This is a genomic window from Vibrio sp. 10N.286.48.C11 (genome assembly GCF_041469805.1).
GTDB lineage: Bacteria > Pseudomonadota > Gammaproteobacteria > Enterobacterales > Vibrionaceae > Vibrio > Vibrio crassostreae_C.
The window spans coordinates 56,686-114,356 of the sequence record NZ_JBFRLK010000037.1 but is presented as its reverse complement, the minus strand read 5'-3'; the positions used below and the strand labels follow the sequence as shown (position 1 = coordinate 114,356).

General features: G+C 44.9%; 41 protein-coding genes (2 of these 41 only partly in view). 25 read left to right on the top strand and 16 right to left on the bottom strand.

Going from position 1 to position 57,671, the window contains the following annotated elements:
• A protein-coding gene (gene asnS / locus AB4209_RS10550) for an asparagine--tRNA ligase (protein WP_017060416.1) crosses the window boundary here: on the bottom strand, positions 1 to 1,377 show its 5' portion. Its footprint begins 24 nt before the window's first position; the window shows 1,377 of its 1,401 coding nt (coding positions 1-1,377); the start codon lies at positions 1,375 to 1,377; its stop codon lies off the left edge, out of view.
• A gap of 558 nt (positions 1,378 to 1,935) precedes the next feature.
• Here asnS and AB4209_RS10545 point away from each other — a divergent pair.
• Positions 1,936 to 3,426, top strand: a complete 1,491-nt coding sequence (locus AB4209_RS10545) for a SulP family inorganic anion transporter (RefSeq protein ID WP_372055811.1) — start codon at positions 1,936 to 1,938, stop codon at positions 3,424 to 3,426.
• 126 nt (positions 3,427 to 3,552) lie between these two features.
• On the opposite strand, the gene AB4209_RS10540 is transcribed toward AB4209_RS10545, so the two are convergent.
• The gene (locus tag AB4209_RS10540; protein ID WP_372055809.1) at positions 3,553 to 5,175 is read right to left on the bottom strand and encodes a methyl-accepting chemotaxis protein; all 1,623 of its coding nucleotides are present in this window, start codon (positions 5,173 to 5,175) and stop codon (positions 3,553 to 3,555) included.
• A gap of 780 nt (positions 5,176 to 5,955) precedes the next feature.
• Between AB4209_RS10540 and AB4209_RS10535 the strand changes: the two genes are divergently transcribed.
• Positions 5,956 to 7,098 carry an amino acid permease gene (locus tag AB4209_RS10535; RefSeq protein ID WP_372055831.1) on the top strand — a complete coding sequence of 381 codons (1,143 nt, stop codon included), beginning with the start codon at positions 5,956 to 5,958 and terminating at the stop codon, positions 7,096 to 7,098.
• A gap of 133 nt (positions 7,099 to 7,231) precedes the next feature.
• Here AB4209_RS10535 and AB4209_RS10530 read toward each other — a convergent pair whose 3' ends face one another.
• The 3 genes from AB4209_RS10530 to AB4209_RS10520 all read right to left on the bottom strand — a co-directional run bounded on the left by AB4209_RS10530 (position 7,232) and on the right by AB4209_RS10520 (position 10,876).
• The gene (locus AB4209_RS10530; RefSeq protein WP_017060420.1) at positions 7,232 to 8,593 is read right to left on the bottom strand and encodes an L-serine ammonia-lyase; all 1,362 of its coding nucleotides are present in this window, start codon (positions 8,591 to 8,593) and stop codon (positions 7,232 to 7,234) included.
• 120 nt (positions 8,594 to 8,713) lie between these two features.
• A complete protein-coding gene (locus tag AB4209_RS10525; protein ID WP_372055807.1) occupies positions 8,714 to 9,967 on the bottom strand; it encodes an aromatic amino acid transport family protein in 1,254 nt (417 codons plus the stop codon).
• Between the two features lie 309 nt (positions 9,968 to 10,276).
• The gene (locus tag AB4209_RS10520; protein ID WP_372055805.1) at positions 10,277 to 10,876 is read right to left on the bottom strand and encodes a CoA pyrophosphatase; all 600 of its coding nucleotides are present in this window, start codon (positions 10,874 to 10,876) and stop codon (positions 10,277 to 10,279) included.
• A gap of 303 nt (positions 10,877 to 11,179) precedes the next feature.
• On the opposite strand from AB4209_RS10520, the gene AB4209_RS10515 reads away from it, so the two are divergent.
• Both AB4209_RS10515 and AB4209_RS10510 read left to right on the top strand, forming a co-directional pair.
• Positions 11,180 to 11,722 (top strand): heme NO-binding domain-containing protein, encoded by a 543-nt coding sequence (locus AB4209_RS10515; protein WP_017060423.1) that lies wholly within the window; start codon positions 11,180 to 11,182, stop codon positions 11,720 to 11,722.
• A gap of 1 nt (position 11,723) precedes the next feature.
• Entirely contained in the window at positions 11,724 to 13,442 is a 1,719-nt protein-coding gene (locus AB4209_RS10510) for an ATP-binding protein (protein WP_017065652.1), read from the top strand.
• 142 nt (positions 13,443 to 13,584) lie between these two features.
• Here AB4209_RS10510 and pabB read toward each other — a convergent pair whose 3' ends face one another.
• A complete protein-coding gene (gene pabB / locus AB4209_RS10505; protein ID WP_017065426.1) occupies positions 13,585 to 14,964 on the bottom strand; it encodes an aminodeoxychorismate synthase component I in 1,380 nt (459 codons plus the stop codon).
• Positions 14,965 to 15,218: 254 nt separating this feature from the next.
• On the opposite strand from pabB, the gene AB4209_RS10500 reads away from it, so the two are divergent.
• The 4 genes from AB4209_RS10500 (at position 15,219) to AB4209_RS10485 (ending at position 19,726) form a co-directional block, all read left to right on the top strand.
• A complete protein-coding gene (locus tag AB4209_RS10500; protein WP_372055803.1) occupies positions 15,219 to 16,736 on the top strand; it encodes a fumarate hydratase in 1,518 nt (505 codons plus the stop codon).
• 164 nt (positions 16,737 to 16,900) lie between these two features.
• Positions 16,901 to 17,086, top strand: coding sequence for a hypothetical protein (locus AB4209_RS10495; protein WP_004734731.1), 186 nt, complete (start codon positions 16,901 to 16,903; stop codon positions 17,084 to 17,086).
• Positions 17,087 to 17,285: 199 nt separating this feature from the next.
• Positions 17,286 to 18,659, top strand: a complete 1,374-nt coding sequence (locus tag AB4209_RS10490; protein WP_017067718.1) for a YcjX family protein — start codon at positions 17,286 to 17,288, stop codon at positions 18,657 to 18,659.
• 14 nt (positions 18,660 to 18,673) lie between these two features.
• Positions 18,674 to 19,726, top strand: a complete 1,053-nt coding sequence (locus AB4209_RS10485) for a YcjF family protein (RefSeq protein WP_102333205.1) — start codon at positions 18,674 to 18,676, stop codon at positions 19,724 to 19,726.
• A gap of 56 nt (positions 19,727 to 19,782) precedes the next feature.
• On the opposite strand, the gene traF is transcribed toward AB4209_RS10485, so the two are convergent.
• On the bottom strand, positions 19,783 to 20,931 hold the full coding sequence (traF, locus tag AB4209_RS10480; RefSeq protein WP_029236450.1) for a conjugal transfer protein TraF: 1,149 nt from the start codon (positions 20,929 to 20,931) through the stop codon (positions 19,783 to 19,785).
• Between the two features lie 265 nt (positions 20,932 to 21,196).
• On the opposite strand from traF, the gene tyrR reads away from it, so the two are divergent.
• The 4 genes from tyrR (at position 21,197) to AB4209_RS10460 (ending at position 24,457) form a co-directional block, all read left to right on the top strand.
• Positions 21,197 to 22,741, top strand: a complete 1,545-nt coding sequence (gene tyrR / locus AB4209_RS10475; protein ID WP_017067720.1) for a transcriptional regulator TyrR — start codon at positions 21,197 to 21,199, stop codon at positions 22,739 to 22,741.
• Between the two features lie 18 nt (positions 22,742 to 22,759).
• Positions 22,760 to 23,347: a ribosomal protein S5-alanine N-acetyltransferase gene (gene rimJ / locus AB4209_RS10470; protein ID WP_065584184.1), complete on the top strand. Its 588-nt coding sequence runs from the start codon at positions 22,760 to 22,762 to the stop codon at positions 23,345 to 23,347.
• Between the two features lie 152 nt (positions 23,348 to 23,499).
• Positions 23,500 to 23,973, top strand: coding sequence for a DUF2947 domain-containing protein (locus tag AB4209_RS10465; RefSeq protein ID WP_017060433.1), 474 nt, complete (start codon positions 23,500 to 23,502; stop codon positions 23,971 to 23,973).
• A 268-nt stretch (positions 23,974 to 24,241) separates the two neighbouring features.
• Positions 24,242 to 24,457, top strand: a complete 216-nt coding sequence (locus AB4209_RS10460) for a hypothetical protein (RefSeq protein WP_017065431.1) — start codon at positions 24,242 to 24,244, stop codon at positions 24,455 to 24,457.
• 171 nt (positions 24,458 to 24,628) lie between these two features.
• Here AB4209_RS10460 and AB4209_RS10455 read toward each other — a convergent pair whose 3' ends face one another.
• From AB4209_RS10455 to AB4209_RS10445, 3 genes are all read right to left on the bottom strand, one after another.
• Positions 24,629 to 27,469: an Hsp70 family protein gene (locus tag AB4209_RS10455; RefSeq protein WP_372055801.1), complete on the bottom strand. Its 2,841-nt coding sequence runs from the start codon at positions 27,467 to 27,469 to the stop codon at positions 24,629 to 24,631.
• Positions 27,470 to 27,622: 153 nt separating this feature from the next.
• Positions 27,623 to 29,581 (bottom strand): Hsp70 family protein, encoded by a 1,959-nt coding sequence (locus tag AB4209_RS10450; RefSeq protein WP_372055799.1) that lies wholly within the window; start codon positions 29,579 to 29,581, stop codon positions 27,623 to 27,625.
• Positions 29,581 to 30,213: a DUF2760 domain-containing protein gene (locus AB4209_RS10445; RefSeq protein ID WP_017091262.1), complete on the bottom strand. Its 633-nt coding sequence runs from the start codon at positions 30,211 to 30,213 to the stop codon at positions 29,581 to 29,583. Before AB4209_RS10445 ends, AB4209_RS10450 begins: the two co-directional genes overlap by 1 nt.
• A 348-nt stretch (positions 30,214 to 30,561) precedes the next feature.
• Here AB4209_RS10445 and AB4209_RS10440 point away from each other — a divergent pair, with 348 nt between their 5' ends.
• Positions 30,562 to 32,100 carry a diguanylate cyclase domain-containing protein gene (locus tag AB4209_RS10440; protein ID WP_372055797.1) on the top strand — a complete coding sequence of 513 codons (1,539 nt, stop codon included), beginning with the start codon at positions 30,562 to 30,564 and terminating at the stop codon, positions 32,098 to 32,100.
• A gap of 87 nt (positions 32,101 to 32,187) precedes the next feature.
• Positions 32,188 to 32,718, top strand: coding sequence for a 3'-5' exonuclease (locus AB4209_RS10435; RefSeq protein ID WP_017068784.1), 531 nt, complete (start codon positions 32,188 to 32,190; stop codon positions 32,716 to 32,718).
• A 122-nt stretch (positions 32,719 to 32,840) separates the two neighbouring features.
• Here the strand turns inward: AB4209_RS10435 and AB4209_RS10430 are convergent, their stop codons facing one another.
• The 3 genes from AB4209_RS10430 to AB4209_RS10420 all read right to left on the bottom strand — a co-directional run bounded on the left by AB4209_RS10430 (position 32,841) and on the right by AB4209_RS10420 (position 36,026).
• Entirely contained in the window at positions 32,841 to 33,290 is a 450-nt protein-coding gene (locus AB4209_RS10430; RefSeq protein WP_372055795.1) for a TerB family tellurite resistance protein, read from the bottom strand.
• A gap of 153 nt (positions 33,291 to 33,443) precedes the next feature.
• Positions 33,444 to 35,471: an alkaline phosphatase family protein gene (locus AB4209_RS10425; RefSeq protein ID WP_372055793.1), complete on the bottom strand. Its 2,028-nt coding sequence runs from the start codon at positions 35,469 to 35,471 to the stop codon at positions 33,444 to 33,446.
• A gap of 24 nt (positions 35,472 to 35,495) precedes the next feature.
• On the bottom strand, positions 35,496 to 36,026 hold the full coding sequence (locus AB4209_RS10420; protein ID WP_372055791.1) for a hypothetical protein: 531 nt from the start codon (positions 36,024 to 36,026) through the stop codon (positions 35,496 to 35,498).
• 80 nt (positions 36,027 to 36,106) lie between these two features.
• Between AB4209_RS10420 and AB4209_RS10415 the strand changes: the two genes are divergently transcribed.
• The 3 genes from AB4209_RS10415 (at position 36,107) to AB4209_RS10405 (ending at position 42,315) form a co-directional block, all read left to right on the top strand.
• Positions 36,107 to 37,435, top strand: a complete 1,329-nt coding sequence (locus AB4209_RS10415) for a MipA/OmpV family protein (protein ID WP_372055789.1) — start codon at positions 36,107 to 36,109, stop codon at positions 37,433 to 37,435.
• A 198-nt stretch (positions 37,436 to 37,633) separates the two neighbouring features.
• Entirely contained in the window at positions 37,634 to 41,677 is a 4,044-nt protein-coding gene (hrpA, locus tag AB4209_RS10410; RefSeq protein ID WP_372055787.1) for an ATP-dependent RNA helicase HrpA, read from the top strand.
• Positions 41,678 to 41,820: 143 nt separating this feature from the next.
• The gene (locus AB4209_RS10405) at positions 41,821 to 42,315 is read left to right on the top strand and encodes an outer membrane beta-barrel protein (protein ID WP_017065440.1); all 495 of its coding nucleotides are present in this window, start codon (positions 41,821 to 41,823) and stop codon (positions 42,313 to 42,315) included.
• A 155-nt stretch (positions 42,316 to 42,470) separates the two neighbouring features.
• On the opposite strand, the gene AB4209_RS10400 is transcribed toward AB4209_RS10405, so the two are convergent.
• Together AB4209_RS10400 and AB4209_RS10395 are read right to left on the bottom strand one after the other, a co-directional pair.
• Positions 42,471 to 43,253: a hypothetical protein gene (locus AB4209_RS10400; RefSeq protein ID WP_102428592.1), complete on the bottom strand. Its 783-nt coding sequence runs from the start codon at positions 43,251 to 43,253 to the stop codon at positions 42,471 to 42,473.
• A complete protein-coding gene (locus tag AB4209_RS10395) occupies positions 43,174 to 43,935 on the bottom strand; it encodes a hypothetical protein (protein ID WP_372055785.1) in 762 nt (253 codons plus the stop codon). Before AB4209_RS10395 ends, AB4209_RS10400 begins: the two co-directional genes overlap by 80 nt.
• 545 nt (positions 43,936 to 44,480) lie before the next feature.
• On the opposite strand from AB4209_RS10395, the gene AB4209_RS10390 reads away from it, so the two are divergent.
• The 7 genes from AB4209_RS10390 to pheT all read left to right on the top strand — a co-directional run bounded on the left by AB4209_RS10390 (position 44,481) and on the right by pheT (position 54,889).
• Complete coding sequence (locus AB4209_RS10390; RefSeq protein WP_372055783.1) at positions 44,481 to 45,266, top strand: TetR/AcrR family transcriptional regulator; 786 nt, start codon at positions 44,481 to 44,483, stop codon at positions 45,264 to 45,266.
• A gap of 171 nt (positions 45,267 to 45,437) precedes the next feature.
• The gene (locus AB4209_RS10385; protein WP_372055781.1) at positions 45,438 to 47,900 is read left to right on the top strand and encodes an RND family transporter; all 2,463 of its coding nucleotides are present in this window, start codon (positions 45,438 to 45,440) and stop codon (positions 47,898 to 47,900) included.
• A 44-nt stretch (positions 47,901 to 47,944) separates the two neighbouring features.
• A complete protein-coding gene (locus AB4209_RS10380) occupies positions 47,945 to 48,751 on the top strand; it encodes an outer membrane lipoprotein-sorting protein (RefSeq protein WP_017060448.1) in 807 nt (268 codons plus the stop codon).
• A gap of 9 nt (positions 48,752 to 48,760) precedes the next feature.
• On the top strand, positions 48,761 to 49,969 hold the full coding sequence (locus AB4209_RS10375; protein WP_017060449.1) for a hypothetical protein: 1,209 nt from the start codon (positions 48,761 to 48,763) through the stop codon (positions 49,967 to 49,969).
• 202 nt (positions 49,970 to 50,171) lie between these two features.
• Complete coding sequence (locus AB4209_RS10370) at positions 50,172 to 51,281, top strand: GGDEF domain-containing protein (protein ID WP_372055779.1); 1,110 nt, start codon at positions 50,172 to 50,174, stop codon at positions 51,279 to 51,281.
• A gap of 218 nt (positions 51,282 to 51,499) precedes the next feature.
• Entirely contained in the window at positions 51,500 to 52,483 is a 984-nt protein-coding gene (pheS, locus tag AB4209_RS10365) for a phenylalanine--tRNA ligase subunit alpha (RefSeq protein WP_004734764.1), read from the top strand.
• A gap of 18 nt (positions 52,484 to 52,501) precedes the next feature.
• The gene (pheT, locus tag AB4209_RS10360; RefSeq protein WP_372055777.1) at positions 52,502 to 54,889 is read left to right on the top strand and encodes a phenylalanine--tRNA ligase subunit beta; all 2,388 of its coding nucleotides are present in this window, start codon (positions 52,502 to 52,504) and stop codon (positions 54,887 to 54,889) included.
• 290 nt (positions 54,890 to 55,179) lie between these two features.
• Here pheT and AB4209_RS10355 read toward each other — a convergent pair whose 3' ends face one another.
• On the bottom strand, positions 55,180 to 56,616 hold the full coding sequence (locus AB4209_RS10355; protein ID WP_372055775.1) for a P-loop ATPase, Sll1717 family: 1,437 nt from the start codon (positions 56,614 to 56,616) through the stop codon (positions 55,180 to 55,182).
• Between the two features lie 380 nt (positions 56,617 to 56,996).
• Between AB4209_RS10355 and AB4209_RS10350 the strand changes: the two genes are divergently transcribed.
• Positions 56,997 to 57,671, top strand: the 5' portion of a protein-coding gene (locus AB4209_RS10350; protein WP_372055773.1) for an alpha/beta fold hydrolase. The gene runs 198 nt beyond the window's last position; the window shows 675 of its 873 coding nt (coding positions 1-675); its start codon is at positions 56,997 to 56,999; its stop codon lies beyond the right edge, outside the window.

Sequence of the window (57,671 nt, the reverse complement as noted above, 5' to 3'; positions counted from 1 at the left end):
ACGTGGGAATGGAATCACGTCACGAACGTTACCCATACCTGTTACGTAAGATACTAGACGCTCGAAACCAAGACCGAAACCAGCGTGTGGCACTGTACCGTATTTACGTAGGTCGCGGTACCAGCTCATGTGCTCAGGGTCGATACCCATAGCAATCATACGCTCGTCTAGAATGTCTAGACGCTCTTCACGTTGTGCACCACCGATGATTTCACCGATGCCTGGTGCAAGTACGTCCATTGCTGCAACTGTTTTGCCGTCGTCGTTTAAGCGCATGTAGAAAGCTTTGATGTCTTTCGGGTAGTTCTTAACGATAACAGGTGCTTTGAAGTGCTCTTCAGCTAGGTAACGCTCATGCTCAGAAGACATGTCGATGCCCCACTCAACGTCAAACTCAAATTTCTTACCAGAGTCTAGTAGGATTTGGATTGCGTCAGTGTAGTCAACTTGTGCGAAATCAGCGTCTACGAATTGCTCTAGACGAGTAATTGCTTGCTTGTCGATGCGAGAAGCGAAGAATTCAAGGTCATCGCGGCGCTCTTCAAGAACAGCAGCGAAAACGTACTTAAGCATGTCTTCAGCCAGTTTCGCTACATCGTTAAGGTCTGCAAACGCAACTTCAGGCTCAACCATCCAGAACTCAGCTAGGTGGCGGCTTGTGTTTGAGTTTTCAGCACGGAACGTAGGACCGAACGTGTAAACCTTGCTTAGTGCACAAGCATAAGCTTCAGCATTAAGTTGGCCAGATACTGTTAGGAACGTCTCTTTACCGAAAAAATCTTCGTTGAAGTCTACGTCGCCTTTTTCAGTGCGTGGTAGGTTTTCCATGTCTAGCGTAGAAACACGGAACATTTCACCAGCGCCTTCTGCATCAGATGCAGTGATAAGCGGAGCAGAAGTCCAGAAGAAGCCTTGCTCGTGGTAGAAACGGTGAATCGCTTGAGATAGACAGTTACGTACACGTGCTACTGCGCCAATCACGTTTGTACGTGGACGTAGGTGAGCAACTTCACGAAGGTATTCGATAGAGTGACGTGTCTTAGCCATTGGGTAAGTGTCAGCGTCTTCAACCCAGCCTACAACTTTAACGTCAGTTGCTGCTAGTTCGAAGTCTTGACCTTTCGCAGGAGACTCAACAATCTTACCCGTTACTTCAACAGAGCAGCCAGTTGTTAGCTTTAATACTTCGTTTTCGTAATTATTAAGATTATTAGGAACCACGGCCTGAATCGGGTCGAAACAAGAGCCGTCATAAATGGCAAGGAAAGAGATTCCAGCTTTGGAATCACGACGTGAACGGATCCAGCCGCGAACAGTTACTTCACTGTCTACCGCTAGCTTGCCGCCAAGTACGTCTGTTACAGGCGCGTAAGTCATGTTGATTTCATTCTCCATTGAGGGACAAATTCAACTCAAAGTCTCTGGCATTGCTGCAAATAAATATACATTTGCACAATAATTAGCCGAAACATTAAGTTGTATAAACTTTTTAAATCGATTGAACATATTACCTGTCATACCGACAGCTTCAACCTTTATTCTTGCTTGGTGAAAGAAATATTGTGTCTACTGACGATAAATAGGTTTGAGGGTGTGTTTTTTGTTCGATCTTAGCGTCAGCCTTACCTTTCACCCTATGTGAGCTGCTGAACGAGCATGGCGTAATCGAAACCTTTGTTTTCAATAATGGGAGTGTGATTGTGTTGAGACTCACTCTACATTGGCGTGGATTCAGTCATTTTGGACTTGATCACCTTCTTAATTTCCCACTAAAGCAACAAGAGGAGTTTAATATCTACGTGTTAATTACGCCGCCTTAACCCCTGCATTCTCTCTACACCCGCACTTTTCGAGCGCTCGCTCATTCAAGAAAAACAGTCGATCAAATTATGTCTCAACAAGGCAGGACTGGCTGTACAAGTAAAAGAGAATTACATGCTTAATTATTTAAAAAAACACTGGTTATCAAACGTTAAAGGAGATTCATTATCTGGGATTGTGGTTGCACTCGCATTGATCCCTGAAGCCATCGCATTTTCAATTATTGCAGGCGTTGACCATAAAGTAGGGCTCTATGCCTCGTTCTGTATTTGTGTCGTCACTGCTTTGGTTGGCAGTCGTCCGGGAATGATTTCCGGTGCAACAGGCGCTATGGCGCTACTAATGGTCACTTTAGTGAGAGAGCACGGACTAGAATATCTACTCGCCGCTTCATTTCTAGCTGGCGTCATTCAGATCGCAGCTGGTTATCTCAAGCTTGGTAACCTGATGAATTTCGTTTCCAAATCGGTGATTACTGGATTTGTTAACGCGCTCGCCATTCTAATTTTCATGGCCCAACTTCCTGAATTAATCAACGTCCCTTCAAGCGTTTACGTGTTAGTCGCTTTGGGTTTGGCGATCATTTATCTGCTTCCTTATTTCCCCAAGTTTGGTCGCGCAATACCTTCTCCACTGGTCGCGATTGTTACCCTGACAATCATTAGTTTGCTCTTCGGCTTAGATGTGAGAACGATTGGCGATATGGGCAAGCTTCCCGATTCACTGCCTGTGTTCTTGATTCCTAATATTCCATTCACGTTTGAGACGCTTGCAACCATCCTGCCATATTCGATTGCTCTGTCTCTGGTTGGCTTGTTGGAATCCTTGATGACAGCGACCATAGTCGATGACCTGACTGATACTGAAAGCAATAAAAACAATGAGTGTAAAGGGCAGGGCGTTGCGAACATCGTGGCTTCCCTTTTTGGTGGAATGGCGGGCTGCGCAATGATCGGTCAGTCGATCATTAACATCAAATCAGGTGGCTTAACCCGATTGTCCAGCATGATCGCTGGGGTGGTTTTGTTGCTAATGGTGGTGTTTGTTTCTGATTGGTTGAAGCTGATACCGATGGCCGCTTTAGTGTCTGTGATGATCATGGTTTCTATCGGCACATTCTCATGGCGTTCCATTGTTGAGCTTAAAGATCACACACTGCCAACCAATGTAACCATGCTAGCAACCGTGGCGGTGGTGGTGTTTACTCATAATTTAGCAATAGGTGTTGCGGTTGGCGTGGTGCTGTCGGCTCTGTTTTATGCACATGCCAGCAAATCCATGGTGTTTATATCAGATGAAGTCGTGACAAACGAAATGCACACCATTCACCGAGTAAAAGGCCATGTCTTCTTTGCTTCGTCAGATGCGTTTGTCGACTTATTTGATTATGACAACGCGACCTCTTTAGTGACCATCGATATATCGGATGCGTCATTCTTAGATAATACCTCGGTCGAGGCGCTTGATAAGGTTGTGTTCAAGTTCCGTAAAAAAGGGGCTTACGTTGAAGTGTCAGGAATGGATAGCGTGAGTGCGAACCTGATAGTCAAACACGCGATGTATCACAAGCATAAAGACTTAACCGCGGTTTCCATTACGCACTAATCTTGGTTTAAGGTACTTTTAAAGCCTGAAAGCCTGAAAGCCTGAAAGCCTGAAAGCCTGAAAGCCTGAACTAGACATTGTTATGAAGTTAAAGCGCTCATTGTTGAGCGCTTTTTTGTTGGCGATCTATGACTTCTTCTTTGTACTCGACAAAGTAAACTGATTAATCAGCGATTCAAGATGATCAGATAGCTCTTCTAAGTCATTGCTGATGTTGCGAGTTTCAGCCGCGGATTGCGATGTGTTGTTGGCGTGAGAGGTGATGGTTTCAACCTTTTGTTGAACATCTTGAGTCGCTTGTGTGGTGGATTGCGTTTGCTGCTGAATATTCTGTGCGTGAGCCAGCACCTGTTTCATCTCTTCGACCACACCATTCATTTCAATTGAAAGTGCGTCGATATCGGTTGAGCTTTGATGGGCTTGTTCGCAAACGCGATCGGCAGAAGTTAGCGACTCTTCACTGCCTTGCTGGAATTGATGAATGATTGACTCAATGCTGCCTGTTGCTTCTGCGGTTCGCGATGCAAGGTGGCGAACTTCATCTGCCACTACCGCAAACCCACGACCTTGTTCTCCCGCACGAGCTGCTTCAATCGCTGCATTCAAGGCCAGAAGATTGGTTTGGTCAGCAATGCCACGAATCACACTCAATATTGAAGAGACCTCTCCGGTTTGCTCATTGAGTGTCAGTATTTTGTGTTTCACTTCTTCTATGCTGCTAACGAGGTTTTTTATCTCACTGCTTGCGTCGTGTGCTTGGTTGGCACTCTTACATGCCACATCGGCGGTGTGATTAATAAGCTCTGAAGCCGTTAAAGTCGCTTGTTCTACATTGACTTGCTGTGCCTGTATTCCTTCGACATTATGTTGCACTTCGGCGGTTTCGCTTTGCTGGTCACTGGCGGCTTGCTCGGTAATTTGCGCGACACTAGTCAGTTGGTTGGCAGACGCATTCAGTTTGTGCGAGGTGTTTTGTACCTTTTCTAAGCTGTCGTATACGGTTCCCATGAACGAGTTGATGGAGTTAGCCAGCGTGCCAATCTCATCCTTGCTTTGTTCTGGCAGGCGAGTGGATAGGTTTTTATCGTTGCTGACTTGGGTCATAAAGCGAGAAGTCTGTTGCAGCGGGCGCACGATAATCTTACGAATTAATCCCATCGTAAGGACAAATCCGGCAAACGAGATCACTGCCATAATGCCAATAGCAGCCATGGTTTGAGTGTTAATCAGCGAGTTAACATGGTTAAGGTTATATTCGAGACGAATCGCACCCAAGACTTCACCTTCTGGTGCCATATGACAGGCGACACAATTGGTTCCTCGGTAATCTTCACTCGACTTCATTGGCAGAGCAATAACCAAGCCTTTGCCCCAATCAGCAGAAAAAGGTTCGATAACGGTTTCGCCCGCTAGCGCTCGTTTATCAATATCGTCAACCGGTGTTTGGTTGTCATTACCTGGGCCATATAACTTGCTGACAGCGTCGGCGCGTAAAACACGAACGTCTTCAATGCCTTCTTGAGCCAGTGCTTTCTGACGAAGGGTCTCTTTTTGTGCCATGGTGCCGGTGAGCATCATCATATTGAGGCTATCGAAGTAGTTACTTGCTTTGTCGTGAAGCTGCTCACTTAACACTGAGTTTACAAGTTGCTTTTGTTGCGAATATTGGAAATAGGTCGATATTGCCAGCAAAAAGGTGAACACGATGGCGAGGGCCACTAGGATTTTAAAGGTGATTGTTGAGCGCATAAGGTGTTTGTTTTTATTAATTATAATGACGCAAATACTGTACTAGTAAGAATTCCTACCACCTATGGGGTATAACGAATTGTGTGACCACACTCCGGTTGTGGTTATGTTTCTGTGATGTAACAAGTTTGTGCGGAATCTGGTGTTGAAATGGAACGCGCTTCAAGCTCCTCGCTGTTCTTAAAACAGACTGTTGTTTTGGGAAAATTGAAGTGCAGCATCGAGTTTTGATTGTGCTGATAATTAGAAAAGCCTAGGTTGTTAATTAGCTCGATGTATTTGTCCGCTTGTCTTTTATCAATAAAGACTATTGTTTTAGACGACTTAGTGGTTAATTTATATCCAAATGGCTGTTTTGTTCAATTTAATAGCAAAAATTGTGGTTATAGCGTTGTGTTTCGAGGCTCATTCGATAAGATGAAAAGACCTCTATGATAGAGGTAGGGCAGCAACGGATACGCTGCTTTAAATACTATGGAATGTGACTTATTGGACACATACATGAAATTCAAGATTACATCGCCGATTATTGAACCTACGGAAGGTTCACCACATCAGTTAATGCTAACTCATGCTTCTCGTTTTACCTCTTTTAAGACAAGCTCCCCTTTGAACGCCCTGTTCGACAACGTCTCTGCACGCTTCTTTACCGCTTATCGCTCCTATTGTTATTCGTTTTATAACTTTATTTCTATCTGAACTCCTTTGTCATCCGCTCGATGAACGAAGACTCACATCTATAAAAACTAAACAAATAAGTTAAAAACAATGAATATTAAAATGATGGGTAGCTCCCTAATTATCGCTGGTACCGCTCTCGGTGCTGGTATGCTTGCGATCCCAATGGTATTAGCTCAATTCGGATTGCTTTACGGCACACTGCTGATGGTACTGATCTGCTTCGGTACGACTTACGCAGCATTACTACTTCTAGAAGCGACCATCAAAGCGGGTGGCGGTCTAGGATTAAACTCTATTGCCCGAAAAACCTTGGGTAAACAAGGTCAGTTGCTTACCAACGGCTTGCTATACGCGTTGTTGATTTGCCTATTAATGGCTTACATTCTGGGCGCAGGTGACTTGCTGAGTAAGTTACTGTCTAACTTTGGCGTCGAAATCACCGCGACTACCAGCCAAACCGTGTTTACCTTGCTTGCTGGCGCTGTAGTCGCAAGTGGTACCGGTGTGATTGATAAGCTCAACCGAGCATTGTTCTTCGTGATGCTTGCTAGCTTGTTTGCAACCATGGCTTTCTTGGCGCCGAGCATGACTCAAGAAAGCTTGATGCAGGTAACCAGTCATGACCACGTTGATCTAATCAAAACCAGTGCCATCCTGTTTACGAGCTTTGGCTTTATGGTGGTGATTCCAACCTTGGTTTCTTACAACCACGAAGCGACAGACAAACAGCTGCGTAACATGGTGATCATCGGTTCTCTGATCCCATTAGTGTGTTACTTGTGTTGGTTGTTTGCGGTAGTGGGCAACTTGAGTGAAGAGCAATTCAGAAGCTTTGAGAACGTATCAGATTTGATGGCGGCGTTTGAGGCTCAGTCTCCTTGGGTGGGTAACGTTCTGTCTACCTTCACGGGCTTGGCGTTGTTGACCTCTTTCTTTGGTGTGGCGATGGCGTTGTTCAACCAGAACAAAGACATGTTCAACCAAAATACAGTGGTAACGTACTGCATTAGCTTTATCTTGCCGTTGGCGGGTTCATTGCTTGCTGCAGACAAGTTCCTACAAGTACTGAACTACGCTGGCATCATCTTGGTGTTCCTAGCGGTGTTTGTTCCTCTGGTGATGGTCCACAAACAGCGTTTCATGAAAGTTGCTGATGACCGATACCGAGCAGAAGGTGGCAGCGCAATGATGTTGTTCTCACTGCTGTTTGGTTGTTTCCTGCTTATCTCACAAGTGATCTAGTTCTTTGGTCCATTATCTAAGATGCGAATCGAGCATCTTAGATATAAGTGGCCGGAATTCAGATACAAAAAAGGAACGCATCGGCGTTCCTTTTTATTATCTGCTGATTAAAAACAGATTGATTCAAAGGCTATCAACAAACAACCTTAACAGCCAAACCACCTTGAGAAGTCTCACGGTATTTAGCGTTCATGTCTTTACCTGTTTCTAGCATTGTTTCGATAACTTTATCTAGAGAAACAGTAGGAGCAGAAGAACGACGAAGTGCCATACGAGTCGAGTTGATTGCTTTAACTGCAGCAATACCGTTACGCTCGATACATGGTACTTGTACTTGGCCAGCAACTGGGTCACATGTTAGACCTAGGTTGTGCTCCATGCCGATTTCTGCAGCCATACATACTTGCTCAGGGCTACCACCCATAAGCTCAGCAAGACCAGCAGCAGCCATAGAGCATGCCACACCAACTTCACCCTGACAGCCAACTTCAGCACCAGAGATTGAAGCGTTACGCTTGTAAAGACCACCGATCGCGCCAGAAGCTGCGAAGTAACGGATGTAATCTTTCTCTGTCACTGTTTGGATGAACTTATCGTAGTAAGCCAATACAGCAGGGATGATGCCACATGCGCCGTTTGTTGGTGCCGTTACTACACGGCCGCCAGCTGCATTTTCTTCGTTTACTGCGAAAGCAAACATGTTTACCCAGTCAACAACCGACATTGGATCATTGGTTGTTTTTTCTGAAGTCATTAGCTGTTGGCGAAGTGCTGCTGCACGGCGAGGAACACGTAGTGGACCAGGCAGGATACCTTCAGTATTCATACCGCGATCCATACACTCACGCATAGTTTTCCAGATGTTAGCGAAGTAAGTGCGAGACTCTTCGTCTGAGTGGAACGCTGCTTGGTTTTTCATAACCAGTGTACTGATAGAAAGACCGCTTTCTTTGCACTGATTAACCAGCTCTTCAGCTGTTGTGAATTCGTAAGGTGCTTTGATTGGGTTTTCTTCTTCTTTGCCGAAGTTCTCTTCGTCAACGATGAAACCGCCACCAATTGAGTAGTACGTTTTTGAGTATGCAACTTCGTCACCAACCCATGCATGAATGCTCATGCCGTTCTCGTGTAGAGAAAGGTTGCTAGTGTGGAAGTTCATACCGCCATCGCGTGGGAACGATACTGTATGACAGTGCATGCCAACAGGAAGGCGCTCAGTTTCTTCTACGCGAGCAATGAAGCCAGCAATAGAATCGATATCAACACGCTCAGGAGTATTGCCAGCAAGACCCATGATGATTGCGATATCTGTGTGGTGACCTTTCCCTGTCAGTGATAGTGATCCATATACGTCCACGGTGATTTTAGTGATGTCGCGCAATTTTCCCATTGAACGTAGGTCATCAATAAATTCTTTACCCGCTTTCATTGGTCCAACTGTGTGTGAGCTCGATGGACCAACACCGATTTTATAGATATCAAATACACTAATCATAGCGATTACCTCAAAAAGAGAGCCTCCCAAGGGGAGTAGGGAGGCTCATTTATTATCATTATATTTTTTGTCTAATCTCGCGATATAAGATGGATGCTATCTTATAAAAAGGGCTTGAGATTAAAGAGCGCCGTAGATTACAGAACTAATAGCCGCTAGACCACATAAAGCCGTAAAGATTTGCACAGGTGCTGAAGTTTTGTACTTAGCCATAGCTGGTACTTTCTGCATCGCGAACACAGGCATTAGGAACAGGATAGCTGCAATCATTGGAGCACCCATTGTTTCAATCATACCTAGGATACTTGGGTTAACTACCGCAACAATCCAAGTTGTAACAACGATGAACGCTAGAGATGCTTTTTCAATCTTAGAGATTGAAGAACCAGAGCGAGACTTGATTAGACCAACAAGACCTTCGTGAGCACCTAGGAAGTGACCGAAGTAGCTAGAAGTAATCGCTGCGAACGCTACTAGAGGACCCATGTAAGAGATAAGTGGAGACTCATGTACGTTTGCTAGGTAAGAAAGAACAGAGATGTTCTGTGCTTGTGCTGTTGCTAGTTGCTCTGGAGATAGAGAAAGAACTACAGAGAATACGAAGAACATTACAAAACCCATCAGCATCATTGCTGCGCCGCCAGTGATCGCGTCAGTTTTCTTAACTGCGTTTTCACCGTATACACGACGTTGCTCTTTAGAGAACTGTGAAATGATTGGGCTGTGGTTGAAAGAGAACACGATGATTGGAATTGCAAGCCAGATAATAGAAGGCATTGTTGACCATTCTGGGCTTACGTCCATCATTGAAGTGTTCCAATCAGGAACTAGGTAAAAAGATAGCGCTAGTAGGATGAATACTAGTGGGTAAACCATTGCTGAAGTTGCTTTAAGCATCAGCTCTTTACCGAATACAACACCTGCTGTCATAGCAAGGATAAGTGCACCAGAAAGAAGAGGACGTGGAATAGATTCCATACCCATTTGGTTTACTAGGAAAGAATCAACTGTGTTTGTGATACCAACACCGTAGATAAGAACGATCGGGTAGATAGCGAAGAAGTAAGCAAAAGTAATAATGTTTGCGCCAGTCTTACCGAAGTGCTCTTCAACTGTGTCTGTAATATCAGCTTCAGGGTTTTTAGCAGACAGTACGAAACGAGCTAGAGATTTGTGTGCGAACCAAGTCATTGGTGCCGCAATTAGAGCTAGGATAACTAATGGCCAAAAACCACCCGCACCAGCTTTGATTGGAAGGAATAGTACGCCAGCACCAACTGCTGTACCGAATAGTGATAAACACCAGGTAAAATCTTTATAGTTAAACTTGCTTGAATCTTTAACGGCATTTGCCGAAGAAGTTGTTGTGTTCATGTTAAATTACTCATTTTTTGGGAACAGGAAATAAGTCGGGGCTAATTCTGCAGAATTTTCTTCTGCAAAAAATAGATCTAAATCATGTAATGAAACGGCGTGTCACATGATATGCGAAAAACGGATTTTTGATCACGAAAATAGCGTGCCACAGGTGATTTATGTTTATGCTTGGTATTACTTTTATTTATGCGAAAGGCGGGGTTGTATAGATTTATACCAGGGAAACGTTTGCGTAAAATTGCATTAATAAATCTGTTCCATAGAAAGTCTGGATTTTGTTAACAGAGATTAAACAAAACGTAGTTGCTATGTGATTTGTTGCACTACATGTTGCTGCAGTGAATGGATAATTTGCGCCGTAACGCCCCAAATTAGGTGCTCTTGGAAAGGCATCGCAAAAACCCGATGCTTGATTTGTTTAAAGTTAACAGTGTGGCTGTGTAACTTGGCTTGGTCTAAAACATAGGTAGCGGGTACCTCAAAAATTGAGGCAACTTCGTTCTCATCAATGATGGCTTCATAGTCAGGATCGACCATGGCAATAATCGGCGTCACAGAAAATTTACTAATAGTACTCAATGCTGGTAATTGCCCAATAATTTTAACTTGATCCGATCGAATTCCCACCTCCTCATGGAGCTCTCTGAGTGCAGTGAATTGCATAGAAGGGTCAGAAAGTTCGTGTTTACCACCAGGAAAGCTGACTTGGCCGGGGTGATGCTTTAAATGAGCCGCTCTTTTAGTAAAAATGACATTTAAACCATCTTCTCTTTCAACTAAACCTACCACCACTGCCGCTTTACGTAATTGCTCGCCACTGATGTGCGAAACACGCTCTACTGACTCAGGATGATAGCCAACGGTAGGGTTAAGTTGGAATTGCTGAAGGAAGTTTTCTTTATTCATATCAAGCCAATATATTGATTATTATGATTTTAAGTATAGACATAACCGTGGGTTGATTACCAATATCGAGTTTTTCTTCATTCACTTTCCCTCTTTTAGCTATTAATTGGGCGTCATGAGGGGCTGTTTACCGATGAATCTCCTCAAAATGACGATTTTTGCTATATTCAATATGTGCATACAGGCGAGTAAGCGTTATCGATGTCATAAAATTGGGTGACGAAACGTAGATTTTTTGTTTAAGAATTTGATAACAATAACTTAGTGGACCATTCTAAAAAGAAATAGAAGAAAAGGTATGAGATGAAAGGAATCATATTCACCGAATTTTTAGAGCTTGTTGAAGACAAGTTTGGGCTAGAGCTTTTGGAAGAAGTTCTAGAAATGTCAGAAGATGAAGGAATCTATACGTCGGTCGGCAGTTACGACCACAAAGACCTTGTCAGGTTGATTATCAACTTGAGTAAGAAAACCGATATTGATGCGGCAAGCTTGCAACGCGTGTTTGGGCAGTCTGTATTTAAGAACTTACTGGCCTCATTACCGAATAAAGCGAGCCTTGCTCACAGCAATACCACCTTTCAATTTATTCAGCACGTAGAGCGTTACATTCATGTTGAAGTGAAGAAGCTCTATCCGGATGCTGAGCCACCTGAATTCAGTTTTATCACCACGACCGAAGCACAACTTGTTTTTGACTACAAAAGCGCAAGGTGTATGTCTCATGTTTGCTTAGGGCTTATTGAAGGATGTGCTGAATACCACGGTGAATCTATCGCGGTGGAGATGACGCCACAAAATGATGACCAAAGCGTGGTTAGGTTTAATCTCAAAGTAGAAAAGTAATATGGATCTGGCATCTGCCCTAGAGAAGAAGCTTAAGCGTCAAATCGCGGCAAGAAAAGCGGCTGAAGGATTGTTGGAACAGAAGAGCCTCGAACTGTTCGAGGCTAACCAACAACTTGAGCTTGCTTTGCGTCAGTTAGAAAAGCGCTCCAACGCGAATATACGCCGCATTGAATTCCAAGAACAAATCGACAACCTGTTGATTGATTTTGGGCGCGCGTTTCTAAGAAATGATCTCGATGATGTCATGCTATCTGAACTAACGACCAACGTGACTAACAGTTACTTAATCGAAGCCAGTCGTTTGATTCTACCTCCCAAGCTCATCCCTCAGTTACAGACCTATGATTATGGCGATGAGACTGTCGAGGTGTTAGAGCAAGACATTCAAGAACCTCATTGGCAAGACAACCTACTGACCGTGCCCTTAGAGGTTGAAAAAGTCATAGTTGGTGCGTTAATCGTCAGAGTCAGGTTGTTAGACCAAGACTACGAGTTTATCCAAAGCCAACTGTTGTTGGTCACGGACCTTATCTGCAGTGCCTTAACCCATCAACTAGCAATCAACCGAAATATTGAATCACGTAAACGAGCGGAAGAGTCCGAAAGGGCAACGCGTGACTTTGTGGCCATGATTAATCATGAGTTAAGAACTCCACTTAATGGCTTACTAGGCAGTGCCGAGTTGATCAGTGATACCGAACTGAATAGCTCTCAGCGTGAGATAGTGAACAACCTGAGCCAATCTGGAGAGTTTCTCCGAACCATCATTAATGATCTATTGGATTACAGCAAAATTAACGCAGGGATGTTAGAGCTTATTCCAAAGAAATTTGCCCTACGTGATTTGAGAAACACGATTGAAAGCATCTTCGTCAATCGAGCAATTGAGAAGCAGCTCGAATTCAATATCAGTGTTACGTCAAACGTTCCCTCCCATTTCCAAGGCGATTTAGAGCGCATCACACAACTGTTTGTGAACTTAATAGGTAATGCGATTAAATTTACAGAAGAAGGGCATGTGAATGTTGATATTGAGTGGGACAAAAACCAATTTGTTTTCTCTGTAGAAGATACCGGAGTCGGAATCGCTGAATCGGCGCATAAGACGCTGTTTGAACCTTTTACGCAGGCAGATAACTCAAGTAGTCGGAACTATGAGGGTACAGGACTTGGGTTAGCGATTTGTCGCAAACTGGTGGCTCTGATGAATGGTGATATTGGGGTGACCAGTGTCGTTGGTTCAGGCACGACGTTTACCATCTCGATTCCTCTTCAAGTTGTCGATGTTCCGGCAGAGAGTGATAGTGTCGCCAAGGGCTTTGAGTCTGAAGCGGAATTGTCACTACTTAAAGTGCTGGTGGTTGATGATATTAAGATGAACCAGATCATCATCCAGCAAATGCTTCGTAAACATGAGATTGAACCTGCTATCGCAAGCAATGGTGTCGAAGGGTTTGAACTCGCGTCAGACAATGAATACGATATTGTATTCATGGATTGCAGAATGCCTGTTATGGACGGGTTTGAAGCAACAGAGAAGCTAAGAGAGAAGGGTTACGTTAAATCTATTGTGGCTCTGACCGCCGGAACGACATTGGAAGAACGCGAACGTTGTATTCAGTGTGGGATGGATGACATTTTGAGTAAACCTTACACCGCCAACGATCTGAAAGAGATGCTTAAGAAGTGGGGTGTCTCTGCGGTGAAGGTCGCTTAAACACGCGAATAAAGCGTTGTGAGTTATGTACTCTAACTTACAGACTAAAAAACCGAAGTGATCTTACGATCCTTCGGTTTCTTTTTATATCGAACTTTTGCTAGCCGTTAAGCTACGGAACTCGCAGTTAATGACACTAGGTTTAGCAATCTTCAAGTACCGGTAGAATTCGACTCAGCTTATCCAGTGTTTCTTGGTATTCAGAAGCACAATCACTATCAAATACCACACCACCGCCAGCCCAAGCATAAAGCGTGTTGTTCTCGGCGACTAATGTACGAATGGTAATACTGGTATCCATTCTGCCATTTCGGCTGATGTAGCCAATACTGCCGCAGTACGCTGAACGTCGATGCGGTTCTAACTCTTCAATGATCTGCATCGCGCGAACTTTTGGTGCGCCAGTAATCGATCCTCCAGGGAAACAGGCTCTCAGAAGGTCAGTTGCAGAGTATTGGTCATCAAGGTCCGCTCGTATCGTGCTCACTAAGTGGTGCACGGCAGGGAAGCTTTCAATATCGAAGAGCTTTGGTACATGCACTGTGCCCGGTTTTGCTACTCGGCCAATGTCATTACGAAGTAGGTCGACGATCATCAAGTTTTCCGCCTGATCTTTATCGGCGCTTGCTAGGTCTTGCGCGTTGGCATTATCAATCATCGGGTCCTCAGAACGAGGTCGTGTGCCTTTGATTGGCTTGGTTTCAATGACGTTGTCTTTGAGTTCTAAGAAACGCTCTGGCGAAACACTGATGATTGCGCAGTCGGCCAAACGGATAAAACCCGAAAAGGGCGCTGAGTTGTACTGTTCTAACTTGTCATAAGCCAGCCATTCACTACCTTGGTATTGGGCATTGAAGCGCTGAGCTAAGTTAATCTGATAGCAGTCCCCGGATAACAGGTACTCTTGAACACTATCGAACTTAGTGGCGTAGCTCTCTTCGCTCATATTGGATTGCCACGGTGTGGTTAACCCAAAGGGCGCATGTGATAGGTGTGATTGAGCCATCTGCTGCATTAGCCAATCATGATGTTCATCGATATTGCTACCGACAATACACGCCGTTTTCAATTGGTGGTCAACGATAACAGCCCATTCATACAAGCCAACTGCCATGTCAGGTGCTTCAATATCACGCTTTGCGAGTGATGGAAGTGTCTCGACTCTGCGCCCTAAATCATAGCTAAAATAGCCTAAAGCGCCGCCAACGAATGGCAACTGAGTGTGCTCTTTAGTCGCAGGCAATAATTGTTGCTGATATTGGTCGAGTAGTTCGAAAGGATCAGAGTCTGAAACCTCGCACGTCTCATTAACATTAACGGTCGTTTCTGCACCGATTGTCTCGAAGGTGGCGATGGGTTGAGCAACTAAAATATCGTATCGACTATCAACGTGGCTTTCTGAAGCGGAGCGTAATAGCATTGCCCACGGCAGGTTTTCAATATGGGAAAACAGCTGTTTAGCTAAAGTTGATTGATATTCAAGCGGCTTGATTTGGATAGAGCGAAATTCGTTGTTATTCATTTGTTTAATTTGTGACAAAGAGTTCGATCACTGCATGGCGTGTGAGAGGAAGCAAGAGTATCATAAATTGAAAATAAAATGGGTTCTTGATTAGAACGGAGTAATCCAAGTGGTTTAGTTTAAAGCTATGCAAGCGATTGCTAAAGCAACTAAATACAGCTCAACACAATAAAAAGCTAAACCACCTAATTCGATTTGGCACATATAGTCAAACTGTGAACCCACATGGAACCAGAACAATAAAGAGGCATGCAATGACGGTTATTCGTAAGCAAGATGTGATCAGCAGTGTCGCTGACGCACTTCAGTACATTTCTTATTATCACCCTTTAGACTTTGTCCAAGCCCTAGAAAAAGCGTACGAGAAAGAAGAGAGCCAAGCAGCTAAAGATGCGATCGCTCAGATTCTTATCAACTCGCGCATGTCTGCGGAAGGCCATCGTCCAATTTGTCAGGATACGGGTATTGTTACTTGTTTCGTGAACATCGGTATGGATGTTAGGTGGGAAACGGATCAAACAGTACAACAGATGGTTGATGAAGGCGTTCGTCAAGCTTACAACAACCCAGATAACCCATTGCGTGCATCTGTCCTAATGGACCCTGCAGGTAAGCGTATTAATACCAAAGACAACACACCAGCGGTTGTCCACATTAATATGATTCCAGGCAACAAAGTTGAAATTCAAATCGCGGCTAAGGGCGGCGGTTCTGAGAACAAAACCAAGATGGTTATGTTGAACCCTTCTGATGATATTGCAGAATGGGTAGAGAAGACGCTGCCAACAATGGGTGCAGGCTGGTGTCCACCGGGTATGCTAGGTATAGGCATTGGCGGTACGGCTGAGAAAGCAGCGGTACTAGCGAAAGAATCTTTGATGGAACACATCGATATTCAAGAGCTTATCGAAAAAGGCCCTGAGAACGCAGAAGAAGAGCTTCGTTTAGACATCTTCAACCGTGTAAACAAGCTTGGCATTGGTGCACAAGGTCTTGGCGGTCTCACTACTGTGGTTGATGTAAAAATCAAAACAGCACCAACTCATGCTGCTTCTAAGCCTGTATGTTTGATCCCGAACTGTGCAGCAACGCGTCACGTTCACTTCACACTAGATGGCAGCGGCCCAGCAGAGCTAACGCCACCTAAGTTAGAAGAGTGGCCAGACATCACTTGGGAAGCGGGCGCAAATACACGTCGTGTTAACCTTGATGAAGTGACTAAAGAAGACGTACAAGAGTGGAAGACCGGCGAAACGGTTCTTCTGTCAGGTAAGATCTTAACCGGTCGTGATGCTGCTCATAAACGTATTCAAGGCATGCTAGAAAGCGGCGAAGGCTTACCAGCCGGCGTTGACCTGAAAGGCAAGTTCATTTACTACGTGGGTCCTGTTGATGCTGTAGGTGATGAAGCGGTAGGTCCTGCGGGCCCAACAACTTCAACACGTATGGATAAGTTCACTGACATGATGCTGAACGAAACTGGCATTATGGGCATGATCGGTAAAGCGGAACGTGGCCCTGCAACGGTTGAATCAATCAAAGAGCACAAAGCGGTTTACCTAATGGCGGTTGGTGGTGCAGCTTATTTAGTCGCAAAAGCAATTAAAAAAGCACGCGTGGTTGCGTTTGAAGATCTCGGTATGGAAGCGATTTACGAGTTTGAAGTTGAAGATATGCCTGTAACGGTAGCGGTTGACTCTAACGGCGTGAACGCACACCAGATCGGCCCTGACACGTGGAAAGTGAAGATTGCTGAAGCTGAGAAAGCGTAATTAATCGACGCCAAAAAATCGTAATTGTCGCTAACTTCAGCGTTTGAATTGCAATTTTTGACAGAAAGTTAAAGACAAAAGTGCAGCATTATCTGCACTTTTGTCTTATTATCAATGATATAGTGATAAACACATAGTTTGATATAAGAACATAGGAGAGAGGAATGCCTCGTTTTATTCAGATCCTACAGATTATCTTGGCAGTGGTGATTGGTGCTTTTGTTGGCTACGACCTGATCTTGAAAGGGATCAGTATCTTTGATAATAAATACGTGACGATTACATGTGCGCTTTGGCTAATTGCAGAGATTGCACTGTTTGTTATCTACAAGTTGATTGAAGACGATTAGACGTCGGATATTGTGCAAAAATTCTAAAGCCCCTGATTATGAATGTAGTCAGGGGCTTTTATTCATCTAGCATTAAGAATGTGTATTGCATACTCATCAACATAAGCAAAAGCATACATATTATCCCAACGGGGAAAGAACATAGGCTTGCCTTTCTATTATCATAACCAGCTAGCCTAACTATCACGGAGTCGTTCAAATGAAACACCTAACTCAAGAAATGAGTGACTTTATAAGCAGAGGAACGGATTCTCATATTCGAGTAGCGGTCACGGGGCTCTCTCGTGCGGGTAAGACAGCATTCATTACTTCGCTGGTTAATCAGCTTCTTCATACGTCTACCCACAAAAACTTGCCACTGCTTGCATCGGCGAGAGATGGAAGAATTATTGGCGCAAAGCGTATCCCGCAACACAACATGATGATTCCACGCTTCTCTTATGATGAAGCGATGGAGTCGTTGAATGCACAGCCACCAGAATGGCCAGTGCCAACGCGTGATGTCAGTGAGATTCGTCTAGCAATCAAATATAAGCCTGCGAAGGGCGCGAAAAAGCTACTGAGTAAAAACAGCACCCTTTATCTCGATATTGTCGATTATCCAGGTGAATGGCTGCTTGATTTGCCGTTACTGGATATGGACTTCGATACCTGGAGCCAATCTCAGTTTGCCGCATTGAAAGGCGACAGAGAAACTTACTCGCAACAGTGGAACGCCATGCGTGGTGATATCGATTTGCTAGCAGAAGCGGACGAAAAGAAACTGGTCGCGATTGCCGATAGCTACACTCAGTACCTTCATACTTGTAAAAGTAACGGGCTGCATTGGGTACAACCGGGTCGATTCGTATTACCCGGTGAGCTTGAAGGCGCGCCTGTGTTGCAATTCTTCCCGTGCATCGCACCTGAGGGTAAGTTCTCAAAAACAAGTAACTATGCGGTACTTAAAGCGCGTTATGAAGAGTATCAACAGAAGGTCGTCAAAGCGTTCTACAAGAATCACTTCGCGACGTTCGACAGACAAATCGTGCTAGTGGATTGCTTACAGCCACTTAATGCGGGCTATGACTCTTTCATGGACATGCGTGGCGCGTTAGAACAGTTACTTAAGAGCTTTAAGTACGGTCGAAGCAATATCTTAAGACGTTTATTCGCGCCGAAGATCGACAAGATCTTGTTTGCAGCCACAAAAGCTGATCACGTGACACCGGATCAACATCCGAACTTGGTGTCACTGTTACAACAGATGGTGCATCCAGCTTGGCAGCAGGCGGCGTTTGAACACATCGACATGAGTTGTATGAGTATCGCGTCTATTCAAGCGACCAGCGCGGGTTATATCTCGTCGGGTTCAGACAATGTTCCGGCGTTGCAAGGTGTGACTTTGGATAATGTCCCTCAAACCATGTATCCGGGAGAGGTGCCGCGTAAGTTGCCTAATAAACAGTATTGGGAAACCAACCAGTTTGATTTCACGAGCTTTAGACCGATGGAGCAACATTCCGATGAGCCTTGCCAACATCTAAGAGTCGACAAGGTTTTAGAGTATCTCATTGGCGACAAGTTGAAGTAATTGAGGCAATCAAAATGAGTGAATTAAAAACAAAGCAGGTCTTTAATGAACCGTTGAAGACCTCTTTTGATGAGCAAGACAAGAGTGACGTTGGCCCGGATTTAGGCGCTCAACAACTGTTCACAGAGCAAGAGAAATTTGTCCCTGTCGCACCGCAAGTGAAAGCTGATCTTGATGGTGAAGCTGAGCAGCAATTGGAACAAGTGATTCGACCGAGCAAAAAGAAGAAGTGGTTTGGAACGGGTTTATTGGTCGCTTTCTCTGGCCTAGTTGGATGGCAGGCAATTGATTCGGTCATTACCGCGATTCAATCGGCTGACTGGCTGGCGTTAGGTTGGGCAGGCTTCATTGCTGCCATTGCTTCATTGGGTTTAGGCGCAATAGGCAAAGAGCTGTGGAAACTGCGTTCACTTAAAGATCACTTTAGTGTGCAAGAGCAGAGTGAAGAGCTACTCCAAAGTCAAAGTGTCGGCAAGGGCAAAGCGTTCTGTGAAAACATCGCCAAGCAAGGCGGCATTATCGCTGAGTCTCCTTCGTACGATAAGTGGCGAAACAGCATTAACCCTGCACACAGTGATGCAGAAGTGTTGGATATGTACGATGCGTTAGTCGTGAGTCAACAAGACAAAGTAGCGACTCAAATCGTCACTAAGTTTTCGACCGAATCGGCGGCTTTGGTCGCGGTGAGTCCATTGGCGGCGGCTGATATGTTGTTGGTGGCTTGGCGAAATTTCACCATGATAGACAAGCTTGCTGATGTGTATGGCATTGAGCTTGGCTACTGGTCTCGCATTAAGCTATTTAAACTGGTGTTAATCAACATGGCCGCTGCAGGAGCAAGTGAGCTCGCGATTGATGCAAGTATGGATCTCGTCTCGATGGATCTTGCAGGCAAAGTCTCAGCTCGAGCAGGGCAGGGGCTAGGTGTCGGTATCCTTACTGCAAGACTGGGCTTAAAAGCCATGACATTGCTGCGTCCTATGCCTTGGCATAACGAACGAAAAGTAAAACTGGCAGACCTCCGCAAAGCCGTCCTATCTGAAATAAAGCGTATCACTCTCAAATAACAATACCGCACCCACAAAATGGGTGCGGTTTATTTAAATTGTTCTTTTGGCAGAGACTAAAAATGCATGATGAGCTGAGCAGAAGCCCCGTAGTTATTATCTTTGCCTGCTTGTGCCGCTAAATCGAATCCAAAGATACCGAATGGTTTAAAGCCTAAGCCTACAGTGGCTAGGTCATCTGCATAGTTAGTTAAACTATGCATATAGCCTAAACGAAGTTGAGCCCAACTGAATGCATCAAGCTCAGCGCCCACTTTTGCATACTGAGTTTTGTAGTCGTACTCTTTAAAGTGCTTGACGGCGTTTAAATCAATATCCGCTGTAAGGTTGTACCACGATTTATCATAGGAAATACCTAATACATATTCTGGTTCAACAAGTACCGTTGCTTTTTGTCCCATGTGAGTTTTAGTTTTTAGCTTTTGTGACAGGAGGTTCTTAGCAGACAACCCAATAATGGTGTTATCTCCCCATTCATAAGCAGCACCAAAATCTATGTTGAATGCGGATTTTTCTACGTAATCCTCTTCAATATCAAAGTCGTCATCTAAATCATCCAGTGTTTCAACGTAGTTCAGACCATAAATTCGTTGGTATTTGGGTGAAATACCCAACATAAAATCGTGTTCTTGAAAAGTAAATGTATCAGCAAAAGTAAAACCTACATCAACAATTGCTATACCAACCGCTTGACCACTTGAGAGCAGTTCTGAATCTGTAGGGTTATCATTTTGTAAGTCATCATCATTCACATTGAATCTAGCAATGGTGGCTACTTGAGATTTAATGAAGAAGTTGGTGCTCAGGTGTTTATTTGGAATAGCGAATACTGTACCTAGATTAGCTTCTACGTTTAAGTTTCCGTTATCTAGTTGTTTTAAAGCTTTGCGCCATTCCTCTAATAGTTCTTCATTCCCGGGATCAAATTGCAATCGATCATCAATATCTTGGAAGTGATCCAACTTGTCGATCATGTCATCTGCATCATGAACCCTTGCTCCGAGAACGGGAAGAATTAACCCAAAGTTATCTCCTTCTTTATAACGAGCCGCTAAAGCAGGATTATGAAAACTGGATGTTAGGTAAGAGGCTGACGCAGCTCCAGTGCTGCCCATGCCAACACTTCTTGTATCGAAAGAAGTCATTGCAAAACTAGACGCAGAGAAGGTACTGATTATTGTGAGGAATAGTTTAGAGTATTTCATATTTAAGCCGATGTTTTTATACGGAACAATATAGGCTATGGGTGATTTGACTTTAGTTCCATAAAATAACCATTTATAAAGTAAGGGAATGTTGCGAGGTGTTACGGTTGGAAATGTTGATAAGTGTGGTGAATGGTTTTAGATCTTTCTAAGGTGTTGATATCTAAAAATTGAATAGATATATGATAACTCTTCTTCTTGACTGAACTCAGAGCTTAATCCACACTACTGTCAACTTATCCTGACACCTATAATAGGACTATTTGTGCGTCTTGAAGTATTGTGTGAAGACAGACTCGGCTTAACACGTGAGTTGCTCGATATCTTGGCCTCAAAAAGCATTGATTTAAGAGGAATCGAAATTGATGTTAAAGGTATTATTTACCTAAACTGCCCTGATATCGATTTTGATGCTTTTAGTGAACTTATGGCTGAAATTCGCCGAATTTCAGGTGTGAAGGATGTACGTAAAATCCAATTTATGCCAAGCGAAAGGCATAACACAGAGCTGATTGCTCTGCTGGCAAACCTACCTGATCCTGTGATTGCGATTGACCTTAAAGGCTCAGTCGATATGGCTAACCACGCTGCATTGAACCTTTTTAATAAGCAAGAAGACGCAGTCATCGGTGAACCGCTAGCGACGTTTGTTCCTAGCTTTAACTTTGCTCGCTGGATCGAAGGCGATGTAACGCGTCATCGTGAAGTTGTCGTGTTAGATGGTTTAGATTTCTCTATTGAGATCCTGCCGATTTACCTTGGTGGTGATGTCAACGAAGCGGTACTGGCAAGCGCAGTAATGACGATTCGCTCTTGTAATCAAGAGATGAACTCGCCAGATTCAATCCCAGAACAGAACAACCTTGGTTTCGAACACTTTGTTGGTGTCTCTAATCGCCATAAAGCCTTGATCAGCCAAGCTAAGAAATTGGCTATGCTGGATCAGCCTCTATTAATTGAAGGCGATACAGGGACAGGCAAAGAGATGTTGGCAAAAGCGTGTCATAACCGTTCAAATCGATCGTCTTTCCCATTCTTGATTCTAAGCTGTGCATCGATGCCTGATGACGTAGCGGAAACGGAATTGTTTGGTCATGCGCCGGGTTCATTCAACCATGAGCAAGGTCATAAAGGTATTTTCGAACAAGCGAATGGCGGTACCGTATTTTTAGATGAAATTGGCGAGATGAGCCCGCATCTACAAATCAAATTGCTGCGTTTCCTACAAGATGGTTCATTCCGTCGTGTTGGTGAAGAAGAAGAGATGCACGCTGATGTTCGTATTATTGCATCAACGCGCCACCGTCTTTCTGAATTAGCCGACTCGGGTTCGTTCCGTGAAGATCTGTTCTACCGCTTGAATGTACTGACTCTGTCTATTCCAGCATTGCGTGAACGCTCAAACGACGTAGCGCCACTGTTGGAACTGTTCGTTGCAAAGTACGCGCAGCAGTTAGGTATGTTAAAACCAAAACTGACTCAAGAGTTAGTCGACCAGCTTGGTAATTACCAATGGCCGGGCAACATTCGTCAGTTAGACAACATGGTTCTACGCGCACTAACAGAGTTGGATTCAGACACGCTAACGGTTGAGCAATTCCACTTGCCACAGCTTGAAACAATGACGGCTGGAATGGCGAACCTGAGCTTAGACGGCTCGCTCGATGAAATCATGAAAGACTATGAATCTCAGATTCTAGAGAAGCTTTATCAGTCTTTCCCATCAAGCCGTAAGCTAGCAAAACGTTTGAATGTATCTCATACCTCAATTGCGAATAAGCTTCGTGATTACGGTATCAGAAAGAACTGATCGAATAAGAACAAGATTATGGAAGATTTGAGTACACCAGAGCGCATTTATAAGCATGATGGTAATCTGATTTTACGCACGGCTGAAATCGATGACGCTGGCATGATCAGCGAGTACTTTCAGGTTAACAGAGAGTACCTGAAACCTTGGGAGCCGATACGCGAAGATGCGTTCTTTGATAGAGCGAGTTGGGCGCAGCGACTGATTAAGTTAAACGAGCTTCATAAAATGGGGCTAGGCTATTACTGTTTACTGATTAACGCTGACTCTAATGAAATGTTAGGCACCATATCGTTCAGTAATTTGTCTCGTTTCCCGTTCTACGCTTGTAATGTCGGTTACTCATTGGCGCAAAGTGCACAGGGCCACGGTTACATGCGCAGAGGTTTGAACATGGCCAAAGACTACATGTTTGATGTGCAGAACATGCACCGCTTAATGGCGGGCTACATGCCTCACAACGAACGCAGTGCTGGCGTATTAGAACATCTTGGTTTTGTCCGAGAAGGTTTTGCTAAAGACTACCTACAGATTAACGGTAAATGGGAAGACCATATACTGACGGCATTAGTTAACCCAAACTGGGAAGATAGACGCGCTGTATAGAGATCAATAGTCATTAGGCATAAGTACCAATTAAGCGTAAATACAGATTTAGAGGCAGTGACGACATAGATAAAATGAAACCGTCACTGCATCAAAAAGAACAGATAGGCATGGTAAATCCATCAGCCTGAGAAGATATTTGAGGAATTTTGATGTCATACACAACTTTGGACGAATACCAAAGAAAATGGATTTTCACACACCAGTCAATGCCGCTGCCGGCAGAGGATTTGGAAAAGATTAAGCCAATGACACAGGCGAGAGCATCTCAGTTCTGGAAAGAGAACGTGAGCCCTCAAAGCCCAGACGCAGAACGACTGAGCTCGCAAGACTGGCCAAGCAAAGCATCGAACTGGAATGAAGAGATCAGCTGGATGGCGCATTGGGAAGCGGATGAGCCTGAAATGCCAGAAGAGATTCTTAACTTTATTGATTGGCAAGATGACGTAACTGTTTATTTTTGTTACGAAAAGTACAATGTTCTTGAAACCAAATGGGCGATTTTCAAGAAGCATTGGAAGAACTTCTTGTTCTACGATGATGGCCCGATTTTAATCGGTCGTCGTCGTTCAGAAGCCCTTTGGTTTGCTACCAATGGCAAGGTGAAAATTGGTAACCGTGCTTAACCTCGGTGTGATTTAATCGAGCTAGTGCTGGTAATCCGAGCAACAGATAGATAAACAAAAAGCGAGCATCGAGCTCGCTTTTTTTGTGCCTAATGATCTTCGAAGGTCATGGGGAAAGACCCACTATTTGAGCCCAACTAAAGGTGACCATATCCACTCATTTAAAGCGAGTGAATTACGAAATTGAGATCGCTATCTCATTGGGTTAGTTGAAGTTTCATGGGGTTGAGCTATCTTTATATTACTGCCTTAGTGGAGGTGAAGTATTATGATTTGGGATACTCTCGAACGTGTAAATAAACTTCGCAAGGAAGCAATGGAGGATCCAGAGTTTTTGGATTCAGCAAAAATGCATGAGGAATGGCTTTTAAGCGAAACTCATAATCAATCGAACAAAGGAGCAAAAGAGAATAAACCGAAAAAACTATCTGACATTTATGAAAATACGGATTTTCCTATCAACCCAACTGGAACCAAACATTAACAATGATGAACTGCAACACGGCTAAGGCTCTTAACCAAAAAGCTATAAGTCGATTACACATACCAGCCTTAAGCCACCAATAAAAAAGCCACTTTCAACGAATCGAAAGTGGCTTTTTCTTTTCTTGCTAGCTTCTTTACCATTAGCAACGAAAGCTAATCGTTTTCAAACCTAGTTATTGATTAGGCTTAATCCGCTTGGTAACGCATCACCAAACACACGCTTAGATTCACTCTCAGAAAGCTCAGTCACTTCACTCACTAGTGTTAACCATGAGTCAGGTACCTTGCTTTGCTTAAGCTTCTCAATCACTTGATTGCGATAGTCGTCAGAGATATCAAACTGACGGTCACCGGTTTTTCGACAAATCATCACCGCTGCGAAGGCGATCATCTGCTCTTTCTGCCAGTTCTGTTCAAGCAGTTTTGGTAACCACTGTTCAGCTTGCTCTCTAGGAATTACGCTGTGTTGGCTGCCATACAAAGGCGTTCTTGATGCTAATCGTCCTAGCGCCCACCAGTGAGCCTGTTCAAATTGGTTATGGTTGATCGCTTTGCTTAAGAACCAACTTGCCAGCAGCACTTTGTCTTCAACCTCAAGTTGCTCAAGTGACGCCGCTAAACGGACCATGGCTTCATAACCATTATCTTGCGCATCTTTGGCTGTCTTAGGGTTCTTCATTGCACCTGGGTGAAGGTATTTAGCGATGTCAGCCAAGATACTCTCTTGCTGCTCTTGGTTTAGCCCACCAGCGACACGACGCCAGAATACCCACCAGTCTGTCCAGCCTTGGTGGTTCTTGAACTGAATGTTCTGTTGGTAAAGGCCCCAAATCTGTTCGATACGCCATGAGTCAGTCGGATCGCCAAAGCCAGGACGTAGCGAGTATCCCGCCAAACGTAGCCAGTTCTTCTCGTGTGCTTCTGAGCGGCGACGACGTTTACGACCTAATGAGAAGGTATCAAATAGATGACGAAGGGTCGTGAAGTCCCATTCATCGCGTTTACCTAGTCGTTTCTCAAGATCTTTCGATAGTGTTTTGATCTCTTTCGATTCAGCACTCTTCTTGTTGCCGCTGTACAGGCGAGAAATCAACTCCTTACACTCTTCCAATCTTGGGTGAAGCGCGGAGGTATCAGATTCATCGCCTTGCTTGTTTCTTACTTCAAACTCAAGCAACCAACGCTTAGAGTCATCTTCTATACTCACACACTCCATTTTCAATGTGCCGACTTCGGTTAACTGACAAGCGAGCAGTACTTCAACACGCTCTTTTTGGTTGGCTTGAAGTTCTGCAGTACCTGAGCCTTCCAGCGTAGAAATATACGGTGGGAGAGGGGAGAACAAGTCGGCATCCACATTGACCATCACACCGTTTTGAATGGCGGTGTCATGAGCAATTTGATCGTGTGTTGAAGTCAGAAGATTAAATCGTACTGGCTCACCTAAAGTCAGCGAGAAACGACGGCTGTTCAAGCGTATCTCTTGGCCTTCTTCGGTTCCTTTGGCAAGCAGACAAAGCGCTTTACCCATATTGTTTTTCTCTTGCAGATGCAAGAAGTAAGAACGGGCAGCACCGCCACCGATTTTCAGCTGTGCACCGCGGCGTGCTTTACCAAAGGCAACCGCGCCAAGGGCAACAGACCAATCTGGATGAGGGTTATCAAGCACTGTGATAGGAGAACCGTTCCAGTTGCCCAGTAGCTGAGTAATTCGCTCTGTTACCAGTTCACTGTTAAACACACCACCATTGAGCAGCACGCCAACTGGAATTGCAGGTTTGGTGTCATCGAACTCAATCGAGTCTGAGTTTTCTAATGCGGCTTTAGACACTTGTTGGTGTGTTGCTAGGAATTCTGCAACGTGCTTACTCACTGCAGGGTCAGCCACGTAAGGCAGACCAAACTCAACCACTGCACTGCGGCGTTTGTCGGGTGTTTCAGTAAACTCAGAAAGCGGGAAGAAACCTTCCAATGCGATTTGATGGACTTCTTGTTTGGTTAAACCAATACTCTTAGTACCGCCAAGCAGTTTTGAACCGCTGCCCAGCATGGTGATCTTTACATCATCGGGCGCATTGGCAGAAAGCAGGCTCTCTTTTGCGGCGCGAGTCTGTTGAATCAGTTTGGTTAGGCTAGAGGCATTGAGCTTTTTGTTTTGATTGAAGCGTTGCTCAGCGAGGTGAGCAAGCGCTAAATCGAGGTTGTCACCACCGAGCATCAAGTGTTCACCAACACCAATACGGTCGAGTGCGAGCTCGTTATTACCGTCGCTGTTCGCATCGAATTTGGCTTCAATTAAGCTTAAATCGGTGGTACCACCTCCAACATCACACACTAGAATCAGTGGGATTTGTTGAAGTTCATCTGCTGCGGTTTGTTGGTGACGGGCATACCAGTCATAACAAACGGCTTGCGGCTCTTCGAGTAATAGAATCTTACCTAAGCCCGCCAGTTCTGCGGCTTCGAGTGTTAGCTTACGTGCTGTCTCATCGAAGGAAGCAGGAACGGTAACCACAACATCTTGGTCTTCCAGCTTGTTGCTCGGGTTACGGTAGTTCCATGCTTGGCGAATGTGGTTGAGGTAGCTTGCACTCGCCACAACTGGCGAGACTTTATCGACATCAGCTGCGCCAGCCCAAGGCAGAATGTCGGAGTTACGATCAACCGCTTGGTGTGATAGCCAACTCTTAGCACTCGATACTTGGCGGCCTTCAACCTTAGCGCCTAATTCACGAGCCCATTCACCGACGATAACGTTCTTAATATCGCCTTCAACGGGGCTTGGTTCCCACGGCATTGTCAGGTCAGAAGGGGAGATTTGACCTTGTGCTGGGTGGTAACGAAAGGATGGAAGTAGGGGCTTGCGAACCACTTCACCGGGGCCGATGAGTTGGTCAATATCGAAAAGAGAAACGGGAGCATGTTGTAGGTCGTCGTTGATTTCACAGTAAGCGACAACCGTATTGGTTGTGCCTAAGTCAATGCCGACTAAAAAACGAGGAGTTGCCATACAAAACCTTATTCTTCCAGAGTGATGACCAGTTTTTTGATAGCTTTGGTCTTATTGTTGTTATTCGTAAACGCCATTCCTGAGAAACAGGCAGGACTAGATTGAGAACCGTATTGATAAAGAAACGGCACCCGCTAAGGTGCCGTTGATTCATTATGCTTGTTCGTTTGAGTCGTTATTCGAGTCTTCACGCACGTCGAACTCAACGTGCCACTTCTGACCGTTGTCAGTAGCAATCGCTTCTAGGTATAAGGTACCTAGCTCAGTAACGCGAGAAGCCAAAGTCACTGGAACGACTTCACCTTCGCGACGACCTTCAGAAACCGGCAGTGTCACTTGGATTTCAGGAAGCTCATCAAGCTCTTCTGGTGCCCAGTGATCAAGGTGCGTACCCGCTTCATCTTCACGACGAATGGTTGAACCGAAGAACTGGAAGTGTACTGGCTGACCAATCACTAGACCGAATTCTTGGCTAGGTACTTGTACGCTTGAACCTTCTTCCATACCAAATGGTGCAACACACAAAGCTTCCATCGGAGGAGCCATACCTGGGATAGCTGGCATCGCGCTTTCAATTCCTACGTAGTAAGAAGAAGCGATACCACCGCGGATACGAACGCCTTGGCCACGACGAACTGCGCCGTAGTATGAAGCGCCACTTGCAACCGCTAGGTCTAAATCTAAACCTGAAAGCTGTTTTGCGAACTCTTCGTCAGCATTGATCAACCATTCGTTGATCGTATCTGAAAGACGATCAGCAAGTAGGTTCGATTTTAGAACACCACCATTGAACAGGATTGCTGTTGGCTTGATGAAGTCTGCCGCTGGCGCTTCTGACCCTTGCGTACCGGGCATACCCGGCATGTTTGCAAACGGGTTGAAATCTTGCTGAGCCGTTTCGCTATTTCCAGAAAGCGCATTCGCTTGCTTAGAAAGGAATGCGGCAATGTGACGAGTAATACCTGCGTCTTGAGCGTAAGGCAGACCCATTTGAGTCAATGCGCCACGCGTCTTTTGAACTGGATGCTCAGTCACGGCTACTTTCGGGAAGAAGCCATCAACCAATGTTTGTTGTACTTCTTGCTGAGTCAGTTCTGTTTTCAGTGTTGCGCCAAGTAGTTTAGAACCACGGCTTGGAACAACGATAGGCACAGATTGCAGTTCAGCATCGTTTAGTAGTGCTTCTTTCGCATCACGACATGCGTGAGTCATCGCTTGAACCTGCCAAGGAGCCAGCTCTTTGCCTTCTTGCGCCAGTTTCATCTTCAAGCGGTAAGCAAGAGCTAAGTCCATGTTGTCGCCGCCAAGTAGGATGTGTTCACCTACTGCGATACGGTTCAGGCTTAGGTTACCGTCATCTTGTGTTACTTCAACTAACGAAAGGTCGGTTGTACCACCACCGATATCGACAACAAGAACGATGTCACCAACGTTTACTTCATCACGCCATGTGTCGTTGCTGTTATCAATCCAGCTGTAAAGAGCCGCTTGTGGCTCTTCAAGAAGCGTTAGGTGAGTGAAACCAACATTACGTGCAGCTTCTGCTGTTAGGTCACGAGCCGCAGGATCAAACGAAGCAGGAACCGTGATCGTTACATCTTGGTCTGCCAGCTTGTGTTCTGGGTTTGCGTGGTTCCAAGCGTCTTTAAGGTGCTCAAGGTACAGTTCAGTTGTCTTAAGCGGAGATACTTTTTCCACTTCTTCAGGGCTGCCTGCAGGAAGGAAAGCATCGCGACGGTTAACACCACCGTGGCACAACCAAGATTTTGCACTTGCTACCAAACGGATAGGGGTTTTAGAACCAAGGTTACGAGCAATTGCACCCACTAGCGCTTTTGGCTCTGAAGACCAAGGAAGAACGCGAGAGCCCGCATTCATTTCATGTTCGTGTGGTTGGTATAGGAACGAGCCAAGTTGGCTGCGAGTTTCTACTGTACCTGGCGCCGTCAGTTGAGGGATTTGCATCACCTCTACGCGAGCGTCTTCATTGCTTGTGTCGATGTAAGACAAAACGCAATGTGTAGTACCTAAATCGATACCAACACTGAACTTGGGTACCTGGTTTTGCTCTTGAGAAGATGGCTCTTGAGCTGAATGACTTTGGTGTTCCATTATAGCTCCACCTCTGCCGGTGCAATTACAGATGCATCGTAGTTTTCAGCAAGCTTAGGCAGGTTCATGTCAGTTGCTTTCCAACCTTTGTGAACCAGTGTGCCGTTGAATGGTGCATTGCCCGTTACGTTGCCTGTTAGGCGAATTTCTTGAGGGTTGAAACCTTCAGCGATAGTGATACGTGTTTCTTCATCTTCAGTACGGATGTGAGAAAGCGTTACGTAATCGGCTAATACTTTTTGACCGCCAGTGTGAATAACACGAGCTGCTGCGCCAACTTCTTCATCAGAGAATGACGTTAGGTCTTCTTTTAGGAAGTCGATAAGACGCGCTTCTTGCTGCATGATAGACAGTAGCTGCATTGCTGAGTCTGTTGGTGCTGTTGCCAGCTTAGATTCAACTTCGACTACTTTTTCGATCACACGTTCAACTTCTACTACTTTCTCTACTTCGACAATTTTCTCAACTGGCTTTTCAACTTCAACGATCTTTTCTACTGGTTTTTCTACGACTTTCTCAACCACTTTGGTTTTACGAGAAACGGCAATTAGCAGTAGTAAAACGCTTGATGCTGTTAGGCCTGCGTGAAGCATATCAAACGTTTGTGGGATTAGGTTCAAATCAACGATCATAGTGATTTCTCTTTAAAATTGATTTAACGGTATATTCGTCGGTTCAAAGGAATATACAGGTTGGAAAGAAACTCATTGGCACTAAGCCGAAACGGTCACTTTCAAGCTATAAATATGGATGGATACTAGCATATTCAAGGCTTAAGAGTGGTATTTAATGTTTTTAATCAAGTGGGTTTTTGGTGTGTTAGCTTGAAATTTAGTCGAGATTCGGTCGAATATTGGTCGTCGATGTGAGGGCAAGGTAAACAATGCCCGTTTTATGTCAGTTTTAAGACTAAACAGAAATAGAGCATGATTCCCTTCCGTTATATACTTTAAACTCATTAGAGACTATTTGGAAGCCACATGCCGCACACTACCGACCCACTTACAGGGTTGAAGAGACGAACTCTCCCATTGGTCGTATTTTTGGTCAGTTTTTTGATTACTGTGTTGTGTTTTATATTAGTCGCGTTAAACCAAAACCGCGCGTTAAATATGAATTTGGATAGCTTTACTACTCACCAGACACTGAGTTTGGAAGCGTTTATCGCTAATGACGTGGCTTACATTGGTTCTGGTGCTAATTTTTTCTACGCAAATGATCCTGAAAACTGGGATAAGTTTGATCGTTTTGCACAACAAACGATTAATGTTTCAAAAAGTCTAATTGGCTTGCAGTGGATGCAAAAAGTGGCAGCAGACGAGATTGCCGAGCATACCGCTAAGATGAAAGAAAAATACCCGTTTTACGAGCTGTTCACTATTCCAAAACACGAAGCCAAAGTCTTTGGTTACATCTTAGATGGTGAGCCGGCGTTCATTGCTAGTGACCTGTATCCCAACACACAAGCAAACGACAATGTACTTGGCTTTTATTTTTCTCGTGAGCGCTTCAAGCTGGTTTTAGATAATATTAAACAGACACGTAAAGCGAATATTTCAGACAAAGTTCGCTTGCTTCAAGACGGCTTAGATCAAAATACACCAAAGACCGGCATGTTGGTTTATCACCCTGTGTTTGAAGGCGAAAGCGATAATCTACTTGGCGTTGTGATTGGTGTGGTTCGAACGACTTACTACTTTGAAAATCTACTGGCTTCGGCAGTGGGAGACATGGATGTCTATATTCGTGTTACCGATACGGGTTTCGAAGCAGAAAACTCCCCAATATTGTTTGAGACCGAGGGTTATGAAGCGGTATCTGGGCACCACATTACCAAAACAATCTCACTGACCAATCGAGATTGGAAGGTCGATTACAAAATAGATTCATGCATCTCTTTCTATGGTTATCTGGTGTTAACCGGAATCGCGTTAGTCGGAACAACTATCTCATTGCTGTTGGCGTATATCGTTAATATGCAAATCCGAGAGAAAGAGCGCTTGTATCAAATGCTTGATAAAAGAACAGAAGAGCTTCGTTTTCTAGCCAACCACGACAGCCTGACCGAGGTTTATAACCGACGTGCTTTCAATAAGATGTTAGATAAAGCGATACAGCGAAATGAACCCTTTAGTCTCATCGGATTTGATGTCGACAAGTTCAAAGGCATTAACGACCAATTCGGTCACCCTGCAGGGGATGCTTTACTCATTCATGTAATTAAATTGATTTCAGTGAGCTTGAAAGAGGGGGATAACCTGTTTCGTATAGGTGGAGATGAGTTCTGTATCATTTCTAGTATTACAAACCATGAAGCCCTAGAACGATACTTACAATGTATTCTAAGAACAGTGAGCCAGTCTCATTGTGAGCACAAAGGTCGACAGCTCAGTTGTACTTTGAGTATTGGTGCTGCTATTTACGCTAATGAAAACACGGAAGAGATTCTGCAAAAAACAGACAGTATGCTCTATCAAAGTAAGTCGAATGGCCGAAATCGAGTGACAATTGCAGGCTAAATGAGCACTTGATACAACTAGGGTCGAGTTCTGTATTGGGCTCATGTACAATTTCACAAAATTTTTGACGAGAGAATTAGGCGACGTATGAATCACAATCGAGTTGTGTGTTTCGATTTGGAAATGTGCTGTTGGAGCGAAGACGGTGTGGGAACAACAGGAGAGATCATTGAAGTTGGTCTTGCTGAGATTGATCTAGCATCCGGTACTATCGTGAAGCGAGCACAATACTACGTTAAGCCAGAGAAAGACGAAGTCTCTCTATTCTGTGCCGAGTTAACGGGCATTACACCTCGTAAAATCGAAAAGCAGGGTCGCCCATTAGAGTCTGTCATCAAGTCGATGATTAAGAACTTTGGTGGTCCCAAAAAAATCTACGCAGCGTGGGGACGTGACGACCTTATCTTACACAAAGAGTGTATTGAAAAAGGCATCGAGCCTCCGTTTAGCGAGTTCTTAAACATCGCAACGCTTTACCGTGTTCAGAATCGCTTGAAAGACAAACGCATTGGTCACCGCGCTGCTCAAGAAGCCAAAAATATTGAGTGGGAAGGTCGTCAGCACTCGGGTTATGTCGATGCTTATAATCTTGCGAAACTCACATTAACTATGTTGTAGCTAAATTTTTAGCTCCTCTCAGCCCTGTTTAGTCAGCTTTCAGTTTACCGATTCAAAAAAGCGACCGGTTTCTTAACCCGTCGCTTTTATTTATTTCAGTTTCCAATTCATTATTTCAGGCACTAATTTTCGCCTAAAACACTTAACTTACTCTTGATGAAGTCACAGTGGTCGACGTAGAGCAGTTCTGCTGTTTTACGGATCACAGAATCTTCGATAGGGTCAATTTCCCCGTCGGCATGCGCTACTTCCCACATCGCTTTGATTAAGTCGATTCGCACTGGCTGAGATAGGTCTCTGAGTTGCGATGTAAAGTCATACAGCGATACTGATTGCTCTACTTTCGGCTCTGCTTGCGCGAGCAGTACCTTTGCTTGTTCTTCATCTAAATCCAGCAAACGCTGCAGAAGCTGTAGCTTAGCGACTCTTTCTGATTCATTGATCTGATGGTCGGCACCCGCGACTTCACACAACAAACTCGCAATGGCGACATTAGGTGATGTGCCTTGGTTTTTGCTTAGGTCCTGGCCTTCAATCAATTGTTTAAACATTGATGTGAGAGAATTGAACATAACGAGCTCCAGTTAAAATTTGTATCGAGTTCCGTAACGCTGATAGCTATCAACTATAAGCATAAGCATAACTATTGGGTCTACAGAGTGTGATCGCAAGCGTCTTTACTAAAAACTGACATTACGGATACGCGAGCGATAAGGAGCATTTTATCAATCGGGCTCTGGGAAACGGGTAATTTTACCGTCGCCACTGAGTGTCGTGATCGATTGCGGTTTCCCATCAGTGTCTAGCCTCAATTCTCCAATCGCACTGCGGTTTGAAAGGCGATAGAAGGTCTGATTGTCAGGGCTTCGCTTTTCGATCTTCAAGCGTTTACGCTTAGTGAAGTAGTTCAAAACTGAGCGAGGGCTGTATAACAGGCGGTCCCATACATCGCAGAATTTAAGCAGCGGAGCAGGGAACTGATTTTTAATACCACTGCAGGTGATTTGATAGATGTTCGGGCTGTTGCGACGATACCTAAGCTTGATGTCATAAGCGAAGGAGTAGTGAACATCGCCAGAAAGTACCACGAAGTTGGTCGGTGTTTTGGTATGGGTAAAGATGCTAATCAGCGTATTAGCACTGCCCGGATGTGCCATCCAGTTTTCAGCGTCAATCACTAATGGCTTGCCGATTGTGGTCGCCATCTTTTGCAGTGTTTCAATAAACTTCACGCCAAACATCGGTGCAGCAGAAACGATCACCACTTTATCTTGATTCATTAACTGATGTTGAAACTCAATCAAGGCTTCCCAGTCCATTAAACCTGAAGGCTTGTTCATGCGTGACTCTGAACGCCAACGACGCGTACGAGTATCCAACACAATGACTTTGGGTGAGGTATCTATTGTGTAATGCCACTCTTCAAAGCGACTCAGCATCTCAATAAAGGCTTGATGCTTGTCTGGCTCGATGTTGCCAATAGAGTGAGTAGTCGCTGCATTGCCGGCTTCATTATGAGTTTGTTTACTAATGCGCGGTTGTTTAGTAATGAGCGGTTGAGCGACAAAAAGCTGTTTTGCTTGCTCGATGAACGTTTCGTCGAAGCTCTCCGGTTTGTTACCCCAACCTTGACACATCCAGTAAGCCGCAAGGCCGTTACCAATGACTTGGGTCGCGAACTGGTTTTGGTCGACGGCATGCTCCCAACCCACGGTAAGGTTCCAATCATCCGTCACATCGTGATCATCGAAGATCATGTACGTTGGAATATGCGCGAACAGACGTTGCACTTGCGGTAAGCCAGCAATGAAATCATCCATGATGACGCTTTCATCACGCCATTGTTGCTGCTCAGTCGGTGTTAATTGGCGTCCACCTTGAGTGAAGTTATTATCAATTAAACGCTCTCGATTGACGCATTGCCACAGTGTCGGAGACCAAACCAATAAGTACATCGCGATAAACTCAGACAGCGTGACCAAGTGGTTTTCACAATCGGTAGAGCTAAAAATCGGCACGCCACGGTTCGGGAATAACTTATCGATCATCGATTCTGAAGCTGTGTGGTGCGGCAAATAGTGATGACGCTGGTATAAGTGGTATTCACTGTTATACAGAGCGTCACTGTTGTTGATTTGTTTAATTTGCGAGTCAGTCGGTAAGCTTTCGCCTACAAGGCCAAGCAGGTGAATCACTTGTTGAATAGCATCAAGTGTTGGGCCTGCCACATGGTCGGCGTAGATCTGATCGCCGCTCATCATCAGCATGTCGGGTCTTTCAGCGACGGTTTGATCGGCCATCTTGTTATCGGCTGCAACTAGGCTGTCTTTGCTTGGATGATGCGGGTTGCGGCAAGAGCCATGAAGAATGTAATCAGCTGAGGTCGATATCTTAAACTCAACGCGAGATTTACCGTTGTAAACAAGGTGAGGGGCGAGCTCTTTTAGTGAACCTGACTCTGTGTGAATGTCATATTCAAGCAGCGTATTAGTCGGAAACTCACCTTGTAAGCGAATTAGCGTTATCCACGCATGTGTACCGATTTGAATCGAATCATGTTCTTCAAGCGATGAGGTATAAAACGGCTGGTCTTGTGCTGCTTCAGAATCGTCTATTTCTTGAGTATGAAGCTCGGCTCTGCCTGTAAGAGGCGAGCTGGTGGCTAACCAAAGTACCACTTCAGTCGCGGTGGTTTTTCTTAAAATGGGTCCGGCGAGTAACAGGGGAAGAGATGATGTCGTAGAGGGTTTCAATACGGTACCTAAAATCGTTGGTGGCTAGTCGTCGTGGTGTTCTTTTGTTTCGATCTTATTTGTGTCTGGCTTTGTGGTTTCAAGCGTTGATGCTTCAAGTTCTACTGAGTCAGATTCTGTTGTTTTAAACTCTGCAATCTCAGGCTCTGCCATTTCAGATTCTGTTGATTCAAGAACTTCGATAACTTCTGAGCTAGAAAGTTCATGGCCCATTAGAAATATTGCCAAAAGGGCATCGGCTTTGGTCTTGGTATCGGAAGGCTCGTCTAATAACAGTTCGAGCTTTTCTCGAATCATAGCAATCTCGTGCTCAACAAAGCCACGGCCTTCTTCATCCCCTTGATTGTCTTCAGGGGCATTATCGAATTCAAGAAATAGCATGTCACCGTCTAGGTTGGTATCCACCAAACGCTCAGGCAACCACGCCTCACCCATAACAATATCTGGATCGGAATCTTTGGGTAAGTGATCTACAATGTTTTGTAATTCGGAGACTTTCACAATACTTTCATTTAACCGAGAATATTCTACATTGTAACGGTCAATGCCGAGCAAACCTAAAAATAGTTAGCCGTCATGGTTAATAAATGTCTAATCAGTAACACAATATTTTTTCAAAGAGTAATTACACAAGAATGAAGCTCAAATATTTACCGACTCTTCCTTCATCTGGATTGGTTTTACTAGGTAGCGCTTTCCTAAGTGGCATTTTCGTAAGTGCTAATGCGTGGGCCGCTGAAGAGCAAGAGTGGGGCATCGCTGCAATGTTCCGTACAGCAAGCATCCCTTATGACACGTCTGGTGGCGACCAATCGGTTAGCTCATTCGTACCGATGCTGTTTTTCAAGAACGATTATGTGTTTATTGACGGTACTGAGATGGGGGCATACCTCTATCAAACTGACGATGAGAAGTGGTCTTTCAATGCTATCTCTCGCATGCGCTTTATTGATATTCCTGCATCTGAGCAGAACGCGATTGAAGGCGATACGGCGGACTTTGGTGCTCAACTGACCTACCAACTTGATGATTCTTGGTCTGCCGAGACGGAGTTAATGAGCGACAGTGAATACAACTTCCACGGTAACTTACGAGCTAAAGCCAAGTATGAAACTGGAGATTGGGAGTTTTACCCGAGCGCGACGCTGCGTTATAAAAGTGCTGATTTCAACAGTGAGTATTACTCCGCATCTAATGAAACCATTGGTGCTGGTGTTGACTTAAATGTTGGTGTTGAAACGCGTTACCATGTGGTTTCTAACTTGTACTTATTGGGTTCAACCAGTGTGACTCGATTGGACGATAACGCTTACGATTCTTCGATTGTTGAAGACCGTTATCAGGGGGAATTGTACCTTGGCTTTGGTTTCTTTAACGACAAAGAGAAAGCGCCAAAACCTAAACTGAGCAATGCGCCGTACTTACGTGTCGCACACGGCTGGGGAACGCCATCCAATATTGGCGACATCATGAAGTTCAATCGAGAGAAAGACGAATACAACAACCAGTTGACCTCGTTCTTCTATGGACACCCGTTAACCGATGAGATCTTCGGTTTGCCACTGGATATCTATTTAACCCCAGGTATTGCGCACCACTGGAGTTCAGACGTTCAATCGAGCAGCACCGAATACATTATCGCAATCAAGGCGTACTACACCTTTGATTGGCCAACTCAGTGGCGTGTTGGTGTGGCAGAAGGTATGTCTTACATCGATTCGATTACCTATATCGAAGGCTCTGAGATGGACCGTAAAGGTTACACCGCAAGCCATCTATTGAACTACTTAGACTTCTCATTCGATGTCAACGTTGGCGACTTGATTGGTAAGAATGACTTGAACAACTTATGGTTCGGTTATTCATTGCATCATCGTTCTGCGATCTTTGAAAAATCCTCTCAGTATGGTCGTATCAAAGGCGGCAGTAACTACAACACGGTCTACTTCCAATATGAGTTTTAAGCGCAGTTTTTAACGTTAGCTTTAAACCAGAGTTGACTAAGTACGAATTACATTTGACCGCGCTTTCATAGCTCCTGCGAGTGTTAGCGAGATTAATCAGCCTGATAGCTAAAGGTTTTCCCTTTGCTGTCAGGCTTTTTTGTTTGAGACTTGTGATATAATCGCGCGAGTTTAATAAGTACAAGAATAGGACACGCTTTGACTTCGTCTCCGGAAAAAGCAGATAACAACAAGAATGCAGCACAGCCAAGTTCTTCACAGAGCAAAGCGAAACCAAACCAAGCTGCATCGAAAAAATCTGCTGAACAATCAGCGACAAACAACAAATCATATCAGAATAGCCCAGCCTCTCTTCGTAAAGCGCTCAACGAATGTATGATGCGCGATCGCTTCCGTTTGAGTAAGCGAATTGCTGGTGCGAGTAAAATTAAGAACGAACAAGCTAAGCACGCTGTCTTTGATGAGATTGCGTTAGACATTGCTAAGTCAATGATGACGGCAACTCAGCGCGCGGCACAGAAACCAACGATTGAATACCCAGAAATTCTCCCGGTTAGCCAAAAGCGCGAAGACATCGCGAAAGCCATCGCTGAAAACCAAGTGGTTATCGTGGCGGGTGAAACGGGTTCGGGTAAAACCACTCAGCTACCAAAAATCTGTTCTGAGCTTGGCCGCGGCCGCTTTGGCTTAATTGGTCACACTCAGCCCCGTCGTCTTGCGGCGCGTTCGGTTGCGAACCGTATTGCTGAAGAGATGGAAACACAGCTGGGTGAGTTCGTTGGTTATAAGGTTCGATTCAACGACCAGATTTCTGACAATACCCAAATCAAACTGATGACCGACGGTATTCTACTGGCGGAGATTCAACACGACCGTTTCTTAAATCAGTACGACACCATCATTATCGATGAAGCGCACGAACGTAGCCTGAACATCGATTTCATCATGGGTTACCTGAAAGAGTTACTGCCAAAGCGTCCTGATCTGAAAGTGATCATCACGTCGGCAACCATCGATCCAGAGCGTTTCTCTAAGCACTTTAACAATGCACCGATCATTGAAGTGTCTGGTCGTACTTACCCAGTTGATACGCGTTACCGCCCATTAGGTGGTGATGAAAGTGATTCAGACCGCGACCAAATCGAAGGCATCTTTGAAGCCGTTGATGAGCTGTGTGATGAAGGCCTTGGCGATATCTTGATCTTCATGAACGGTGAGCGAGAAATTCGTGATACCGCAGATGCATTAAGTAAACGCAACCTTCGTGATACCGAAATTGTCCCGCTTTACGCGCGTCTATCGGCGGGTGAGCAGAACCGTATCTTCCAGTCTCATACTGGTCGACGCATCGTTCTGGCAACCAACGTGGCAGAAACCTCGTTAACCGTTCCGGGCATCAAGTATGTTATCGACCCGGGCACGGCGCGTATTAGCCGCTACAGCTATCGTACTAAAGTACAACGTCTACCGATTGAGCCAGTGTCTCAAGCGAGTGCAAACCAGCGTAAAGGTCGTTGTGGTCGTGTTGCAGAAGGTATCTGTATTCGTCTGTACTCAGAGGAAGATTTCGAGTCACGCCCAGAGTTTACTGACCCAGAGATTCTTCGTACTAACCTAGCATCGGTTATCCTTCAGATGACAGCGCTAGGCCTAGGCGATATTCAAGCGTTCCCATTTGTTGAAGCGCCCGATAAGCGCAACATTCAAGACGGTGTAAGGCTGCTTGAAGAGCTTGGTGCGATCGCCACCGTTGAACCGTCAGCGAACAAAAACAAGAACCACGGCGACGATAAGAAGAAGCTAACCGCGATTGGTCGTAAGCTGGCAAAACTGCCTATCGATCCACGTTTAGCGCGTATGGTAATTGAAGCGCCACGTAACCGATGCCTACACGAAGTGATGGTGATCGCGTCTGCGTTGTCGATTCAAGATCCGCGTGAGCGTCCATCAGATAAGCAACAATCGTCTGATGACAAGCACAAGCGTTTCTTCGATAAAGAGTCTGACTTCATCACGTTTGTGAACTTATGGGATTACATCAAGCAGCAGCAAAAAGCATTGTCGAGTAACCAGTTCCGCAAACAGTGTAAGCAAGATTACCTCAACTATTTACGTATCCGTGAATGGCAAGATGTGTACTTCCAAATTCACCAAGCAATGCGTGAGCTAGATACTAAGTTGAATACAGAACCGGGCAGCTACGATGGCATTCACATGTCACTGCTATCAGGTCTGCTTTCGCACATCGGTATGAAAGACCAAGAGAAGAATGAGTATCAAGGTGCACGTAATGCACGCTTCCACATCTTCCCTGCGTCTGGCCTATTTAAGAAACAGCCTAAGTGGATCATGTCTGCGGAGCTGGTAGAAACCTCAAAACTTTGGGGCCGTGTTATCGCGAAGATTCAACCGGAATGGATTGAACCGCTAGCGAAACACCTGATTAAACGCAGTTACAGCGAACCACATTGGTCGAAGAAACAAGCAGCGGTAATGGCACACGAAAAAGTGATGCTTTACGGAATCCCAATCGTACCTAAGCGCCTTGTGAACTACGGCGCGATTGATGCCACCGTCAGCCGTGAGTTGTTTGTACGTAGTGCATTAGTAGAAGGTGAGTGGGAAACCAAACACGCTTTCTTCAAGCAGAACCGTAAGCTTCTACAAGAAGTCGAAGAGCTAGAGCATAAATCGCGTCGTCGTGACATCTTGATCGACGATGATGAACTGTTCGATTTCTATGACCAGCGTGTTGGCGAAGAGGCGGTTTCTGGCCGTCACTTTGATACATGGTGGAAGAAGACCAGTCAGAAAACCCCTGAGCTGCTTAACTTTGAAAAATCGATGCTGTTCCGCGGTGATGCTAGCCACGTTACCGATCTGGATTACCCGAACTTCTGGCACCAAAACGGTATCAAGCTCAAGCTGAGTTACCAATTTGAGCCGGGCGACGATAACGATGGTGTAACGGTACACATTCCGCTGCCTATCTTGAACCAGATCGACCAGAACGGTTTTGATTGGCAGATCCCGGGTCTACGTCAAGAGCTAGTAATTAGCTTGATTAAGTCGTTACCTAAAACGCTACGCCGTAACTTTGTACCTGCGCCAAACTACGCAGATGCATTCTTGGCACGTGTGACACCGCTTGAAGCACCGTTACTGGATTCTCTTGAGAAAGAGCTACGCCGCATGACGGGTGTGGAAGTGGTACGTGATGACTGGAAGTTAGACCAGATTCCAGAGCACTTAAAGGTAACATTCCGCGCTGTAGATCATCGCAAGCGTAAGCTGAAAGAACAGAAAGATCTGCATGAGTTGAAAGAGAGCCTGAAAGACAAGGTTCAAGAAACGCTTTCTAAAGTGGCAGACGACGATATCGAGCAGCAGAACCTGCACACGTGGAGCTTTGGTGAATTACCAAAAGTCTACCAACAGAAACGTGGTGGCTACGATGTTAAAGCCTTCCCTGCGCTGGTGGATACCAAAGACAGCGTAGAGATCAAACTGTTCGAAACCGAGCAAGAGCAAATCTCGGCAATGAAATCGGGTCAGCGTCGTTTAATCTTGTTGAACGTGCCATCACCGATCAAATACTTGCACTCGAACCTGCCGAACAAATCGAAACTTGGCTTGTACTTCAACCCATACGGACAGGTACTCGATCTTATCGATGACTGTATCGCTTGTGGTATTGATAAGCTGATTGAAGAGAAGGGCGGTTTGGTTTGGGAACCAGAGCAGTTTGAAGCTCTGAAAGAACACGTACGTGCAGAGCTGGGTGATACCGTAGTAGAGATTGCTCAACAGGTTGAAACCATCCTAACCACGGCATTCAGCATCAGTAAAAAGCTGAAAGGACGCGTGGATCTTTCTATGGCATTCGCACTTTCTGACATAAAAGCTCAAGTAGAAGGTTTGATTTTTAAGGGTTTTGCCACAGAATGTGGGTGGAAACGCTTGCCGGATATTCTACGCTATATGAGAGCGATTGAACGCCGCATGGAAAAACTGCCAATTGACCCGAACAAAGATCGTCTTCACATGATCAAAGTTGAGTCAGTAATGAATGATTACAAAGAACTGCTGAATAAAATTCCAAAAGGGATCGCGGTTCCAGAAAATGTAAAAGAGGTGCGTTGGATGATAGAAGAGCTTCGTGTAAGCTTCTTCGCACAGCAGCTCGGTACGCCTTACCCAGTATCAGATAAGCGTGTTAAAAACGCGATTGATGCTTGCTAAAGGAATAAAGCTAGACGCAATGGCAAGGTTTGGGTATAAATCTTGCTTATTGCATTACTAATTGAATAGTTATTACATACAGGGCGACTTGGTGGCAATTTATTACCACTCAAGGCCTGCCACTAGGACGAAAAAGGTCGAATATGAAAAAAACGTTATTGGCACTAGCACTACTAGGTGCATCTTCAACAGCAATGGCTGATTCTTGGTTGTACGGCGGTGTAATGGGTGGTCAAAACTCATTCGCTGGTGAAGATGAAAACGCGGTGGGCATCCACGTAGGTACAGGTATCCTTCCACTAATCGGTGTTGAAGCGGGTTACTGGGATCTTGGTTCTTTCGGCAGCGTTAATTACGGCAACCGCGATCTTAAGAATTTAGACGCAAGCACTGCTTACCTAGCGATTAAACCAAGCATCGATTTTGGTCCTCTTCACGTATACGCGAAGGGTGGTCTTCACTCTTACGAGCTTAAAGCTGATGGCTTCAAGCAAGACGATGTTGATATCATGTACGGTGTAGGCGCTGAATACTTCATCTTTGGTCCACTATCTGTAGGCGCTAGCTACCAAAACTTCAAAATGAAAGATGACGACTCTGGCGTATTCACGCTAAACGCAACTATCCACCTACTGTAATTACTTGCAGTCAGTGACGGACGTACCGTTGGTCACGGATATTTGTAGAGTTCGTAAGAATTCGTAAAAAATGCCAGCTTGATAGCTGGCATTTTTGTATCTGTTAACCGTGTAATCGCTACTCTGTTTTCTTATAACAGATAGCAAGCGGATGGTTATTTTTTACTGTTCAGAATACGCTGAATTCTTGGGTTAATCGATTTACCGTGTTTACTTTCGTACTCTTCACGTTTTAAATCGTTCAGGTTCTTTACAGAGTTAGCGGCAAGAAGGAATTCTGGTAACTCAGTTTCAAGCATGCCTTTCTCATCTAAACGTTTCGCTTCCAAGTAATACTTCTTGAACAGGCCATCGAGTTTGTTTTCAGCCGTGCGCTTTAAATCGTACAGTTTATTCTGGATTAACCATTGCTCAATCTTATTATCTGCAGAGCGTGACAACACTCGAATACGGCTATCCAACAACTCTTCTTCAGTCAAAGAATCTTTCAGGATCCAAAGCTCACCCATTTGCGGCGGCCAACTGTTGCCAAGTTGAATACGTTCATGACAGTGCATTAGCACGCGGTTAAGGCCGTCTGAATCGACTGAGTTAGCAAATTCAATAAACTTACCGCTCGGCTCGCTACCGTATTGGTATTCCCATTGTGTTTCGTACACGCTTAAGAAAGAACCAAACACGTGAATACACCAATCGGTTAGTTCCAGCTCTGCAGGATCTTGATCAACAACAGGTACTTGTTGAGACGCACCAGAATCCGCAGCTTGTGCAGCCGCTACTTTCACTTCGGTACTTTGCGCTTCAATCACTTCAGGTACTAATGGACCTGTAGCGTCAGGTACAACAGGTTGAGCTGGCTCAGAAGGTTGGCTTTTTGCCTTTTTGAATGAGCTGCTGCCTGAAGCGTTCAGATGGGCTAAGCTTTTGTCTATACCCATTTCCTTGAGCTTGTCCTGCATTTCCTGAATATTGAGCGGTCTTCTGCTGTTGTTGTCTTTCATTTTGCTTCTCGTTAACTAGCCAGTACTGCAGCTTGGATTCAATCCGAGATAGTGGCATTAATTCATTAGCTTTGGCTTTATACCAAAGGACAAATTTCTTCCATACTAAACTATGGTCACCGGCCAAGCCGGAGAATTTAAACGCACGTTCTGCCCATGATGGGATCTCTTCTTCGTTGAGATCATGAGTAGAAACGGTGTTGCTGTTCATTGAGCCTCGGCCTTGTGGGCGAGGAGCATATTGCGTGTTTTGCATTGGTGCCGGAGCAGGCTGAAACTTGGGTGCAGGTGCAGTAGAGTAAACCGGAATACTATTGACCGGTTGAGTTTCAACTTGAACCGCAGCTTGCTCTTGCTCAATGAGCATTTTGAACACGTGTATCTCTTTCTTGTCTCGATAATCTACTTTTACTTTATCGAGGAAACCTTGGTCGACTAGACACTTAAGGCAATCGGCTAAACCGAACGTCGAGAGAGCACAAAGTTGACTTGCTGATTGTAGGCACACATTGGTGAAACCGAACTCATCAGCACCATCTGCAAGCATCAATAAAACCAGTTTTTCTGCTGGGCTAGAAGTATTCACTTGCCAAGCTAAATAAGAATATTTGGCGCTCAATATCGTGTTCTCAAAAAAGGTAAGTCGTTGTCACTATTGTAAGTCACCCCTTACCGAATTTATAGCAACTTAACAGAAAACGGCATTAGTAAGCCAAATATTGACCATAAGGAGACGTCTGCCCCATAAAGTAAGCCTACAGTCATTCATTCTTGTGGTTTAAGCTAGGAATCATTGGGCATGAATACGCATAGCAGCTTAAAGTGCCTACATTCTTTGTTAGGTTAAGAATGCCCAATTCGCGTCCACATTCTGTTGGTCACAATACAGGTCTTCTTTTAAAGTCTTCTCTTTAGGTCAACTATTGATGATTTTCTTAGCTATATCCCATTTATTCTCTTTCCATTCACAAAATGTATTTAATTTATAAAACCCCTTGATATGATCAATACTTGCGCTATTATGACGATAAGTCAGAAATGACGAAGCGTCACAAAATGGTTAACTACATGAATTTACTATTCGTGTTAATATATTGGATAGGAGTGTTTTAAATACTGGCGAAGCTTAGATAACGGCTAAGCTCATATACGGACTAAAAAATTATGTTTGGCTTTGGTTGTAAAGGCGATAAACAAGGTATCTTTGGTTGCAAAGGCGTGTTGTCTAAAAAGCAGCAGTCTATTGCAGACCGAGAAGTAGAGTTGATGTTGTTAGCAAAAGATCTGGTTCGAGAACAAGGGTTCGGAAACCTCACGATGGACAAGCTAACGGCAGCGAGCTCTTATTCTAAAGGTACGATATACAATCACTTTTGCAGCAAAGAAGACGTCGTTTTAGCGTTATGTATTCACTCTCTCAAGACAGAAGCAATGATGTTTGCTCGCTCTGGAGAGTTTGAAGGCAACACACGTGAAAAGATCGTCGCATTGCACGTTGCTTACCGAATCTATGCTCGCATGGAACCGGTACTATCAACTTGCGCGATTATGGCGAAAAGCCCATGGGTACTAGAGAAAGCCTCCAGTGCACGCGTTGCCGAGATGAATCAATTAGAAGAGATCGTTATCGAACAAGCGGATCTGCTCGTCAATCAAGCAGTAGAAGCCGGTGACCTAAAGTTCTCTTCTGGCGTGGGTTCTGATGCCATCGTATTCGCCAACTGGTCAATCGCATTTGGTTCAAATGCTTTGTCTCAGAATGCTTCAAACAGTCATTGTATCAAGCGGTTACAAGACCCGTATTCAGTATTACACAATGCGAACATGATTTTAGACGGCCTCAACTGGCAGCCTCTTTCTACTGATTGGGACTACCGCAAAACTTGGCGCCGTGTAGAACAAGAACTGTTCAGTGAAGAAGTCGCTTACTTAGAGTCAGTAGGTCGATAAGCTTCAACTAAGCCCACCTATGTGGGTTTATTAATAACCATTAGTGACGATTCGTCATAAACTTAAGTTTAGCCTAGTGTGGTTTTGGTTTTCTTGAGTATATGACTAAGAATTGTGTTTTTGTCAGCTTCGGCTGGCTTTTTATGACACAAATATGACGAATCGTCACAAATGGAGACTGTGATGAAACATGACAGCCAGAAGCCCACGTTCGATCAGCAAAACCGAGATAACCCTAATGCCGATAGCGCAAACACAGATCTAAACAGTTGGCACTCAATACCTACCAAGCGTTCGTTTATCGTTCTGCTGGTGGTGTTTTCAATCATCATTCTCTCTGCATTAGGGGCTAAGAACCTCTACTTTAGAGGGGACTACAACATCTTCTTCGAAGGCACCAACAAGCAGTTGATGGCGTTCGATGAAATCCAAACCACCTTTGCAAAAACCGACAACCTTGCGATTGTTGTCGCACCTGAAGATGGCAATGTCTTCACCCCTGAAACTCTCACCCTGATTCAAAATCTCACGGTTGATGCGTGGCAGATCCCGTATTCAAGCCGTGTCGATTCCCTTGCTAATTATCAGCACACCGAAGCCATTGAAGATGATCTTTTGGTAGAAGACTTGCTGTATGAAGAGTACGAACACACACCAGAACGCATCGCCAAAGTAAAACAGATCGCCCTTAACGAGCCGTTGCTTAAGAATGCCTTGGTGTCGGCCTCTGGCGATGTGACGATTGTGAACGTCACCGTGCAACTGCCAGAAGTGGACAAAACCGCAGAAGTGCAAGAGGTGATTGCGGCAATCAATACCATGATCGGCAAGTACCAAGCTCAGTATCCTAATGTCGAATTCCATAAAGCGGGCATCATAGCCATGAACAACGCATTTATGACTTCGGCTCAAGAAGACAGCTCAACGCTCGTTCCCTTAATGCTGTTGGTGGTACTGGTGTTCCTGACCTTTATGCTGCGCTCGTTCTTTAGTGTGGTGGCGACGCTCATTGTGATCATCTCTTCGATTGTTGCCACCATGGGATTGTCTGGTTGGGCAGGGATGTTCTTGAGTACCGCAACCGTGAATGTGCCAACCTTGGTTTTAACTTTGGCGGTGGCTGATTGTGTTCACGTGATTGTGACCATGAGACAAGCGATGCAGCGCGGTATGGAGAAAGCACAAGCCATTCAATACAGCATCAAGCTCAATGCGATGCCGATTCTGATTACTTCTGTCACCACCGCGATTGGCTTCTTGATGATGAACATGTCGGATTCTCCCGTATTGCGAGACTTCGGTAACTTGTCGGCATTGGGCGTGATCATCGCGTGTTTCCTCTCTGTGACCATGCTTCCTGCGCTGTTAAAGCTCTTGCCAGTGAAGACCTTGCCAGCCAATGAGGCCGCACAAAACAAAGTGACCTTCATGGATAAACTGGGCGACTTTGTGGTGACCAACCGCAAAGCTCTGCTGCCTATTTCGACTCTAGTGATTGTTGGTGCAGCCGCGTTAATTCCGTTGAACAAAGTGAATGATGAATCGGTGAAGTATTTCGATACCTCAAGCGAATTCAGACAAGCAGCCGATTTCATGGAACAGACCGTAAGTGGCATGACGACCATCAGTATTGCGGTGAAAACCAATGAGTCTCAAGCGATTGCCGATCCTGTGTTCTTGCAAGCGATTGGTGACTTTACTGATTGGCTACGCGTACAACCAGAAACCGACCACGTGGCCACGCTTTCCGATGTTTACATGCGTTTGAATAAGAACATGCACGGCGATGATAACAGTTACTACCAACTGCCACTTAACCGAGAGTTAGCCGCGCAATACTTACTGCTTTACGAGATGTCATTGCCGTACGGTTTGGACTTGAACAACCAAATCAATGTCGATAAATCATCGATCAAAATGGTACTCACGGTAGACAACCTCGGCAGTGTGGAATTGGTGGAACTCGAAGAACGCATCTACTCATGGTTTGCCGCCAATGCGCCGCAATATGAAGTAGTCGCGTCGAGCCCATCACTGATGTTTGCTCACATTGGCGAAACCAACATGGCGAGCATGCTATCAACTTTGCCTATCACCCTAGTGCTTATCTCTGGCTTGATGATCTTTGCATTGCGCTCGGTTCGCTTAGGCATGATCAGCCTAGTGCCCAACATTGCGCCTGCGATCATTGGCTTTGGTTTATGGGCGCTTATCTCAGGTGAAATCAACCTCGGTTTGTCAGTCGTGGTCACGCTCACGTTGGGTATCGTGGTTGATGATGCGGTGCACTTCTTGAGTAAATACCAGCGCGCAAGAATCGAAGGGAAATCAGCAGAAGAAGCGGTTCGATACGCTTTCCACACCGTCGGTCGCGCTTTGTGGATCACCACTGTTGTGCTAGTGGCCGGTTTCTCTGTACTGGCGATGTCGAGCTTCAGACTCAACTCCGACATGGGCTTACTCAGCGCGATTGTGATTTTCATTGCGCTGGTGGTCGATTTCATCTTGCTACCAAGCTTACTGATGATCTTCGACAAACAGACCCACTATTCAGCTAAAACTCAGCACGAATCAAAGCTAGATACCAAGTCGCAGCCTAGATCGACAGCCGAACTGACTACTTCGACCAAATAAGGAAACGTCGGCCTGCTGCGGTGGGCTGACTCAAGGAGATATTTATGAAAAGCGTTAAACAAACATTCGCTACTACATTACTTACTGTTAGCTCGTTGGCACTGAGCACATTCGCCGCTTTCCCAGCGTTAGCAGACCCTGCGAAAGGCTTAGAAATTGCCGAGCAACGTAAAGCGGTCGATGTCGGGTGGGGCGATTCTGTCGCAACCATGGAAATGCTACTTCGCAACAAGCAGGGCGAAAGCAGTACACGTCTGATGCGATTGAAATCTTTGGAAGTCGATGACGATGGCGACAAAGGCTTAACCATTTTTGATGAACCACGCGACGTAAAAGGCACGGCTTTCCTAAACCATTCGCACATCACCAAATCCGATGACCAGTGGTTGTATCTTCCTGCACTCAAGCGTGTAAAACGCATCTCTTCACGCAACAAATCTGGCCCGTTTATGGGCAGTGAATTTGCGTATGAGGACTTAAGCTCGTTTGAACTTGAAAAGTACACCTTCAACTACATTGAAGACGCGAAACTGGAAGGCGTAGACACCTTTGTTTTAGAGCAAGTACCGACCGATAAAAACTCAGGCTACACCATGCAAAAGGTATGGCTAGACCAACAGCACTACCGCCCAATGAAAGTCGAGTTTTACGACCGCAAAGGCGCACTGCTTAAAACTCTATCGTTCCAAGATTACAAACAGTACCTAAACCAATACTGGCGCGCACACACCATGGCGATGCAAAACCATCAAACAGGCAAAAGCACCGTATTAACCACGACAGATTTAGTGTTCCAGACCGGTCTTAAAGACAAGGATTTCCAAAAGAACACACTAAAACGTGCGAAATAAGGCAGGAATATGAAAAGGATTGTGGCAACAGGAACCCAATTATCCTTAACCTTGGCGGCGACCGTCGGGCTTATGCAGGTGTCGTTGCCTTGTGTGGCGGCAGGCTTTAGTCCTGATATCGCAGGGCAGGTTAACCTTGAACATAGGCAGTTCTTTAGCGACGGCTTACAAGGGCAAGACAAAGGACAAAGCTCACTGGTGTTGCAGCCAGAGTTTTACTGGGAGCAACAAGAGGGCAACGGCAGCATTACCTTCACCCCGTTTTATCGCCTAGACAGTGAAGACGATGAACGAACTCATGGTGATATTCGCGAAGCCTTGTATTTAACCTATTGGGATGATTACGAACTGCGAGCGGGTGTTGGAAAGGTATTTTGGGGCGTAACCGAATCGGCGCATTTAGTGGATGTGGTAAACCAGACCGATGCCATTGAATCGGTCGATGGCGAATCCAAGTTAGGTCAGCCTATGGTGCACTTCACCTCGATAAAAGAGTGGGGCACCATAGACGCCATGTTACTGCCGTATTTTCGTGAGCGTACCTTCGCAGGCGAAGACGGTCGATTAAGGCCAACCGTGCCAGTATCGGACGATGCGCTTTACGAATCTTCACGAGAAGAAAAACACGTTGATGTGGCATTGCGTTACAGCCAAATGTACGGTGATTGGGATGTCGGTTTAAGCTACTTAGGCGGCACAAACCGCGACCCTTATTACCGTGTGGAAGGCAATCAACTCAAGCCATACTACGCCCAAATGCAACACTTCGGATTGGATGTTCAAGGCATTATCGGTGACTGGTTATGGAAGCTGGAAAGCATTTATCGCGACAGCTACGACAACCATACCGGCGTGGCGACAGGCTTTGAATACACTTGGGTAGGGGCGCTTGAATCGTACTGGGACATCGGCTTCATCGCTGAATACCTGTATGACAGCCGAGGCAACAATGCCCAAACCATCGGCCAAAATGATGTGTTCCTTGGGGCACGTTTCGCTTTGAACGATGAAGACGGCACCGAAGTGCTTACTGGTATCACTCAAGACTTAGATAACAGTGATGTCTACAGTGCCAAGCTAGAGGCATCGAGCCGTATTAACAACAACCTCAAGTGGCGACTGAATGCTTGGTTGTTTGAGAACGAAACCCCAGAGGACTTGTTGTTCTTCGCACGCAAGGATGACTTTGTTGAGATGGCGTTGGAATATTATTTCTAATGTTAGCTTCGTGGGGCGTTCCTGTTGGGGGGGACGTCTCAAATTTAAGATGAGCCATATTTAGAATGTTCAAAGTCGTCTTTTTATAAAGTGGATCAAACAATCGAATAAACCTACAGGTAAAATGGTTATATTTTTTCAGTATCTATAACCTCCGAATATGCATGTAAATCGTGCTGGTGGTATCGGCCTTAAGGGATTTATGAATTCATTTAATTGGGATAAAAACTTTGAAACAGGCATTGGTGTTGTAGATGAACAGCATCAATATCTTGTTGGTATTATCAACCACTACGGAAATCTGTTGTCAGAGAACACTATCTCTATCGACGACATAAACGTCGCTTTACTCGATCTCACATGCTATGCCGAATTTCACTTTAAAGAAGAAGAATCTTTGATGAGAGATTGCGGTGTGTATGAGCGACACATTGAAGAGCATATCAAAGTGCATCGTGTATTTATGCAAGATATCTACAGTATGCAAGCTTTCATCATGGAAGAAGATCAGTCGTCAGCACGGCAGTTACTTGATTTATTGATCCACTGGCTTGCTTACCACATCCTCGGCATCGACCAAAACATGGCGCGACAAATGACCGCGATAGAAGAGGGCGCGACACCTCTGCAAGCCTTTGAAGCGGAAGAAAAGCAGCAAGATTCTGCGACTGTCCCGCTGTTGGCTGCGCTTAACGGCCTGTTTGAACAAGTCTCTGAACGAAACAAACAGTTGTTACGCTTCAACCAGTTACTCGAAGATAAAGTTGAGGAACGTACGGCAGAATTAAAACGAGCGAATAAGAGACTTGAAGAACTGTCATTAACCGACTCTCTTACTAATTTGCATAACCGTCGTAGTGCTTTTAAACAGTTAGCGCTGCATTGGCAAGACTCCAAAGAACTGGGCATGCCTTTAGTGTGTATTATGATTGATGCCGACCACTTCAAGCGCATTAATGACACCAGCGGCCATGATGCAGGCGACTTGGTGCTAAAAACCCTCTCGCGTGAACTGAAAAACACGTTCCGTAATGATGATATTGTTTGCCGGTTAGGTGGCGATGAGTTCTTGGTTATTTGCCCAAACACCGACCTTAAAGGTGGGATGTACATCGCGGAAACCGCTCGACAGAAAGTGTCTGAATTAGAGGTTGAAACCAGTCATCAAGTTTGGATTGGCAGTATTAGTGTCGGTGTCGCTGAAATGACCCAAGAATTCGAAACCATGAACGAATTGATTAAAGCGGCGGATGAGTCCGTCTATTTAGCAAAAAACGCAGGGAAGAACAGCGTTTGTTCTATTCAGATCTAGCCTTCAGGTCATTTCCAAATTAAGAAGTGGAACCTGTAATTGTTCCACTTCTTCCTACTCCTCATTAATATCCTGTTAAATTTGCCGTGTTTTTAGGCAATAACTTGTTCTTTTAGCGATTCAATTTGGCATTGGTTGCGTGTTTGATTACTATGTGTAGCTATCTAAAAAAACTAATCATCCGATACGGACACTACCAACTGGTAGATGAGGAAATGATGCAACATCTAGAAGAGATCATTGCTAATGCAACGACTGCTATTGATACAGCAGATTCGTTAGTCGCACTTGATGAAGTGCGAGTTCAGTATTTAGGTAAGAAGGGTGAACTAACTCTTCAACTACAAAGCCTAGGTAAACTTCCACCTGAAGAGCGTCGCACTGCTGGTCAAGAGATCAACAAAGCGAAAGGTGCTGTTCAACAAGCGATCGCAGCTCGCAAAGACGCACTACAACGTGCAGAGCTTGAAGCGAAACTAGCTGAAGAAACTATCGATGTGAGCCTACCAGGTCGTCGCATTGAGAACGGTGGTCTTCACCCAGTTACTCGCACTGTTGAGCGTATCGAACAGTTCTTTGGTGAGCTTGGCTTTAGCACTGAGTCTGGCCCTGAGATCGAAGATGCATTCCACAACTTTGATGCACTAAACATCGCAGACGATCACCCAGCTCGTACTGATCACGATACTTTCTTCTTCAACCCTGATCTAATGCTACGTACGCACACTTCTGGTGTTCAAATCCGTACGATGGAAAACGGCAAACCGCCATTCCGCTTCATTGCTCCGGGTCGTGTTTACCGTAACGACTACGATCAAACTCACACGCCAATGTTCCACCAAGTGGAAGGTATGTTAGTTGATGAGAACGTAAACTTCGCACAACTTAAAGGCATTCTTAACGATTTCCTTTGTAACTTCTTTGAAGAAGAAGTTGAAGTGCGTTTCCGTCCTTCATTCTTCCCGTTCACAGAGCCTTCAGCTGAAGTTGACGTGAAACGTAAAGATGGCAAATGGCTAGAAGTTCTAGGCTGTGGCATGGTTCACCCTAACGTACTTCGCTCTGTTGGCATCGACCCTGAGAAATACTCTGGTTTTGCATTCGGTATGGGTGTAGAGCGTCTAACGATGCTTCGTTACGGCGTAAATGACCTTCGTGCGTTCTTCGAGAACGACCTTCGTTTCCTTAAACAATTCAAGTAATCCGGGGCAGTCGAAACTATGAAATTCAGTGAATCTTGGCTACGCGAGTGGGTTAAACCTGCAATTAACAGCGAAGAGCTAGCTCACCAAATCACTATGGCTGGTTTGGAAGTTGACGATGTAGAACCTGTTGCGGGTGTTTTCACCGGCGTTAAAGTAGGTAAAGTGGTTGAGTGCGGTCAGCACCCAGACGCAGACAAACTACAAGTTACAAAAATTGATATCGGCGAAGAAGAGCTTTTAGACATCGTATGTGGTGCATCTAACTGTCGTCTTGGCCTAACTGTAGCAGTAGCAACAGTTGGCGCAGTACTTCCTGGTGACTTCAAAATCAAGAAAGCAAAACTACGTGGCGTTCCATCGCACGGCATGCTTTGTTCTTTCTCTGAGCTAGGTATCGACGTAGAGTCTGACGGCATCCTTGAGCTGCCAGAAGGCACAACGCTAGGTATGGACGTACGTGAGCTTCTTGAGCTTAACGACGTAACTATCGATGTAGACTTAACAGCAAACCGCGCAGACTGCTTCAGCATCCGTGGCCTTGCTCGTGAAGTTGGCGTACTAAACCGCGCAGACGTTACAGAGCCAACAGTTGAAGCTGTTGCAACAAGCATTGAAGACACAGTATCTGTTGAAATTAAAGCAACTGATGCTTGTCCACGTTACCTTGGCCGTGTGGTTAAGAACGTAAACGTGAAAGCGGAAACACCAATCTGGATGCAAGAAAAACTGCGCCGTTGTGGTATCCGTTCAATCGACCCAGTTGTAGACATCACAAACTACGTGATGCTAGAGCAAGGCCAACCAATGCACGCATTTGATCTCGCTAAGATCGAAGGCGGTATCGTGGTTCGTCTAGCAGAGCAGGGCGAAAAGCTAACACTTCTAGATGGCAACGAAGCTGAACTAAACAGCAACACACTTGTTATCGCAGACCACAACAAAGCACTAGCAATCGCTGGTATCTTTGGCGGTCAAGATTCAGGTGTTACGACTGAAACAACAGACGTACTTCTTGAAGCTGCATTTTTCGCACCGGATCACATCCGTGGTCGCGCGCGTGCTTACGGCCTTCACACAGATTCTTCTCTACGTTTCGAACGTGGTGTTGATTCAACACTTCAAGCAGCAGCAATGGAGCGTGCTACACAGCTTCTAGTTGAAATCTGCGGCGGTGAAGTTGCGCCAGTAAACGGCAGCGAATCTGAAGCTTCACTTCCTAAAGCAAACGTAGTTGCTCTACGTCGCGCTAAGCTAGACAGCCTACTAGGTCACGAAATCCCATCTACAGACGTAGTGGAAATTCTTACTCGCCTAGGTTGTAACGTTGAAACGACAGACGCTGGTTGGACGGCAACGTCTCCATCTTGGCGTTTTGATATCGCAATCGAGCAAGACCTAATTGAAGAAGTAGGTCGTATCTACGGTTACGATAACATTCCAAACCAAGCGCCTAAAGCGGCACTTAAAATGAATGACCACAAAGAAGCTAACCAACCGCTTAAGCGCGTTCGTGACCTTCTTGTAGACCGTGGCTACCACGAAGCAATCACATACAGCTTCGTAGAACCAGAACAGCAAAAACTTGTTGTTCCTGGTGTTGAGCCGCTAATCCTGCCATTCCCAATCTCTGCGGACATGTCAGCAATGCGTCTTGGCCTAATCCAAGGTCTTCTAAACACAGTTGTTCACAACCAGAAGCGTCAACAGTCTCGCGTTCGTCTATTCGAATCAGGCCTACGTTTCATCCCTGAAGCAACAGCTGAAAACGGCATGCGCCAAGAAATGATGCTTGCGGGCGTTATCTCTGGTACTCGTGGCGAAGAGCACTGGGACATTGCAACTAACACTGTAGATTTCTTCGATCTTAAAGGTGACCTAGAAGCAGTTCTTGAGCTTTCTGCAAACGAAATCGCATACAGCTTCAAAGCAGCTAAGCACCCAGCACTTCACCCAGGTCAAACTGCGGCTATCGTCGTAGACGGCAAAGAAGTGGGTATCATTGGTACTGTTCACCCAGAACTAGAGCGTAAGTTTGGTCTTAACGGCCGCACTATCGTATTCGAAATCGAATGGGCAGCTATCAACACTCGCGTGCTTCCAGAAGCAGTAGCCGTATCTAAGTTCCCTGCAAACCGTCGTGATATCGCAGTAGTTGTTGACGAAGCAGTCGCTTCTGGCGACATCGTAGAAGCGTGTATTGCAGCGGGTGGCGAATTCTTAACAGGCGCTAAACTGTTCGACGTATACGTTGGTCAAGGCGTTGAAGAAGGTAAGAAGAGCCTAGCAATCGCACTTAGCCTACAGTCTGTAGAGCGTACACTTGAAGATGCAGACATCGCTGGTTCAGTAGATGCTATCGTAGCTTCAATCTCAGAGAAATTCGGCGCAGCACTTCGCGACTAATCTCTTCTGATAGATAGAAAAATCAAAGGCCTCGCATTGCGAGGCCTTTTTGTGTGAGTTGGATTAAGAATAGGGTGCTAGATCGGAATTGGGCGAAAATTAGTTTTAGAAAATCGAATATTAGCGATTTGATAATTAACGCAGGTATTGTGCAGTGAGTCGTATAGAGCTAACGCGATGAGTGATAGTGAAAAATTTGGGTATTTAGACCAACCTAAATCTATCCCGTTAAAGAAAACGCCTCACTGCTTAAGAGCGACTGTCGAATGAAAGCCTGTCAAAGTACAATTCTAAGAGCGGTCTTCCTTAAGCTTCATAAACTCTTTGAGGCCAAGGTGTACTTTAAAGCGAACTGCATTGCCATCCCACCCCAGTTCAGGGTTTGCAAACTTGGTTTTCCAACCTGAGCCACCATAGCCTGAGCGAGCTTCGTAACCAATGATGCCAAAATTATATAACTCCTCTAGTGATGCTTGCGCATCATATTTGGGCGACTTTCCTTGTTGCACTTCATTATATGCTTTTTGATATTCATCAGCGGTAAAGTACTCTCGACCCAATTTAGAAAGTGTTTGCAGGCAAGATTCCCAGTCGCCCCAATGCGTTGCAATTTCATCATCTAATTCATGCTTTAGATATTGTGAATATTTTGGTCTAGCGTCTACTACCTGTGGGTTTTCAAAGACATTAACCGTAGTCTCATCACTTTTCTTAACGACCTCAAGTAGTAAGTTCATAAACGAAATAACATCGCGTGGTCTTAAGAAAGAACGGTCAATGATGTGCTTCCACTTAGGTTGTCGTTTAATACGCTTACCGTCATCAATCGTCTCCCAACTGTGCTTATGACCTAATTTAACTTGAATGCGTTTATTCATTAGGCCAAGGAGTGTATCGTCATCCCATTCAATTGTGTCTGAATTTGTTTGGGAGATTTTGTTTTTGTCTGAAAACTTAAGTTGTTCCCAAATGTCGGTACGTAAATAAACAACGCTCTTAATATTCAATATACATTCACGTAGAAGCTTATTAGTCTCTTTCGCAGCAAGTACCAGACCGATAATCATCTCTTTTCTGGATTCGCTTAGAACGGTAATACCACGGTCGAGCTCATCAAAATGAAGGGACAAAGCGTTAATATCTGCGGCCTTAGATATCTTCGCTACGTGAGATAAAATTTTCTCAGTAAGCGCATTCAACTCATGACCAAGTCTCATTCTGTCACTTCGCTGTAAGGATATTTTACCAAGTTTACAACCAAAAAGTTGAGGCTCTAAGTCACCTGAAAGCTTAAGCTTGTCGAGTGCAAAAATGTTTTTTATAGTTGGCTTGTCTGTTCCATAGTTGTCAGAAAGAAACTTTTTAATCTCTACTACTTCATTCATTTGCGGGCGATTGGCTGACTCTATCACTAGTTTGGCTAACTCAACAGCAATAAGATACTTCCATGATGCAACATAAGACTCCACGTCTTCAACGCCTTCATCCTTTATTGTTTCATGAACCTTCCAAGGATAGCCGTTTAAGTTTAGGCCTGTAGAGCGGGTCGCATGCTCACCTTCAGTGAAGTAGCGAAATAATGCAGTTTTTCCTGATCCTTTACGTCCTAACACTAAAAAGCTATTACCTGTTTCAATGTTTGCGGTTATGCTCATTGAAACAAAAAAATCTAATACGGCATCTTCTTCTGCTTCAACGTTACCGAAGCTATCTATATCTTTTAACAAACTTAAACCCTAGCACGAGTACGGAAAGTTCTATTTTAATTGTAAATTATTGAGTTAAGAAGCAATTTGTCATTTGCATCCTGAAAAATGTGCGTCAATATACACAAAGGCTAAGAGTTGCCTCTTTTGATGTTACTAATGAACATGTTGCATGGTTAAACCTGCAGACCTAATAAGAAACCTTGTATATGTAGTTCAAGGCTCAATATGCGATTCGCCAACTGATTTTGGTCGAGAAATGAGTTGGTCAAGTCACCTCCTCAAAAGAGTTCTTTATTGAAAACCTCTCTTGACCCGTCTACAACTTCACACTTTATAGTGACTACATTGATTGAGAGGGGCGTTTTCTGTGTTCCCTCCAAAGTAAGTAGAGAGACACTATGAAACGTTTAATTCTAAACATCACACTCTTGGTATTCATGACGCTTGGTAGCATGAATGCCATGGCTCATGATTCAACGGTTAAGTACGGTATTGCGATATCTCACGATGGTGAGAAAATTGCGTATGGCAACAGTGGGAGCGGGGATACGGCGCTGATCTTCATTCACGGTTGGAGCTTAGACAGCAGGCTGTGGCAAAACCAAGTGAGTGAGTTTTCAAAGCAGCACCAAGTGATCACTGTGGACTTAGCAGGCCACGGTAACTCGTTGTTCAACCGTAAAGAGTACACCATGGTTGCATTCGCTGAAGACATAAAAGCCGTAATCGACAAAGAACAACTCGAATCCGTCATCTTAGTCGGCCATTCCATGGCGGGTGGTGTGATTGCGGAAGCCGCTAAATTGATGCCGAAAAGAGTGAAGGGCATTATTGGTGTCGATACATCGCAAAACGTCGCACTAGCCGTTTCACAAAGCGACCTAGATGCAATGACCAAACCTTTTGAAGCAGACTTCCAAGCGGGCATTACTGCGTTCGTGAAAGACTCGCTGCCAAAAGATGTAGACGGGGATTTACTTTACTGGGTAACGCAAGACATGGCATCAGCACCGCCAGCTATCGCGATAAACCAGTTCCGCCATTATCTAGGCCAATACGTAACAGGCGAAGCC

What these genes read in the sequence shown, in the direction of transcription:
- AB4209_RS10445 (WP_017091262.1), bottom strand. Translation starts at nt 30,213, where the DNA reads ATGATCGTTGATTTGAACCTAATCCCACAAACGTTTGATATGCTTCAC.
- traF (WP_029236450.1), bottom strand. Translation starts at nt 20,931, where the DNA reads ATGAAATACTCTAAACTATTCCTCACAATAATCAGTACCTTCTCTGCG.
- AB4209_RS10535 (WP_372055831.1), top strand. Translation starts at nt 5,956, where the DNA reads ATGATGGGTAGCTCCCTAATTATCGCTGGTACCGCTCTCGGTGCTGGT.
- AB4209_RS10540 (WP_372055809.1), bottom strand. Translation starts at nt 5,175, where the DNA reads ATGCGCTCAACAATCACCTTTAAAATCCTAGTGGCCCTCGCCATCGTG.
- AB4209_RS10515 (WP_017060423.1), top strand. Translation starts at nt 11,180, where the DNA reads ATGAAAGGAATCATATTCACCGAATTTTTAGAGCTTGTTGAAGACAAG.
- rimJ (WP_065584184.1), top strand. Translation starts at nt 22,760, where the DNA reads ATGGAAGATTTGAGTACACCAGAGCGCATTTATAAGCATGATGGTAAT.
- AB4209_RS10500 (WP_372055803.1), top strand. Translation starts at nt 15,219, where the DNA reads ATGACGGTTATTCGTAAGCAAGATGTGATCAGCAGTGTCGCTGACGCA.
- AB4209_RS10435 (WP_017068784.1), top strand. Translation starts at nt 32,188, where the DNA reads ATGAATCACAATCGAGTTGTGTGTTTCGATTTGGAAATGTGCTGTTGG.
- AB4209_RS10460 (WP_017065431.1), top strand. Translation starts at nt 24,242, where the DNA reads ATGATTTGGGATACTCTCGAACGTGTAAATAAACTTCGCAAGGAAGCA.
- AB4209_RS10390 (WP_372055783.1), top strand. Translation starts at nt 44,481, where the DNA reads ATGTTTGGCTTTGGTTGTAAAGGCGATAAACAAGGTATCTTTGGTTGC.
- AB4209_RS10380 (WP_017060448.1), top strand. Translation starts at nt 47,945, where the DNA reads ATGAAAAGCGTTAAACAAACATTCGCTACTACATTACTTACTGTTAGC.
- AB4209_RS10440 (WP_372055797.1), top strand. Translation starts at nt 30,562, where the DNA reads ATGCCGCACACTACCGACCCACTTACAGGGTTGAAGAGACGAACTCTC.
- AB4209_RS10465 (WP_017060433.1), top strand. Translation starts at nt 23,500, where the DNA reads ATGTCATACACAACTTTGGACGAATACCAAAGAAAATGGATTTTCACA.
- pheT (WP_372055777.1), top strand. Translation starts at nt 52,502, where the DNA reads ATGAAATTCAGTGAATCTTGGCTACGCGAGTGGGTTAAACCTGCAATT.
- AB4209_RS10415 (WP_372055789.1), top strand. Translation starts at nt 36,107, where the DNA reads ATGAAGCTCAAATATTTACCGACTCTTCCTTCATCTGGATTGGTTTTA.
- AB4209_RS10520 (WP_372055805.1), bottom strand. Translation starts at nt 10,876, where the DNA reads ATGAATAAAGAAAACTTCCTTCAGCAATTCCAACTTAACCCTACCGTT.
- AB4209_RS10450 (WP_372055799.1), bottom strand. Translation starts at nt 29,581, where the DNA reads ATGGAACACCAAAGTCATTCAGCTCAAGAGCCATCTTCTCAAGAGCAA.
- AB4209_RS10455 (WP_372055801.1), bottom strand. Translation starts at nt 27,469, where the DNA reads ATGGCAACTCCTCGTTTTTTAGTCGGCATTGACTTAGGCACAACCAAT.
- pheS (WP_004734764.1), top strand. Translation starts at nt 51,500, where the DNA reads ATGCAACATCTAGAAGAGATCATTGCTAATGCAACGACTGCTATTGAT.
- AB4209_RS10530 (WP_017060420.1), bottom strand. Translation starts at nt 8,593, where the DNA reads ATGATTAGTGTATTTGATATCTATAAAATCGGTGTTGGTCCATCGAGC.
- AB4209_RS10490 (WP_017067718.1), top strand. Translation starts at nt 17,286, where the DNA reads ATGAAACACCTAACTCAAGAAATGAGTGACTTTATAAGCAGAGGAACG.
- AB4209_RS10385 (WP_372055781.1), top strand. Translation starts at nt 45,438, where the DNA reads ATGGAGACTGTGATGAAACATGACAGCCAGAAGCCCACGTTCGATCAG.
- AB4209_RS10485 (WP_102333205.1), top strand. Translation starts at nt 18,674, where the DNA reads ATGAGTGAATTAAAAACAAAGCAGGTCTTTAATGAACCGTTGAAGACC.
- AB4209_RS10525 (WP_372055807.1), bottom strand. Translation starts at nt 9,967, where the DNA reads ATGAACACAACAACTTCTTCGGCAAATGCCGTTAAAGATTCAAGCAAG.
- AB4209_RS10400 (WP_102428592.1), bottom strand. Translation starts at nt 43,253, where the DNA reads ATGGGTATAGACAAAAGCTTAGCCCATCTGAACGCTTCAGGCAGCAGC.
- pabB (WP_017065426.1), bottom strand. Translation starts at nt 14,964, where the DNA reads ATGAATAACAACGAATTTCGCTCTATCCAAATCAAGCCGCTTGAATAT.
- AB4209_RS10430 (WP_372055795.1), bottom strand. Translation starts at nt 33,290, where the DNA reads ATGTTCAATTCTCTCACATCAATGTTTAAACAATTGATTGAAGGCCAG.
- AB4209_RS10405 (WP_017065440.1), top strand. Translation starts at nt 41,821, where the DNA reads ATGAAAAAAACGTTATTGGCACTAGCACTACTAGGTGCATCTTCAACA.
- AB4209_RS10510 (WP_017065652.1), top strand. Translation starts at nt 11,724, where the DNA reads ATGGATCTGGCATCTGCCCTAGAGAAGAAGCTTAAGCGTCAAATCGCG.
- AB4209_RS10375 (WP_017060449.1), top strand. Translation starts at nt 48,761, where the DNA reads ATGAAAAGGATTGTGGCAACAGGAACCCAATTATCCTTAACCTTGGCG.
- AB4209_RS10370 (WP_372055779.1), top strand. Translation starts at nt 50,172, where the DNA reads ATGAATTCATTTAATTGGGATAAAAACTTTGAAACAGGCATTGGTGTT.
- AB4209_RS10495 (WP_004734731.1), top strand. Translation starts at nt 16,901, where the DNA reads ATGCCTCGTTTTATTCAGATCCTACAGATTATCTTGGCAGTGGTGATT.
- AB4209_RS10545 (WP_372055811.1), top strand. Translation starts at nt 1,936, where the DNA reads ATGCTTAATTATTTAAAAAAACACTGGTTATCAAACGTTAAAGGAGAT.